General features: G+C 69.2%; 50 protein-coding genes (1 of these 50 only partly in view). 35 read left to right on the top strand and 15 right to left on the bottom strand.

All coding sequences use genetic code 11. The features are described 5' to 3' along the window. Positions 1 to 557: 557 nt before the first annotated feature. The 5 genes from ACWD3H_RS31415 to ACWD3H_RS31395 all read right to left on the bottom strand — a co-directional run bounded on the left by ACWD3H_RS31415 (position 558) and on the right by ACWD3H_RS31395 (position 5,047). Positions 558 to 1,562, bottom strand: a complete 1,005-nt coding sequence (locus ACWD3H_RS31415) for a methyltransferase (RefSeq protein WP_451957553.1) — start codon at positions 1,560 to 1,562, stop codon at positions 558 to 560. Between the two features lie 130 nt (positions 1,563 to 1,692). Then, a complete protein-coding gene (locus ACWD3H_RS31410; protein ID WP_350923981.1) occupies positions 1,693 to 2,475 on the bottom strand; it encodes an ABC transporter ATP-binding protein in 783 nt (260 codons plus the stop codon). Positions 2,476 to 2,484: 9 nt separating this feature from the next. Next, complete coding sequence (locus ACWD3H_RS31405; RefSeq protein ID WP_355563538.1) at positions 2,485 to 3,276, bottom strand: ABC transporter permease; 792 nt, start codon at positions 3,274 to 3,276, stop codon at positions 2,485 to 2,487. Next, positions 3,276 to 4,064 (bottom strand): ABC transporter permease, encoded by a 789-nt coding sequence (locus ACWD3H_RS31400; RefSeq protein ID WP_350923985.1) that lies wholly within the window; start codon positions 4,062 to 4,064, stop codon positions 3,276 to 3,278. The genes ACWD3H_RS31405 and ACWD3H_RS31400 overlap by 1 nt, the downstream gene beginning before the upstream one ends. Then, complete coding sequence (locus tag ACWD3H_RS31395; protein ID WP_350923987.1) at positions 4,061 to 5,047, bottom strand: ABC transporter substrate-binding protein; 987 nt, start codon at positions 5,045 to 5,047, stop codon at positions 4,061 to 4,063. The genes ACWD3H_RS31400 and ACWD3H_RS31395 overlap by 4 nt, the downstream gene beginning before the upstream one ends. A 677-nt stretch (positions 5,048 to 5,724) precedes the next feature. On the opposite strand from ACWD3H_RS31395, the gene ACWD3H_RS31390 reads away from it, so the two are divergent. The 17 genes from ACWD3H_RS31390 (at position 5,725) to dprA (ending at position 21,692) form a co-directional block, all read left to right on the top strand. Continuing rightward, positions 5,725 to 8,727 (top strand): nitrate- and nitrite sensing domain-containing protein, encoded by a 3,003-nt coding sequence (locus tag ACWD3H_RS31390; RefSeq protein ID WP_451957552.1) that lies wholly within the window; start codon positions 5,725 to 5,727, stop codon positions 8,725 to 8,727. Between the two features lie 43 nt (positions 8,728 to 8,770). Further along, complete coding sequence (locus tag ACWD3H_RS31385; RefSeq protein WP_326646986.1) at positions 8,771 to 9,184, top strand: roadblock/LC7 domain-containing protein; 414 nt, start codon at positions 8,771 to 8,773, stop codon at positions 9,182 to 9,184. A gap of 24 nt (positions 9,185 to 9,208) precedes the next feature. Next, entirely contained in the window at positions 9,209 to 9,667 is a 459-nt protein-coding gene (locus ACWD3H_RS31380) for a DUF742 domain-containing protein (protein WP_451957551.1), read from the top strand. After that, complete coding sequence (locus tag ACWD3H_RS31375; RefSeq protein ID WP_350923991.1) at positions 9,648 to 10,241, top strand: GTP-binding protein; 594 nt, start codon at positions 9,648 to 9,650, stop codon at positions 10,239 to 10,241. Before ACWD3H_RS31380 ends, ACWD3H_RS31375 begins: the two co-directional genes overlap by 20 nt. Positions 10,242 to 10,326: 85 nt before the next feature. Further along, the gene (gene ffh, locus ACWD3H_RS31370) at positions 10,327 to 11,886 is read left to right on the top strand and encodes a signal recognition particle protein (protein ID WP_355563546.1); all 1,560 of its coding nucleotides are present in this window, start codon (positions 10,327 to 10,329) and stop codon (positions 11,884 to 11,886) included. Positions 11,887 to 12,697: 811 nt separating this feature from the next. Next, on the top strand, positions 12,698 to 13,165 hold the full coding sequence (rpsP, locus tag ACWD3H_RS31365) for a 30S ribosomal protein S16 (protein WP_355612295.1): 468 nt from the start codon (positions 12,698 to 12,700) through the stop codon (positions 13,163 to 13,165). Between the two features lies 1 nt (position 13,166). Then, positions 13,167 to 13,409, top strand: a complete 243-nt coding sequence (locus tag ACWD3H_RS31360) for an RNA-binding protein (RefSeq protein WP_030906210.1) — start codon at positions 13,167 to 13,169, stop codon at positions 13,407 to 13,409. A gap of 93 nt (positions 13,410 to 13,502) precedes the next feature. Next, a complete protein-coding gene (gene rimM / locus ACWD3H_RS31355; RefSeq protein WP_350923999.1) occupies positions 13,503 to 14,018 on the top strand; it encodes a ribosome maturation factor RimM in 516 nt (171 codons plus the stop codon). A gap of 1 nt (position 14,019) precedes the next feature. Beyond that, complete coding sequence (gene trmD / locus ACWD3H_RS31350) at positions 14,020 to 14,811, top strand: tRNA (guanosine(37)-N1)-methyltransferase TrmD (RefSeq protein ID WP_451957550.1); 792 nt, start codon at positions 14,020 to 14,022, stop codon at positions 14,809 to 14,811. A gap of 274 nt (positions 14,812 to 15,085) precedes the next feature. After that, the gene (gene rplS, locus ACWD3H_RS31345; protein ID WP_350924003.1) at positions 15,086 to 15,439 is read left to right on the top strand and encodes a 50S ribosomal protein L19; all 354 of its coding nucleotides are present in this window, start codon (positions 15,086 to 15,088) and stop codon (positions 15,437 to 15,439) included. A gap of 155 nt (positions 15,440 to 15,594) precedes the next feature. Next, complete coding sequence (gene lepB, locus ACWD3H_RS31340; RefSeq protein WP_355612283.1) at positions 15,595 to 16,461, top strand: signal peptidase I; 867 nt, start codon at positions 15,595 to 15,597, stop codon at positions 16,459 to 16,461. Positions 16,462 to 16,470: 9 nt separating this feature from the next. Beyond that, a complete protein-coding gene (gene lepB / locus ACWD3H_RS31335; RefSeq protein WP_355563560.1) occupies positions 16,471 to 17,064 on the top strand; it encodes a signal peptidase I in 594 nt (197 codons plus the stop codon). Positions 17,065 to 17,128: 64 nt separating this feature from the next. Then, positions 17,129 to 17,857 carry a ribonuclease HII gene (locus tag ACWD3H_RS31330; RefSeq protein ID WP_355563563.1) on the top strand — a complete coding sequence of 243 codons (729 nt, stop codon included), beginning with the start codon at positions 17,129 to 17,131 and terminating at the stop codon, positions 17,855 to 17,857. Further along, on the top strand, positions 17,854 to 18,177 hold the full coding sequence (locus tag ACWD3H_RS31325; protein WP_030511723.1) for a DUF2469 domain-containing protein: 324 nt from the start codon (positions 17,854 to 17,856) through the stop codon (positions 18,175 to 18,177). Before ACWD3H_RS31330 ends, ACWD3H_RS31325 begins: the two co-directional genes overlap by 4 nt. Positions 18,178 to 18,343: 166 nt before the next feature. Next, on the top strand, positions 18,344 to 18,697 hold the full coding sequence (locus tag ACWD3H_RS31320) for a YraN family protein (protein WP_350924013.1): 354 nt from the start codon (positions 18,344 to 18,346) through the stop codon (positions 18,695 to 18,697). A gap of 62 nt (positions 18,698 to 18,759) precedes the next feature. After that, the gene (locus tag ACWD3H_RS31315) at positions 18,760 to 20,367 is read left to right on the top strand and encodes a YifB family Mg chelatase-like AAA ATPase (protein ID WP_451957549.1); all 1,608 of its coding nucleotides are present in this window, start codon (positions 18,760 to 18,762) and stop codon (positions 20,365 to 20,367) included. After that, complete coding sequence (dprA, locus tag ACWD3H_RS31310) at positions 20,364 to 21,692, top strand: DNA-processing protein DprA (protein ID WP_451957548.1); 1,329 nt, start codon at positions 20,364 to 20,366, stop codon at positions 21,690 to 21,692. The genes ACWD3H_RS31315 and dprA overlap by 4 nt, the downstream gene beginning before the upstream one ends. A 92-nt stretch (positions 21,693 to 21,784) precedes the next feature. Here dprA and ACWD3H_RS31305 read toward each other — a convergent pair whose 3' ends face one another. After that, positions 21,785 to 22,405 (bottom strand): murein hydrolase activator EnvC family protein, encoded by a 621-nt coding sequence (locus ACWD3H_RS31305; protein WP_451957547.1) that lies wholly within the window; start codon positions 22,403 to 22,405, stop codon positions 21,785 to 21,787. Positions 22,406 to 22,491: 86 nt separating this feature from the next. On the opposite strand from ACWD3H_RS31305, the gene ACWD3H_RS31300 reads away from it, so the two are divergent. Continuing rightward, positions 22,492 to 23,844 (top strand): CoA transferase, encoded by a 1,353-nt coding sequence (locus ACWD3H_RS31300; protein WP_451957546.1) that lies wholly within the window; start codon positions 22,492 to 22,494, stop codon positions 23,842 to 23,844. Positions 23,845 to 23,867: 23 nt separating this feature from the next. Here ACWD3H_RS31300 and ACWD3H_RS31295 read toward each other — a convergent pair whose 3' ends face one another. Then, positions 23,868 to 25,115: an MFS transporter gene (locus ACWD3H_RS31295; protein ID WP_355563581.1), complete on the bottom strand. Its 1,248-nt coding sequence runs from the start codon at positions 25,113 to 25,115 to the stop codon at positions 23,868 to 23,870. Positions 25,116 to 25,218: 103 nt separating this feature from the next. Here ACWD3H_RS31295 and ACWD3H_RS31290 point away from each other — a divergent pair, with 103 nt between their 5' ends. From ACWD3H_RS31290 to ACWD3H_RS31265, 6 genes are all read left to right on the top strand, one after another. Further along, on the top strand, positions 25,219 to 25,827 hold the full coding sequence (locus tag ACWD3H_RS31290; protein WP_355563584.1) for an ArsR/SmtB family transcription factor: 609 nt from the start codon (positions 25,219 to 25,221) through the stop codon (positions 25,825 to 25,827). A 228-nt stretch (positions 25,828 to 26,055) separates the two neighbouring features. Continuing rightward, positions 26,056 to 26,976, top strand: coding sequence for a 30S ribosomal protein S2 (rpsB, locus tag ACWD3H_RS31285; protein ID WP_451957545.1), 921 nt, complete (start codon positions 26,056 to 26,058; stop codon positions 26,974 to 26,976). Between the two features lie 108 nt (positions 26,977 to 27,084). Beyond that, complete coding sequence (tsf, locus tag ACWD3H_RS31280; protein ID WP_451957544.1) at positions 27,085 to 27,918, top strand: translation elongation factor Ts; 834 nt, start codon at positions 27,085 to 27,087, stop codon at positions 27,916 to 27,918. Positions 27,919 to 28,040: 122 nt separating this feature from the next. Beyond that, the gene (pyrH, locus tag ACWD3H_RS31275; RefSeq protein ID WP_350924039.1) at positions 28,041 to 28,736 is read left to right on the top strand and encodes a UMP kinase; all 696 of its coding nucleotides are present in this window, start codon (positions 28,041 to 28,043) and stop codon (positions 28,734 to 28,736) included. A gap of 187 nt (positions 28,737 to 28,923) precedes the next feature. After that, positions 28,924 to 29,481 carry a ribosome recycling factor gene (gene frr / locus ACWD3H_RS31270; protein WP_343971771.1) on the top strand — a complete coding sequence of 186 codons (558 nt, stop codon included), beginning with the start codon at positions 28,924 to 28,926 and terminating at the stop codon, positions 29,479 to 29,481. A gap of 56 nt (positions 29,482 to 29,537) precedes the next feature. Then, positions 29,538 to 30,380, top strand: coding sequence for a phosphatidate cytidylyltransferase (locus ACWD3H_RS31265; RefSeq protein WP_451957543.1), 843 nt, complete (start codon positions 29,538 to 29,540; stop codon positions 30,378 to 30,380). A 6-nt stretch (positions 30,381 to 30,386) separates the two neighbouring features. Here ACWD3H_RS31265 and ACWD3H_RS31260 read toward each other — a convergent pair whose 3' ends face one another. Continuing rightward, the gene (locus ACWD3H_RS31260) at positions 30,387 to 31,469 is read right to left on the bottom strand and encodes a suppressor of fused domain protein (protein WP_451957542.1); all 1,083 of its coding nucleotides are present in this window, start codon (positions 31,467 to 31,469) and stop codon (positions 30,387 to 30,389) included. A gap of 72 nt (positions 31,470 to 31,541) precedes the next feature. Between ACWD3H_RS31260 and rlmN the strand changes: the two genes are divergently transcribed. Next, complete coding sequence (gene rlmN / locus ACWD3H_RS31255; protein WP_350924045.1) at positions 31,542 to 32,666, top strand: 23S rRNA (adenine(2503)-C(2))-methyltransferase RlmN; 1,125 nt, start codon at positions 31,542 to 31,544, stop codon at positions 32,664 to 32,666. A gap of 314 nt (positions 32,667 to 32,980) precedes the next feature. On the opposite strand, the gene ACWD3H_RS31250 is transcribed toward rlmN, so the two are convergent. Next, positions 32,981 to 33,652 (bottom strand): hypothetical protein, encoded by a 672-nt coding sequence (locus ACWD3H_RS31250; RefSeq protein WP_451957541.1) that lies wholly within the window; start codon positions 33,650 to 33,652, stop codon positions 32,981 to 32,983. After that, the gene (locus tag ACWD3H_RS31245; RefSeq protein ID WP_451957556.1) at positions 33,649 to 34,740 is read right to left on the bottom strand and encodes an ATP-binding cassette domain-containing protein; all 1,092 of its coding nucleotides are present in this window, start codon (positions 34,738 to 34,740) and stop codon (positions 33,649 to 33,651) included. The genes ACWD3H_RS31250 and ACWD3H_RS31245 overlap by 4 nt, the downstream gene beginning before the upstream one ends. A 513-nt stretch (positions 34,741 to 35,253) precedes the next feature. Here ACWD3H_RS31245 and ACWD3H_RS31240 point away from each other — a divergent pair. Both ACWD3H_RS31240 and ACWD3H_RS31235 read left to right on the top strand, forming a co-directional pair. Next, on the top strand, positions 35,254 to 38,013 hold the full coding sequence (locus ACWD3H_RS31240) for a glycosyl hydrolase family 95 catalytic domain-containing protein (RefSeq protein WP_451957540.1): 2,760 nt from the start codon (positions 35,254 to 35,256) through the stop codon (positions 38,011 to 38,013). 264 nt (positions 38,014 to 38,277) lie between these two features. Next, entirely contained in the window at positions 38,278 to 38,976 is a 699-nt protein-coding gene (locus tag ACWD3H_RS31235) for a DivIVA domain-containing protein (protein ID WP_451957539.1), read from the top strand. 4 nt (positions 38,977 to 38,980) lie between these two features. Here the strand turns inward: ACWD3H_RS31235 and ACWD3H_RS31230 are convergent, their stop codons facing one another. Further along, on the bottom strand, positions 38,981 to 39,475 hold the full coding sequence (locus ACWD3H_RS31230) for an Lrp/AsnC family transcriptional regulator (protein WP_451957538.1): 495 nt from the start codon (positions 39,473 to 39,475) through the stop codon (positions 38,981 to 38,983). A gap of 193 nt (positions 39,476 to 39,668) precedes the next feature. Here ACWD3H_RS31230 and ACWD3H_RS31225 point away from each other — a divergent pair, with 193 nt between their 5' ends. From ACWD3H_RS31225 to ACWD3H_RS31190, 8 genes are all read left to right on the top strand, one after another. Then, entirely contained in the window at positions 39,669 to 41,126 is a 1,458-nt protein-coding gene (locus ACWD3H_RS31225) for a gamma-aminobutyraldehyde dehydrogenase (protein WP_355553528.1), read from the top strand. 25 nt (positions 41,127 to 41,151) lie between these two features. Further along, positions 41,152 to 42,297 (top strand): ABC transporter ATP-binding protein, encoded by a 1,146-nt coding sequence (locus tag ACWD3H_RS31220; protein ID WP_451957537.1) that lies wholly within the window; start codon positions 41,152 to 41,154, stop codon positions 42,295 to 42,297. A gap of 19 nt (positions 42,298 to 42,316) precedes the next feature. Beyond that, positions 42,317 to 43,546 carry a polyamine ABC transporter substrate-binding protein gene (locus ACWD3H_RS31215; RefSeq protein ID WP_451957536.1) on the top strand — a complete coding sequence of 410 codons (1,230 nt, stop codon included), beginning with the start codon at positions 42,317 to 42,319 and terminating at the stop codon, positions 43,544 to 43,546. Between the two features lie 42 nt (positions 43,547 to 43,588). Beyond that, positions 43,589 to 44,440, top strand: coding sequence for an ABC transporter permease (locus ACWD3H_RS31210; protein ID WP_451957535.1), 852 nt, complete (start codon positions 43,589 to 43,591; stop codon positions 44,438 to 44,440). 124 nt (positions 44,441 to 44,564) lie between these two features. Next, on the top strand, positions 44,565 to 45,335 hold the full coding sequence (locus ACWD3H_RS31205; protein WP_451957555.1) for an ABC transporter permease: 771 nt from the start codon (positions 44,565 to 44,567) through the stop codon (positions 45,333 to 45,335). Between the two features lie 200 nt (positions 45,336 to 45,535). Beyond that, complete coding sequence (locus ACWD3H_RS31200; RefSeq protein ID WP_451957554.1) at positions 45,536 to 46,930, top strand: NAD(P)/FAD-dependent oxidoreductase; 1,395 nt, start codon at positions 45,536 to 45,538, stop codon at positions 46,928 to 46,930. Positions 46,931 to 46,998: 68 nt separating this feature from the next. Beyond that, entirely contained in the window at positions 46,999 to 47,886 is an 888-nt protein-coding gene (locus tag ACWD3H_RS31195) for an alpha/beta hydrolase (protein ID WP_451957534.1), read from the top strand. A gap of 5 nt (positions 47,887 to 47,891) precedes the next feature. After that, on the top strand, positions 47,892 to 48,914 hold the full coding sequence (locus ACWD3H_RS31190; protein WP_451957533.1) for an N-acetylglucosamine kinase: 1,023 nt from the start codon (positions 47,892 to 47,894) through the stop codon (positions 48,912 to 48,914). 117 nt (positions 48,915 to 49,031) lie between these two features. On the opposite strand, the gene ACWD3H_RS31185 is transcribed toward ACWD3H_RS31190, so the two are convergent. The 4 genes from ACWD3H_RS31185 to ACWD3H_RS31170 form a co-directional block, all read right to left on the bottom strand. After that, entirely contained in the window at positions 49,032 to 50,960 is a 1,929-nt protein-coding gene (locus ACWD3H_RS31185; RefSeq protein WP_451957532.1) for a propionyl-CoA synthetase, read from the bottom strand. Positions 50,961 to 51,044: 84 nt separating this feature from the next. Next, the gene (locus ACWD3H_RS31180) at positions 51,045 to 52,316 is read right to left on the bottom strand and encodes an NAD(P)/FAD-dependent oxidoreductase (protein ID WP_451957531.1); all 1,272 of its coding nucleotides are present in this window, start codon (positions 52,314 to 52,316) and stop codon (positions 51,045 to 51,047) included. Positions 52,317 to 52,386: 70 nt separating this feature from the next. Next, positions 52,387 to 53,724, bottom strand: a complete 1,338-nt coding sequence (locus tag ACWD3H_RS31175; RefSeq protein ID WP_451957530.1) for a PucR family transcriptional regulator — start codon at positions 53,722 to 53,724, stop codon at positions 52,387 to 52,389. 156 nt (positions 53,725 to 53,880) lie between these two features. Then, positions 53,881 to 55,118, bottom strand: partial view of a S9 family peptidase gene (locus tag ACWD3H_RS31170; protein WP_451957529.1) — the 3' portion only. Its footprint extends 736 nt past the window's final position; the window shows 1,238 of its 1,974 coding nt (coding positions 737-1,974); its start codon lies off the right edge, out of view; the stop codon is at positions 53,881 to 53,883.

The raw sequence follows: 55,118 nt of genomic DNA, 5'->3' as shown, positions 1-55,118 counted from the left end.
GTCTCGCCCCTTCGAAGGGGCGAGACCCGCCTCTCTTTCCGCCCCCGTGACAAAGATCCCCGGAGCGAGCTCGCACGGGCCGCTCCCGCGGAGCCGCCGTCACTCGCCGCGGGCCGGCGGGGCTCGCGCTCCCGCACCGGTCGACGTCCTGGTTCCGGAATCCCCGATCTCCACGCCTTGCCGGCCGGCTCGTGCCCCGTCCTCGGGGCCCGGGTGTCCCGTACCGGACGACGACATCGGACGGCGGCCCATGGGCGGTCCGCCACGCTGGAGACATCTCGTAAGGCCGGCCCCGGACCTTCTGGTCCGGGGCCGGCCTTACGAATCCCGGACCGCGGACGCGCCGGGGGCCGAGTGAATACGCGGTCTCACGGTCCGGCCTGCGGGCCGCCCGCCGAGCTCAATCGCACGGGTGACCATCGATTTCACGATGGTCGTTTCTTTTCCGCGCGGAAAGTGGATGAAACAGCGGCGGCCGGTGACGCGAACCTCACGTCACCGGCCGCCGCTTTTTCGCGAGCCCGATGTCGGCCTTTACGCCGGCCCCATATCGGCCCCTAAATAGGCAGGGCCTCAACAATTGAGGCGCCGCCGGGCAGTTCCACCTGCCGGTTGAGCCGGAAACCGGACTTGCCCAGGAGTTCGGTGTACTCGGAGGTGCTGCGCTCCATGCCCTCGCCGAAAAGGGCGAGCATTCGCATGTCGATGTCCTTACTGATGTGCGACCTGTCGTCGTCCGGCACCACGGCCTCCACCAGGAGCACTCGGCCGTCGTCGGAGACGGCCTCCCTGACATTGCGCAGAATTCGCACCGAGTCCTCGTCGGACCAGTTGTGGATCACACTGCTCAGCAGGTAGGCGTCCGCCCCGGCGGGTACCGAGACGAAGAAGTCACCGTCCACGAATTTGCACCGGTCTTCAAGGCCGGTCTCGGCGAAGAACTCCCTGGCCGCGCTGACCACCTGTTTCTGGTCGAACAGCACCCCGTCCAGATCTGAGTGGGCCTTCAGAACGGCGGCCAGGATGTGCCCCTTGCCGCCGGCCACGTCCACCAGGGTTCGCACCCCGGAGAAGTCGTAGTGGGAGGCCACGGCGTCCGCGAACGGCCGGGCCCTGACCACCATGTAGTCGTTGAACAGCGCACCGGCCCCGGGGTTGGCCTTCAGGTAGCCGTAGAGGTGCCCGTGCCGCTCGACGAAGCCCGACCTGCCGGCGCGCACGGTCTGCGGGAGCATGCCCATGCCGTACCAGAAGCCCTCCTCGACGATCATCCGTACGGCGGAGCGGAGCGAGCCGGGCACGTCGGTGCGGAGGGTGACACCCGCCTCGGTCAGCTCGTAGGTGCCGGGCGCCGCGGTGGCGACCATGCCCATGGCGGCGAGCTCGCGGAGCACCCTGCCGAGCGCGGAGGCGTCGGCGCCGCAGCGCAGTGCGAGCTCGTCAACGCTCAGGGCGCCGTCTCGCAGGTGGTCGGCGCAGCCCAGTTCGGCCATCGTGGCCAGGGCGGCGAAACGGGAGACGCCACCGATCGCATCCCATACCAGTGCCTGTGGGTCGCTCATGAAAATCCTCTCTCTGCGGCGCGCGGCCCTGAGGGGGGGACCACCACGCCCCGGCAAGCGTGCGCGCCGGACCCGCGTGCTCGGGCGGGGAGCGGTTCGGGTTCCGGCAGGCGCTTTTGAAGATCGGGCCTCAGGGGGTCGAGGCCGACGGGCTCCGCATGCCGCGTACCAGGCGGCCGACCTCGGCGCGCAGGTGCACGAAGTCGGGGTGCTCGCGGGTGGTGATCTGGTCGCGCGGTCCCGGCAGGTCCACGCGCAGGTCACCGACGATCCCGGCGGGGGCCTTGGACAGGACCACGACGCGGTCACCGACGTAGACGCTCTCGTCGATGTCGTGGGTGATCAGCACGATGGTCATGTTGTGCAGGTTGCGGACCCGCAGGGTCAGGTCTTCCAGGTCCTCGCGGGTCTGGGCGTCCACGGAGCCGAAGGGCTCGTCCATCAGCAGCAGGGCCGGGCGGTAGGCCAGGGCGCGGGCGATGGACACCCTCTGTTGCATGCCCCCGGAAAGTTGCCACGGGTACTTGGCCGCGGCGCTGTCCAGGCCGACCTCCTCCAGCGCCTCCATCGCCGCCTGCCCGCGCTGCCGTTTGTCCATTCCCCTGCGGCGCAGCGGGAGCGAGACGTTTTCGACCACCGACATCCAGGGGAACAGGGAGCGGCTGTAGTCCTGGAAGACCACGGCCAGGTTGTCGGGGGTCTGCTCGACCTGGGCGCCGTTGAGCGTGACCTGGCCGCCACTGGGCCGGAGCAGCCCCGCGATGGAGCGCAGCAGTGTGGACTTGCCGCATCCGGAGGGGCCGACGATGCACACCAGCTCACCCTGGGCGACCTTCAGGTCGATGCCACCCAGCGCGTTGTGGGCGGTCGGTCCGCTGCCGTAGGTGTGGGACAGATTCGTGATCTCAAGCACAGCAGGTCCTCAGGTCGTCTGCTTGGCGGAGCGGTGCCAGGACAGGACACGTCGCTCGGCCGCCAGGAACGCCGAGTTGAACACGTATCCCAGGACGCCGAGCACCACGATGGTTCCCCACACGCTGGAGAAGTCGTATGACCTCTGGGCGTCCAGAAGCTGGAAGCCGATCCCGTCGGTGCTGCCGACCAGCTCGGAGAGCACCATGAGGATCAGCGCCAGTGACAGGCTGACCCGGAGTCCGGCGAAGATCTTCGGCATGGCCGAGGGCAGGATGATCCGGAACAGCCGCTCCCCGCCCGACAGCCCGAAGACCCTGGCGGTGTCCAGATGCTGGCGGTCGACCTGCCGTGCCCCCTCGGAGGCGTTGATCAGGACCGGCCAGACGATGCCGAACGCGATGAAGCTGATCTGCATCCGGGGGCCGATGGAGAACAACGCCATGAAGAACGCCAGCAGCATGGGCGGCGGGATGGCGCGGGCGAACTGGACCAGGGGGTCGATGAAGCGGAAGAGCAGCGGGGAGCGGCCCAGGGCGACCCCGAGGACGATCCCGACGACCCCGGCCAGCACCCACCCGGCCAGCAGCCGGCCGATGCTCGCGGGGATGTTCGTCAGCGCCGCCTCGGTCAACCAGAGCCGCTCCGCGGGGCCGGTCAGCCACATCGTGTACATGCTGGTCGCGATCTGCGACGGCGGCGGGAAGCTCAGCATCTCGATGCCGCGGGTGAGCAACTCCCACAGCAGCAGCACGACGGGCACCGGCCACAGCCGGACCACGCCGCGCAGCAGGCCGTTCATCAGACCACCTCCGTACGGGCGGTGTGCCAGCGGAAGATCCGCCGTTCCGCGAGCACGAACAGGCTGTTGGTGACCACGCCGATGATCCCGGCCCAGATGGCGGCGGCGATGATGTACTCCACCGCGTCCGCGCTGCCGCCGCTCTCCAGGACGTAACTGCCGATGCCCTGGGCGCCGCCGCCGAGCAGTTCCGCGCTGATCGCCACGATGAGCGCGATCGCCGACGCCAGCCGGACACCGGTGGCGATGAAGGGCGCCGTACTCGGCAGGGAGACGCGCCACAGCACGGCCGACTTCCCGAACCCGAAGCTGCGGAGGGTCTCCTTGGCGAGCGGGTCGACGTCCTTGAGGCCGTACATCGTGTTGATCAGGACGGGCCAGGTCGCCGCGTAGACGATCAGGGTGACCTTCATGTCGAACCTGTCGGAGAACACGGCGAGCGCCAGCGGGATCAGCGCGATCGACGGGATCGGGCGCAGGAACTCAAGGATCGGCCGGAGCGCGCTCTCCACCCGGGGCAGGCTGCCGAGCAGGAACCCGGCGGGCACGGCGAGCGCGACGGTGAACAGCAGTCCAAGAGCCCAGGCCCCGAGGGTCGAGGTGACGTCGGAGAGGAACTCCCCGTCGGTCACCAGCGTGGCTGCTCGACCGAGCACCGTGGAGGCCAGCGGAAACACGAGCGGGTCGATCAGCCCGGTCCGGCCCGCGACCTCCATGACGCAGAACAGCCCCGCGACGCCGAGGGCGCCGCAGAGCAGTCTGTTGTCGAGCGGGTTGCGCCGTGTCACCCGAGGTTGCCGGGAAGGATGGTCTTGGCCTGGATCGGGCTCTTCAGGTAGCCCTGCTCGACCATCAGGTCGGCGACGCGCTGCAGGCGGGTCTCGTCAAGGCTGGTGGGGAAGGAGCCGAGGGTGATGACGGCGGCGGTCGCGGCGTCGATCTTGGTGTAGGTCGGCAGGATCTGCTCGACGGCCTTGCGGTCGGTGGCGGAGATCTGCTGGGCCTTGGCGATCGCCCGCTGGAAGGCGGCGACGGTGTTGGGGTTCTCGGTGGCGAAGTTCTCCATGACGACCACGCCGGCGATGGGGAAGTCCGCCGTGGAGTCGACCATCGTGTCGGCGAGCTTCTGGGCGCCGAGGTTCTTCTGCACCGCGGTCAGGGCCGGCTCCGTCATCCAGGCCGCGTCGACGGTCTTGCTGGCCAGCTGGGCGCCCATCTCGGGGAAGGGGAACTCCAGGAACTGCACGTCGTTCTCGGTGAGGCCGTGCGTCTTGAGCACCGTGGTCACCGCCAGGGTGCCGATGTTCTTGAGGCTGTTGACCGCGATCTTCTTGCCCTTGAGGTCGGCGGGCGTCTTGATCGACGAGTCCTTGGGCACCATGATGTTGAACGAGTTCGGAGCGGCCTGGTAGAGGTCCGAGATGATCTTCATCTTGTTGCCGGCCGCGACGGCGAGGAAGGCCGAGACGTAGTTCGTCTGGGTGGCGTCCAGGGATCCGCCGACGAGGGCCTGCTGGGCCTGGGCTCCGCCGACCACCGGCTCGATGTCGACGGTGAGCCCCTCATCCTTGAAGTAGCCCTTGTCCTTGGCGATGTAGAGCGCGGCCGAGTCGGGGATCGGCAGCGCGCCGATCTTGATCTGGGTCTTCTCCAGACCGCCCGCGTTCGCGGCGGTGGTGTCAGTGGACTTGTCGGAACCTCCGCAGGCGCTCAGCACCAGGGCGGCGGCGACTCCTGCGATGACGGCCCGGCTCGCAAGTGTGAACCTCATGGGTCTCCTTAGCTGCATTAGCTGCATTTGACCGCCCCTGCCGGAACTCGCGGTAACTCATCGGGCGACATGAAGGGGGTCCCGGGAGGCATGTTGGTCAAGGGGGGGTTTGCCGACCGCGGATCAGAGTAGCGGAGTAGATCAGTCAAATTACAAATATCACCCCTTTCGCCCCTATCGCCCCGAAGCTACAAAGCAGGCATACGCCACCCAGTTGCCACATCCGTAACAATCAACAGATAGGTCCGCATAGCGGGCATAAGCAAAGATGTCAATAAATCTGTTTCGCAACTTTGTGGAAGTTTGTGGTTACGGGGCGGAGAGTCATCGCCCGGTTACGGGTGTGGTGTGCCCGTTCGGTGGGAAATGCGAGTTATGTGCTGTTGGCCGAACTCATCCGGCTGTGCTCCAATAACCCCTACCCCATGGATGCGTCGGCGTCACTAGCACATCATTGCGTGACGCGATCCCCTCCAAGCAGACGATCCGAGGAGAGGCAGCGGAGGCCAGTGAGGACAGCGTCAATCCCCAGCGAACGCGAATCCGGGCTGGCACCTGCCCTGGGATTCGACAATCAGGGGGGGCAGCCGCAGAGCGGCCCGGGTCAGGGCCCAGACGGCTCCGGCTCCGAGAGGTCTGCGAGGAACGGCGGCAAGCTCGCGCTCAAGAACTGGCGGGTGAGGTCGCGACTGATCGCGCTCATCGTCATCCCCACGGCCGCCGCGATCGTGCTGGGCGGCCTGCGGGTCACCACCTCGATCAGCAGCGCCGCCGAGTACGAGCGCGTGCGTACCACCGCCGAACTCACCGCGGGCCTGAGCAACCTGGCCGACGAGCTGCAGCTTGAGCGGGACCTGTCGGCCCGGTACGTGGCACAGGGGCGTCTGAGCACCGGCAAGTCGAATCTGCGCAAGCAGTACGAGAGCGTCGACGGCGTCGCCCGCGAGGTGCGCGCCCGCATCGACGGCGTCATCAACGACAGCGGCATCGTTGAGGCGTTCAGCACCCGGAGCAGGGACGAGCTCACGCAGATCCGTGCCCGCATCGACGAGCTCAAGAGCCTGCGTGACGCGGCGACGGCCACCCAGATGCCGGCCCAGCCCATGGTCGCCGCGTACTCCCGTACCATCGCGGACCTGCTCGCCCTGCACGACGAGATCATTCAGGGCGTCGCGGACCAGGAGATCACCGCCAGCGCGGCCGCGTTCGCCGCGCTGGCCAGGGCCAAGGAACAGGCGTCCAGGGAGCGGGTGAACCTCGCCATCGCCCTCGCCGTCAGGGGGTTCAGCGCCGAAGGCCTCAACGCCATGCTGGCCGCCCGGGCGCAGTTCGACAGCGAGCTCGCGACCTTCCGCTCCGAGGCCTCGGTCGCCCAGCGCCAGCTCTACGACGACACGGTCAGCAGCCAGAAGAAGGACCGCGCGGCGGCACTGCGCGCCCGCGCCATCGTCCTGGCCCTCAACGGTCAGCCGCTGAGGAACGTCGACGTCTCCAGGACCGGACTCGGTGACCAGACGACGTGGTTCGACGCCTCCAGCGACATCGTCGAGCGCATGCGCACCGTGGAGGAGCAGGTCGCCGACACCCTCATCACGCAGAGCCGGGTCCTGCAGGAGTCGGAGCAGCGCGGAGCGCTGATCGCCGCCGGGCTGAGCGCGCTGCTGCTCATCCTCGTCCTGATCATCACCGCGGTCATGGCGCGGTCGCTGGTCAGGCCGCTGCGCAGGCTCCGTACCGAGGCGCTGTCCATCGCCGGCCAGCGTCTCCCCGAGACCGTCCAGAGCATGCGCGAGAGCGGCGAGGTCTCGACCACCGACATCACCCCGATCGGTGTCGCCTCCGACGACGAGATCGGTGAGGTGGCCCGGGCCTTCGACGAGGTCCACCGTGAGGCCGTGCGGCTGGCGGGCCAGGAGGCCACGCTGCGGAGCAACGTCAACTCGATGTTCGTCAACCTCTCCCGGCGCAGCCAGACCCTGGTGGAGCGCCAGCTCTCCCTCATCGAGAGCCTGGAGCAGGGCGAGCAGGACGAGGGCCGGCTCGGCAGCCTCTTCCGCCTCGACCACCTCGCCACCCGCATGCGCCGCAACTCGGAGAACCTCCTGGTCCTCGCCGGTCAGGAGCCCGCCCGCCGGTGGAGCCAGCCGGTCCCGCTCATCGACGTGGTCCGCGCCTCGCTGTCGGAGGTCGAGAACTACGAGCGGGTCGACCTGCAGCTGTCCGCGGGCGTGGCCGTGGCCGGAACCTCCGTCAACGACGTTGTCCACCTGATCGCGGAGCTCGTGGAGAACGCGATCTCCTTCTCCCCCCGGGAGACCAAGGTCATCGTCTCCAGCAACCGCATCGACGGCGGTGGCGTGATGGTCTCGGTGACCGACATCGGCATCGGCATGACCGCCGAGGAGCTCGCCCAGGCCAACTGGCGACTGGCCAACCCGCCGGTGGTGGACGTCTCGGTCTCCCGCCGGATGGGCCTGTTCGTGGTCGGCCGCCTTGCCCTGCGGCACGGCATCCGAGTCCAGCTCAGGCAACAGGACAGCGGCGGCCTGACCGCCATGGTCCTGCTCCCGGAGAACCTGCTCGCCGTCACCGCCCGCCCGGGAGGCGCGCCCGGTGCCATGTCGCAGGGCGGAGACTGGGCCGGATCCACGGCCTCCATGGACCGCCCGCCCGTGCTGGCCAGCCCCGCGGCTCCCCAGATGCCGTCCTTCGCCTCGTTCGAGGCCGCCCACCAGAACTCGTTCGCCTCCTTCGACCTGGGGCAGCAGTTCAACTCCTTCGAGGCCTCGCAGCCTCCCTTCGGAGGCGGCCAGTTCGGGCAGGCACCCGTCGACACCCCGTGGCCGGGACAGCTTCCGCCGCCCGGCGCCACCCCCGGCTGGCCGGACGCCTCCCAGCCCGACCCCACCGCCTGGCATCAGGGCCAGGGCAGCCCGTCCAGAGGCGACACCGGAATGTGGTCCGGGGGACCGAGCGCGCCCGCGCGCGGTGACGCCCCCGTCTGGCCCGGCGGGCAGAGCAGGGACGGCGGCTCCGACGTCTGGTCGAGTTCCTCGTTCCGCGGCGGCGACTCCGGAGGCTGGCCGTCCACCGGCAACTCCGGTCCGTTCGGGCGGCGCCCGTTCGACGCGGCGGACAACACCGGCCCGCTGCCGGTGATCCCCGACTCCTCGCCCATGGAAGAGGCGAAGGAGGAGTTCCTGCCGATCTTCGCGGCCGTCGAGTCCGACTGGTTCAGGAAGGTCGATCCGGTCCAGGCCGCCGAGGAACGGGTCGAGGAGGTCGAACCGGCCCGGCCGGCCCAGGCCGTTCAGGAGACCGTCCAGCTCTCACAGCAGGCCGCCCCCACGCAGGGGACCGGCTGGTCGTCACCCGCCGACGTGGGCTGGCAGGCGGCCAAGGCCGCCAGCGAGCCCTCACTCGGCGGGATCACCGGTTCCGGGCTGCCCAAGCGGGTGCCCAAGGCGAACCTGGTGCCCGGCACGGCCGCGCCCGACCTGAGCGCGGCTCCCCAAACTCCCGCGCTCCGGCCGACAGTCTCCCCGGAGGCGGTGCGCAACAGGCTGGCCAGCTTCCAGCAGGGCGTACGACAGGGCCGCGCGGCCGCCAGGGGCGCCGCGGACGGACGGCCGTATCCCGACTTCGGCCGGGACGTTGAAGGAAACAAGGAGGACCGGTGAGCGAGCTCATCATGGTCGCCAAGGAGGATGACACGTGCGCGAAATGAGCCAGGCCGCCCGGGGGGTCAATTGGCTGATCACTGACTTTGTGAACAACGTCCCAGGTGTGGCGCACACAGTCGTCGTGTCGGCGGACGGTCTGCCGTTGGCGTATTCCGACGGATTTCCCAGGGACAGGGCGGACCAGCTGGCCGCGGTCGCGGCCGGCCTGATCAGCCTGACCCAGGGCGCCTCACGGGTTTTCGAAGGCGGTGCGGTCACCCAGACCGTGGTGGAGATGCAACGAGGGCTGCTCCTCATCATGTCCATCAGTGACGGTTCCTGTCTGGCGGTGCTGGCCGCCGCCGACTGTGACATGGGACTGGTGGCCTACCAGATGACGATGCTCGTCGAGCGGGCAGGCCAGGTGCTGACCCCGGCCGTCCGCGCGGAACTGCAGTCTTCCCACTCACGGTGACGGCGATGACGCTAGGAGGCTGTCGTGGCAGGCCGCGGCTGGACCGGTGAGGGCGACCCGCGCAGCGGGTTTCCCTACCATTCGATGGACGACCCCCACCGGCAACAGGGGGGTCCTTCGCATCTCATGCAGCCGGCGCCGTCGGAGCAGAGCTCCCTCGTCCGCCCGTATGCCGTGACCGGGGGGCGCACCGCCCCCCGGACCCAACTCGCCCTGGAGGCCCTGGTCTCCTCGGCGACCTCCATACATCACGATTTATCCACCCGCACCCCGGAGTATCAGGCGATCAGTGCCCTGTGCCGGCAAGTGCGTTCGGTCGCTGAGATCTCCGCGATGCTCCGCATCCCGCTCGGCGTGACCCGGATCCTGGTCGCCGACATGGCCGCCGAGGGTCTGATCCAGCTGCATCAGCCTCAGCTGGACGCGGGCAAGCCGGATCTCAACCTGCTGGAAAGGGTGCTCAGTGGACTTCGCAGGCTCTAGCCGCGGCGGCGGCCTGACATCGACGAAAATCGTCGTCGCCGGGGGATTCGGTGTCGGTAAGACCACGTTCGTGGGGGCGGTGTCGGAAATCCTGCCGCTGACCACGGAGGCGGTGATGACCGACGCCAGCGCCGGGATCGACGATCTCGGCCTCACTCCGAACAAGACCACCACCACGGTCGCGATGGACTTCGGCCGCGTCTCGCTGGACCGCGACCTGATCCTTTACCTGTTCGGCACGCCCGGCCAGCACCGGTTCTGGTTCATGTGGGACGACCTGGTCCGCGGCGCGATCGGCGCGATCGTGCTCGTCGACACCCGGCGGCTGGCCGACAGCTTCCCGGCGATCGACTACTTCGAGGAGGCCAAGCTCCCCTTCGTCGTCGCGGTCAACGGGTGGGACGGCACCTACCTGCACGGTGAGGAGGAGGTACGCGAGGCGCTGACGCTGGCGCCGCACATCCCCATCTCCAGGACCGACGCCCGCTCGCGCGACGCGGTGAAGGCCACGCTCATCACGCTTGTGGAGCACGCGCTCACCGTGCGGATGGCCGTGCCCGGCTGGGGCCGCTGACCGCGGGAGGGCGTCAGTCGCACCTCCCAGCGGATAGGCTGGGAGGTCGAGTCGCAGACCTGTAGCGCAGAGGCTGGCCAATCACGTGTTCGAGACGCTTTCCGACCGGCTGACATCGGTCTTCTCCTCCCTTCGATCCAAGGGTCGGCTCTCCGAGGCCGACATCGACGCGACCTGCCGCGAGATCCGCATCGCGCTCCTCGAGGCCGATGTCGCGCTGCCCGTGGTCAAGGCGTTCGTCGCCCAGGTCAAGGAGCGCGCCCGCGGCGCCGAGGTCTCCCAGGCGCTGAACCCGGCGCAGCAGGTCGTCAAGATCGTCAATGACGAGCTCATCGAGATCCTCGGCGGCGAGACCCGGCGGCTCCGCTATGCCAAGAACCCGCCGACCGTCGTCATGCTCGCGGGCCTGCAGGGCGCGGGCAAGACGACCCTGGCCGGCAAGCTCGCCCGCTGGCTGCGTGAGCAGAACCACACGCCGCTGCTGGTCGCCGCCGACCTCCAGCGGCCCAACGCGGTACAGCAGCTCTCGGTCGTGGCCGAGCGCGCGGGCGTCGCGGTCTACGCGCCCGAGCCGGGAAACGGCGTCGGCGACCCGGTCGCGGTGGCCCGCCAGTCGATCGACCACGCCAAGCGGCAGCAGCACGACATCGTCATCATCGACACCGCGGGCCGCCTGGGCATCGACCAGGAGCTGATGAAGCAGGCGGCGGACATCCGCGACGCGGTCTCGCCCGACGAGGTCCTGTTCGTCGTCGACGCGATGATCGGCCAGGACGCCGTCAGCACGGCCCAGGCGTTCATGGAGGGCGTCGGTTTCGACGGCGTCGTGCTGACCAAGCTCGACGGCGACGCCCGCGGTGGCGCCGCACTGTCGGTCCGCCACATCACCGGCAGGCCGATCATGTTCGCGTCCACCGGTGAGAAGCTCGAGGACTTCGACGCCTTCCACCCGGACCGGATGGCCTCCCGCATCCTCGACATGGGTGACATCCTCACCCTGATCGAGCAGGCCCAGAAGACCTTCGACGAGGCCGAGGCCGCCAAGATGGCGAGCAAGCTCACCTCGGGCGAGGGCTTCACCCTGGAGGACTTCCTCGAGCAGATGATGATGGTCCAGAAGATGGGCCCCATCAAGAACCTGCTCGGCATGATGCCCGGCATGGGGCAGATGCGTGATCAGCTCAACCAGGTGGACGATCGCGACCTCGACCGCATCGCCGCCATCATCCGCTCCATGACCCCCGCCGAGCGTCACAATCCGAAGATGATCGACGGCTCACGCCGTGCCCGTATCGCGAGGGGCTCCGGTGTGACGGTGACCGAGGTGAGCGGCCTGGTCACCCGCTTCTTCGACGCCCAGAAGATGATGAAGCGGATGGCCGGCGGCATGGGCATCCCCGGCATGCCCGGCGGTCGCAAGGGAGCCAAGGCCGCGCAGAAGAAGGCGGCCAAGGGACGCAGGGTCAGCGGTGACCCGCGCAAGGCGGCGCTCGGCAAGGCCGCCCCCGACAAGTCCGGCGAGCCCGCGGCCCCGGCGGGGAACGGCCTCCTCGGCAAGCTCGGTTCCCGGCAGCAGCTGCCTCCTGGCCTGGAGCTGCCGCCGGGCTTCGATCCCTCGAAGTTCAAGCTCCCCGGTCAGAAATGAGCGATGGACCCTTCCACGCGCGTGCCAGATGGATCTGGGTGATCATCGTCGCGGGGTTCATCCTGGTGGCCGTGCTCGAACTGCTCGGGGTACGTCCGAAGTAGTGCTCCCACCACGGCATCCCGGCCGGCGGATCGTACGGCGGGTACGCAGGCCGCGCGGGTGCTCCCGGGGGTGCGGGAATCTCCGGCGGCTGGGCGGCTCCCGGCAGGATCGGTGCCTCGGGCAGGACGGGGGCTCCGAGCCGCGAGGCGGTCCCCGGCGGTTCGAGGGTCTCCGGCGGGGCGGGTGCTCCCGGCCGCGCCGGAGCCCCGGGCAGGAGCGGGGTTTGAGGAGGCACGGACGTTCCTCGTGGGACGTGAGACGGCCAAGGGGCCCAGGGGACACCGTCGTGGCCGGTTCCCGGGGTTACGGCAGGGGACGGGGCGGACGCCGGAGGCGCGTCGGCCTGACCGGCAGGGGTCGCCCTGATGGTCAGCACCGCTCCCAGCACGGTGATGGATCCGGTCGCGGTCAGCAGCAGAGATCTGAGGGTGGTTGCCACGGCGGCCATTTAGCGCAGCAGGCCGGACCCGCCGGGGGCCCGGACACACGTGGATTACCGAGATTTGCCCTCCGGACGCCGCGGGGGATGGCCGTGGATTGGCCGGGCACCCCCGCGCGTCTGGCACAATGACATGTTGGAACATCGTGACACGTGGTTGCCCTCTCACTCCCGCGTGCCATGCCTGTCCCTCGATCGGTCCTCTCCTCGTGCCCCACTCGATGAGACACCGCTCACCCACGCTCTAATGCAGGAGAGACCACACCAGTGGCAGTCAAGATCAAGCTCAAGCGGCTCGGCATGATCCGCAACCCGCAGTACCGCATCGTCATCGCCGACAGCCGCACCAAGCGTGACGGCCGGGCGATCGAGGAGATCGGCCTCTACCACCCGAAGGAGAACCCCTCGCGCATCGAGGTCAACTCCGAGCGGGCGGCCTACTGGCTGGGTGTCGGCGCGCAGCCGACCGAGCCCGTCCTCAAGCTCCTCAAGCTCACCGGCGACTGGCAGAAGTTCAAGGGCGAGTCGGCTCCGGCTCCGCTCCTGGTCGCCGAGCCCAAGGCCGACCGCCACGCCGTCTACGAGGCCGCGGCCAAGGAGGCGCTGTCTCTGGAAGCCGCCACCACGCCGAAGAAGTCGACCCGCAAGGCGGCTCCCAAGGCTGAAGAGGCCCCCGCCGAGGCCCCGGCTGAGCCCACCGCGGCCGCCGAGGAGAAGCCGGAAGGCGAGGCCTGAGGTGCTTGAGGAGGCCCTCGAGCACCTGGTGAAGGGCATCGTCGAATATCCCGACGACGTCCAGGTTCACGCTCGCCGCATCCGCAGCGGGCGTGTGCTTGAGGTCCGGGTGCATCCCGAGGACCTCGGTAAGGTCATCGGCCGCGGTGGCCGTACGGCCAAGGCGCTTCGCACGGTCGTGAACGCCCTCGGCGACGGCAAGTACGTCCGGGTCGATCTGCTCGACCTGAACGAGGCCCGCTAGCCGCCGGACGCGTCCAATCGAGCGAACGGGCCACCCGCCCAGCGCGGGTGGCCCGTCTGCTTTCCACCGGCACCACTATGTGAGGAGGCGGGCGTGCAGCTCGTCGTAGGGCGGATCGGTCGCCCGCACGGACTCCGCGGAGACGTGTCCGTGGAGGTGCGCACCGACGAGCCTGACAGGCGCTTCGCCCCGGGCACCGCCCTGGCCACCGACCCCGCCTCGGCCGGCCCGCTGGTCGTCGAGTCCCGCCGCTGGCATTCGGGCATCCTGCTGGTCAGGTTCGAGGGTGTGAGCGACCGCGACCACGCGGAGGAGCTCCGCGGCACCATGCTCGTCATCGACTCGGCGGACATCCCGCCGTCCGACGATCCCGACGAGTTCTACGATCACCAGCTCATCGGCCTCGCCGTGGTCAAGCCCGACGGCGAGCGGGTGGGCGAGGTGTCCGACGTGCTCCACCACGGCCAGGACCTGCTCGTCGTACGGCGTGGGAAGGCGGAGGTCTACGTGCCGTTCGTCAAGGCGCTGGTCCCGGTGATCGACCTTGAGAAGGGCATCCTCGTGGTGGACGCCCCGGCGGGACTGCTCGATCCGGACGAGATCGTCTGACATGCGCGTCGACGTCATCTCGATCTTCCCCGAGTACTTCGCCCCCCTCGACGTCTCCCTCATCGGCAAGGCCCGCGAGCGCGGCATCCTCGACGTCCGTCTCCACCAGCTCCGCGACCACGCCCACGACGTGCACCGCACGGTGGACGACACACCCTACGGGGGTGGCCCCGGCATGGTCATGAAGCCCGAGCCCTGGGGAGAGGCCCTCGACGAGGTCCTCGCCGCGGACCCCGTGGCCCTGCCGCGGATGATCGTGCCGACTCCCAGCGGTGTGCCCTTCACCCAGAAGCTGGCGATGGAGTACGCCGCCGAGCCCTGGCTGCTGTTCACCCCGGCCCGCTACGAGGGCATCGACTCCAGGGTGATGGCCGAGTACGGCGCGCGCATGCGCGTGGACGAGGTCAGCATCGGGGACTACGTGCTCGCCGGAGGCGAGGTGGCCGTGCTGGTGATGATCGAGGCCATCGGGCGGCTGCTGCCGGGTGTGCTCGGCAACGTCCACTCGGCCGTGGACGACTCCTTCGCGCCCGGCGCGATGGAGAACCTTCTCGAAGGTCCCGTCTACACCAAGCCGCCCGAGTGGCGGGGGCACGAGGTGCCGGAGATCCTGCTCTCCGGGCATCACGGAAAGATCGCCCGGTGGCGGCGGGACCAGGCACTGCGCCGTACCGCGAGAAACCGGCCCGAACTGCTGGCGGCGCTCGCCCCGCAGAGCCTGGACAAGCACGACAGGCAGCTCCTGTCCGAGCTCGACCAGCCCGGGACCGGCTCTGTCGGCCCGGCTCCCTGACCGGTTCCGTCCCCTGAGCGGCAGCCGATGCGGAGGCCGGCCCGGCCGCCCTGACCGGCTGATTTCCGGTCGGTCGGGAAAATATGGCAGACTGAAGCGTTGTCGCCGACTGCCTTCCCGGCCCCCAGGCCGGTCTCGCCGCGGCGCACGCGCCGCCGGGTAGACGGTTCCGGCTCCGAGACACAGTCCATTTCAGCACGCGTGTCCATCACGACGCCGCTCCGTCGCGGCCGGATGGACCTCCGGGTGCGTTTAAAAATGAGGTACCACTGCCATGCACACGCTGATCAGCGAGCTCGAGAAGTCCGCGCTCCGCACCGACATCCCGAACTTCCGGCCCGGTGACACGCTCGAGGTTCACGTCCGGGTCATTGAGGGCAGCAGGTCCCGTGTCCAGGTCTTCAAGGGCTTCGTCCTCCGCCGCCAGGGCGGTGGCGCCCGCGAGACCTTCACGGTTCGCAAGGTCAGCTACAGCGTCGGCGTCGAGCGTACCTTCCCGGTGCACAGCCCGGTCATCGAGAAGATCGTCCTCGTGACCCGTGGCGACGTCCGCCGGGCCAAGCTCTACTACATGCGTGACCTGCGCGGCAAGGCCGCCCGTATCCGCGAGAAGCGCGAGGCCCGCTAGGCGCGCGGTAGTCGCCGCCCTGGCCCGCGTCCTCTTTTCCGGGGAGCGGGCCAGTCGCATGTAAGGAGGTTTGACCTCCTATGGCAATACGCATGGCTATGCGGTACCCCGTCACTCGACCACTTGGTGCCGCCCATCATCTAGGCTCGTCAGCGATGACTAGCGAAGACCGGGAGTACGGCGCAGTCTCGCGTCGACCTGTCGAGGACGAGGTGGACGTGGTCGCCGAAGACACCCAGAAGAACGCCAAGAGCGACAAGGGCAAGAAGAAGGGCTCCTTCTGGAAGGAGCTGCCCGTTCTGATCGTCGTGGCGGTGGTGCTCGCTCTCATAATCAAGACCTTCGTGATCCAGGCGTTCTACATTCCTTCGGAGTCGATGGAGAACACCCTCCTCACGAACGACCGGGTCCTGGTCAACAAGCTCGTCTACCGCGTCCGGGACATCGAACGCGGCGACGTGGTGGTGTTCTCCGGGGTCGACTCCTGGGATCCCGAGATCGACCTTGAGGAGCCGTCCAACCCGGTCGCGGGGTTCTTCCGCTGGGTCGGAACCGCCTTCGGCGTGGTCCCCGGCGAGAAGGACTACATCAAGCGGGTCATCGGCGTCGGTGGCGACACGGTGAAGTGCTGCGACGCCCAGGGCCGGGTGACGGTCAACGGGGTCCCCCTCGACGAGGACTACCTCTACCCGGGTGACGTGCCGTCCCAGAGGTTCTTCGAGGCCAAGGTCCCCGAGGGCCGCCTGTGGGTGATGGGCGACCACCGGTTGGTCTCCCTCGACTCCCGTTCCCACCTGGGCGATCCCGGTGGCGGGACGATCTCGGTGGACAAGGTGATCGGCCGGGCCTTCGTGATCGTGTGGCCGTTCTCCAGGGCCACGACCATTCCCATTCCCGACACCTTCGGTCAACCGGCTCTCAAAGCCGCCGCGGCCGTGGGAGGCGCGGCCCCGTTCCTCGCGGGCTTCGCAGGCGCCGTGCCGCTGGTGCTGTGGCGTCGTCGCCGGCTTTCAAGGCGGTAGCCGGACCTCATGACCGTGGAACCCGAGGCTGACAAGAACAAGAAGTCCGGTAAGGGCGGCAACCTGCGCGAGTCGCTGTTCCTGCTGGTGTGCGGGGTGGTGGTGGCGCTGCTGTTGCAGGCCTTCGTCTTCCAGTCGTTCTGGATCCCGTCGGAGTCGATGGAGAACACCCTTCAGGTGGGTGACCGGGTGGTCGTCAACAAGCTGCACGGCGACGCCGAGCGTGGCGACATCGTGGTTTTCAAGGGCTGGAACGACGAGGACACCATCAAGCGGGTCATCGCGGTCGGTGGTGACACGGTGAAGTGCTGCGACGCCAAGAAGCGGATCACGGTCAACGGAGTGCCGCTCGAAGAGGGCTCCTACCTGTACCCCGGCGACTTCCCCTCGGGGGACGCGTTCGAGAAGGTGGTCCCCGCCGGGAGACTGTGGGTCATGGGCGACCACCGCACCGCCTCCGCCGACTCGCGCGCCCACGAGGAGCGGAAGGAGGAGGGCACGATCTCCGAGGACGACGTCGTCGGCCGTGCGGTGGCGATCTACTGGCCGTTCTCCAGGGCCACGATCCTTTCGAGGCCGGAGAGCTTTCTCAAGGTGAGATAGCGGTACCGAATGCACCGGAGGGGGCGTACTCTCTGGTCATGGTCGCTGTGTCACCCGAGGTGTCATGACGGTTGCGTTTCGCCCCAGGCCCAGCGTGGTCCGGCGCGATTTAGGGCTGTACGGCTACGAGCGGGCCCTTGACCGCCGCGGGCTCGGTCCCGTGGCGGGGGTCGACGAGGCGGGCCGTGGCGCCTGTGCCGGGCCTCTGGTGGTCGCCGCCGTGGTGCTGGGCGGCCGAATCGACGGCCTGGGTGATTCCAAGCAGCTGACGGCCTCCCGCCGTGAGTCGCTGTACGAGCGGATCACGGCGACCGCGGAGGCGGTGAGCGTGATGGTGATCCCGCCGGGTGAGATCGACGCCCGTGGCCTGCACAGATCCAACATCGACGGAATGCGCAGGGCCGTGGCACGACTTCCCCGTCAGCCCGGCTACGTTCTCACCGACGGGTTTCCCGTTCCCGGGTTGCCCATGCCGTCATTGGGGGTGTGGAAGGGAGATCAGGTCGCGGCCTGCATCGCGGCGGCCTCGATCGTGGCCAAGGTGACGCGGGACGAGATGATGGTCGCGTTGCACGAACGTCATCCCCGGTACGGATTCGCCGTGCACAAGGGGTATGGCACCGTCGATCATCGCAGGGCTCTCAGCACCTACGGTCCGTGTCCGGACCACCGCTTCTCGTTCTCGACGGTGGCACGGTCAGGAGCGGGCGAGGTGATGGGTGAGAATGAACTGGGGGCCGGTGCGTCTGATCGGGCGGGCCGGGGTGTGCGTTTAACAGGAGGACCGGTATGAGCGCAGAGGATCTCGAGAAGTACGAAACCGAGATGGAGCTGCAGCTTTACCGTGAGTACCGCGACGTTGTCGGCCTGTTCACATACGTCGTGGAGACTGAGCGGCGCTTCTATCTCACCAACTCCGTCGATCTCGACGTGCGGACCGCCGAGAACGGCGACGTGTTCTTCGACGTGAAGATGCAGGACGCCTGGGTCTGGGACATGTACCGGCCCGCGAGGTTCGTCAAGAACGTCCGCGTGGTGACCTTCAAGGACGTGAACGTCGAGGAACTCGCCAAACCCGATCTGGAGATGCCGAAGGAGGGCTTCTCCTCCTGAGGGGCTTTGCGGCTTTTTGACCATTGCTGAGCTGCGAGAACGCTGTCCGCGGGCCGGGGCGTCGTCCACAGGCGCGCCTGGTGTCCGGCCGGTTGTCCACAGAGTCCCGTTCGGCTCGTCGGGGGCGCGGTGAGCTGAGCGAAGGTCGGGAACCGGAGGTGGTTCCATGGCCGCGAAGGATGAGCTCGGCAGGTACGGCGAACAGGTCGCCGTCGACTATCTGCTCGCGCACGACCTGCAGATCCTGGATCGCAACTGGCGATGCCCGGACGGGGAGATCGACGTCGTCGCCCGAGAGGGGCGCACGCTCGTCGCGGTGGAGGTGAAGACCCGCTCCGGCCGCCGTCACGGCACCGCCTTCGAGGCGGTCACCGATGCGAAGATCGCGCGCCTGCGCATGCTCGTGGCCAGATGGGTCGCCGAGCACCAGGAGGGGTTCGACGCGATCCGCGTCGACGTCGTCGCCCTTGAGCGGTTCGCCGGGGATTTCGCCATCCGCCACGAGCGGGGGGTGTGCTGATGTCTCCTGGCCTGTCCTGGATCGTTCGCTCCCCACATCCCACCCCGTGGGAGGTGAGGTGAGTGGCCGTCGCACGCACGCGCTGCGTCGCCCTGGTCGGGGTGACCGGCCGTCTCGTCGAGATCGAGGCCGACATCGGCAGCGGTGTCGCGGGTCTGCACCTGATCGGAATGCTGGACACCGCGCTGAGCGAAGCCCGCGACCGGGTCCGCTCCGCCCTGGTCAACAGCCGGTACGCGTGGCCCGACGCCCGGATCACCGTCAGCCTGTTTCCCGCCAGCCTGCCCAAGCGGGGCAGCCTCTTCGACCTGGCGATCGCGATGGCCCTGCTCGCGGCGGCCGGATTCGTGCCCGCGGCCAGGGTCGCCGAGCCGTTCTTCCTGGGTGAGCTGGGGCTCGACGGCTCGGTGCGGCCGGTGAGGGGCGTTCTCCCCGCGGTGCTGGCGGCCGTCGCCGCGGGTGCCCGCACCGTCGTCGTCCCCGCGCGCAACGCCGCCGAGGCGGGTCTCGTGCCGGGCGTGACCGTGATCCCCGCGACCACCCTGGGCGCGCTGGTGAGCGGGCTGCGAAGCGGCGAGCCGCCGGGAGGCGTCCTGGACGGCGCCGGAGATCCCGGTCACCGGGCCGCGCGCCCGCTTCCGTCGGGATGTCCCGACGAGGCCGTCCCCGGGCACGACCTGGGAGACAGTGCCGCCGGTGGCGCCGAGGACGGTCCCGACCTGGGAGACGTCGCCGGGCAACCCGTCGCCCGCCGCGCGCTGGAGGTCTGCGCCGCCGGTGGTCACAACCTCTGGATGCTCGGTCCTCCCGGCACCGGCAAGACCATGCTCGCCGAGCGGCTGCCGACCCTGCTGCCGGCCCTGGAGTGGGATCAGGCCCTGGAGGTGACCGCCATACACTCGGTCGCCGGAGTGCTGCCCAGGGACCGCCCGCTGCTGGTCCGCCCGCCGTTCGTGGCGCCACACCACACCGCGACCGTCGCGTCCGTCATCGGTGGGGGCAGCGGGATGATCCGCCCTGGTGCGGTCTCGCTGGCCCACCGGGGAGTGCTCTTTCTCGATGAGGCCCCCGAGTTCTCGACGACCGTTCTCGACGCGCTCAGGCAGCCGCTCGAATCGGGCCGGGTGACGGTCTCCAGGGCGCTGGGGGCGGTGACCTTTCCCGCCAGGTTCGCGCTGGTGCTGGCGGCCAACAGGTGCCCGTGCGCGCGGCCCTCCACCCCCAAGGATCCGTGCGCGTGCGCTCCCGCCGCCCGCCGTCGCTATCTCGCCAGGCTCTCCGGCCCGCTGCTCGACCGGGTGGACGTCAAGGTCAGCCTCTTCAGGTCGACCCGGCGTGAACTCCTCGCCGACCGCCGCTTCATCGAGCCCAGCAGGGTGGTGGCGGAGCGGGTGCTGCTCGCCCGTGAGCGCGCCGCCAAGCGGTTCGCGAACACACCGTGGCGCTGCAACGCGGAGATGCCCGCCCGCGCCCTCCATGCCGAATACCGGCCGCCGCCCGCGGCGATGTCACCGCTGCTCCGGCATCTCGACAGCGGCCTGCTGAGCGCCCGGGGTCTTGACCGGATCATCAAACTGGCCTGGACCCTGGCCGATCTCGCCGGCAAGGACCGGCCGGAGCCGCACGAGACCAACTCCGCCCTCGGGCTGTGGCTGGGGGAGGAACGTTGAACGACAGGCTCGCGCGGCTCACCCTGATGCGCCTGGCCGAACCGGGTGACACCGCGATGGGCGCGCTCGTCGCCCTACGCGGTCCACAGGCCGCCGTCGCCCTGGTCCGGGAGGGCGCCGCGGACGCGGATTTCACCCGATGGTTCGCCGACACCCACGGCCGCCCGGCTGGAGGCCCCGGTCCCTGCGACGGGGGCTCCGGTCCGTACGGCGGGAATCTGTACGACAGGGGCCCGGACCGGCGTGGGGGAGGGGCCGGCGCGTCCGATGGTGTCTCAGCCGGTGCCGCAGGGGCGGGCGGTGGCAGGAGGGCCGGGTGGGACGGACGGCTCGCGGGCAGGTTCGACCGGATGGTCGCGTCCTGGGCGGCCCGGCTGAAGACGGCCGACCCCGGGCGTGATCTGGCCGAGGGCGAGCGGATAGGCGCCAGGCTGGTGATTCCCGGCGACGCCGAGTGGCCGAGCCAGCTGGATGACCTGGGAGACTCCCGGCCCCATGCGCTCTGGCTGCACGGCGACGCCGACCTGCGATTCTCCTGCCTCAGGTCCGTCGCGGTCGTCGGTTCCCGGGCCGCCACGCCATACGGCACGCACGTGGCGGCGGAGCTCGGGGCGGGGCTGAGCGAGAGGGGATGGGGGGTCGTCTCCGGCGGCGCCTACGGCATCGACGGTGCCGCCCACCGCGGTGCGCTCGCCGGTGAGGCGCCGACGGTCGTCGTGCTCGCCTGTGGCGCCGACGTCGCCTATCCCAGCGCGCACCAGCAACTGTTCGCGGCCGTTCGGGCGCAGGGAGTGCTGGTCAGCGAATGTCCCATGGGCGCGCACCCGACCCGGCCGAGGTTTCTGGTCAGGAACCGGCTCATCGCGGCCCTGTCACGGAGCACCGTGGTCGTCGAGGCCGCCGTGCGCAGCGGGGCGCTCAACACCGCCGGGCACGCGGTCGCGCTCAACCGGCAGCTGGCCGCGGTGCCGGGCCCGGTGACCTCGGATGCTTCGGCGGGGTGCCATCGGCTGATCCGCCAGGGCAAAGCCGTCTGCGTCACCGGTGCCGAGGAGGTGATCGAGCTCGCCGGAACGATGGGCATCGACCTGGCCCCAGAGGCGCGCGGGCCGGTGCTCCCCCGTGACCGGCTCGACCCGGAGAGCAGGAAGGTCGTCGAGGCCATGCCCACCCGGATCGGCATGGGGCCGGCGACGATAGCCGTCGCCGCGGGCGTCGACCTGGAGACCGTGCTCTCCTGCCTCGGCGGCCTGGCCGCCGCGGGCTACGTCGAGCGTGTCTCTCAGGGCTGGCGTCTCCGCGCCGATCGTCCTTTCGGTGGATAGCCTTTTCCCCGGGCAGGGAGGCGGGAGGTCTGCCCGGGGAAAAGGCCGCCTCGGCATCCGTCAGGGACGAGCACCGGCGTGCCCATCGGCGATCACCGCTGCGCGGGACGGCCGGCGAGATCCCGGCCGGGCCACAGGGGGAGCAGGCGGACCTGGCCGTGACCGAGGAGGAGCAGGGGGTCGAGATAGGCGCGGTCGCGGAGCAGCCCCCAGTGCAGGCAGGCGGTGGGGCAGTGCCCGGGGACGTCCTGGAGGACGCCGATCACCTCGCCGGTGGCCACCGCCCGCCCGCGTCCCACCGAGGGCTGGACGGGCAGGTAGGTCGTCCGCAGGCCGCCGGAGTGGAGCACGGTCACCACTCCACGGTCCGCGAGCGGGCCCGCGTAGCCGACCGTTCCGGCTCCCGCGGCACGCACCTCGGCTCCGGGCGACGCGGCGAGGTCGGTGCCCCTGTGGCCGGCCAGCCACGGCTGCGCCGGTGGCGCGAACCCCCTGAGCACCCGTGGTCGCCCGGCGAGCGGCCATCCCCAGAGTGGAGAGGGGGCGGGCGCCTCGCCCGGACGCGTCGCCCCCGCCATGCCGAGTGCGGCCCCGCGGCCGGTTTCTCCGCCGGGGGATGCGAGAGGGGTCGCGTGGTGGGCGCCGGCTGCCGGAGTGGCCAGGATCAGCGAGCAGAGCACGGCTCGCAGTCCGATGGCGGAGAAGGGTCTCATGCCTGCGAGCATGCGGACCAGCGGTGCGGCGGATATGGGCCGAACTGGATTCTGTGGATAGGCGGCCGAAGGTGTGGAGGGATCGCGTGACCGGAGAACGTATTCGCGAGCTGGCGGCCGAGGCGGGGGTCGAGCTGCCGCCGGTACGGGTGACCGGGGATGATCCGGTGCTGCCTTCCGTCTTCCGGGTGGGCGCCGCCGCCGCCGTCGCCGTCGGAGCCGCCACCGCGGCGGCCGCGGCGCTCGGGGGAGGCGGGCGTGAGGCGGCGGTGGACGTACGGGAGGCGGCAGCGGCCTTCAGGGACGAGCGTCACTTCAGGATCGACGGAGTCGCCGGGGAGCTGTGGGCCCCTCTCTCGGGTGACTACCGCGCCGCCGATGGCTGGGTCCGGTTGCACTGCAACTTCGATCACCACCGGGACGCGGCTCTCGCGGCGCTGGGACTTCCCCCGGCCGCGGGCAGGGACGCCGTCGTGCGCGCCTGCGCCGGCCGGGCCGCCGTCGAGGTCGAGGAGTCGGTGACGGCCGCGGGAGGATGCGCCGCGGCCATGCGCAGCCGTGCCGAATGGCGCGAGCACCCCCAGGCCCGCCAGGTCGCCAGGTCGCCGCTCGTCGGCCTGACCCGGTTCGGAGACTCCGGCGGTGGGCGGACCCGTGCCCCGAGGAGGGGAGGAGGGCGGCCGCTGGACGGGGTTCGGGTGCTCGACCTGACCAGGGTGATCGCGGGGCCGGTGGCGACACGCACGCTGGCGGCCCACGGCGCCCAGGTGCTCAGAGTGGGCGCCGGGCACCTTCCCGAGGTGCCGGGGCTGGTGATCGGCACCGCGTTCGGCAAGCGGTCCTGTCACCTCGACCTGAGGACGACGGCCGGGAGCGCCGCGCTACGCGACCTGGTGGCCGGGGCGGACGTGCTCGTGCAGTCCTACCGGCCGGGGGCTCTCCAATCGCTGGGGTTCGGCCCCGGGGAACTGGCGGCGATCAGGCCGGGGATCGTCTGCGTGGACGTCTCGGCGTACGGGGGACGCGGGCCGTGGGCGCTCCGGCGCGGGTTCGACAGCCTGGTGCAGATGGCGTGCGGCATCGCGCACGAGGGTGGTGACGGATCGCGGCCGCATCCGCTTCCCGCCCAGGTCCTCGACCACGCCACCGGCTACCTGGCCGCTTTCGGGGCGATGGCCGCCCTGCTCCGCCGGTCCGCCGAGGGAGGCTCCTGGAGGGTTGAGCTCTCCCTGGCGGGGACCGCGCGATGGCTGGACGGCCTCGGCCGGATCGACGGCGCGGCCACCCCGGAGCCGGACGTCACCGATCTGATCGAGGAGATGGACAGCGCCTTCGGCCGCCTGACCTATCTCCGGCCCCCCGGCACCGTCGGCGGCGTCTCGCCGTACTGGTCGAGCCCGCCTCCGGAGAACGGCGAGCACCCGCCCGCCTGGTGGTGAGGTGGCCGCGCGGGGCATCGCGATCACCGTGTCGAAGTGCCGGCGGAGTGGCGGAGTGGGGAGAGGCCGATCCAGGCGATCGTGGTCAGCACCCCGGCCGCGGAGATCCACAGCACCGGGCGGAGCCCCAGCAGCTCGCCGAGCAGGCCACCGGCCAGGCTGCCGAGGGTGAGGACGCCCTGGATCATGAAGGACATCGTGGCGTTGACCCGGCCGCGCAGTTCGGCGGGGGTCTCGCGCAGGGTGATGGCGCCCATGCAGACGGAGAAGGCCACGATGGCCATGCCGGAGGTCACCGCGGTGGCGGACATGAGCAGGAGGCTGCGCCACGCCGGGCCGCCGGCGAGCGCCGCGACCGCGTAGTCGACGGGGAAGAGCAGGGTGGCGCAGAGCAGCATCCGGTTCTCACCGAACCGTCTGGTCAGGCGTGGCACCACGGCGGCACCGAGCAGGCCGCCGATGCCGAAGCAGGCGGTGATCGCGCCGACCAGGCCCCCGGGCAGGTCGAGCACGTTGAGCGCGTAGATCACGAACAGCGCCATGTACACGCCGCCGAAGAAGTTGATCGTCACCCCGCTGCCGCAGAGCGCGCGGAGCGCCGGGTGCCGGGCCACGGTGCCCAGGCCCTCGCGGATCTCGGTCCACATGCCGCGCGGGGGAGCGGGGGTGTGGGTTTCCGGCGCGGTGATCCTCCGGATCAGGAACGCCGAGAGCAGGAAGGACAGCGCGTCGACCAGGATCGCGAACGGCGCGGTGATCAGCTGGACGAGCAGCCCGGCGAGGCCGGGGCCGCCGACGCTCGCCACGGCGAAGGCCGACTGGAAACCCGCGAGCGCCTCGGTCCGCTGACTCTCGTGGACCACGGTGGCCAGGTGCGGGAAGTTGACCGCCCTGAAGATCACTGAGCAGGTGCCGACCACGAACGCCACCGCGATCAGCCACGGCACGGTCAGCAGCCCGGTGATCCAGGCCGCCGGGACGGTGGCCATGGCGGCGGCCGAGACCAGGTCGCAGGCGATCATGACCGGCCGGTGCCGCCTCAGCCGGTCGGCGAGGGCGCCCGCCTGGAGGCCGATCAGCAGGTAGGGCAGCGAGGTCACGGCGGTGAGCACGCCCATCTGGGTGGGGGAGGCGCCGAGCAGGACGGCGGCGGTGAGCGGCACCGCCAGCCGGGAGACCTCGGCGCCGGTCTCGGTGACGGCACGGGCGGAGAGCAGGAGCCGGTAGTCGCGCTGCCTCCTGAGCGGCACCGGCTGGAACACGGAGGTCACGTCGCCCTCCGGAAACTGTGAAGGGAATGCTTCATAATTGTGAAGGTAGTCCTTCATAGTTATGAAGGCAATGTTTCATATTTGGAGTGGGTACGGTCTGCACATGACCGAGGTACGGAAGCACAGGTTCCTCACCGATCCCATGGCGATGCGCGCGCTGGCCCACCCCGCGCGGCTCGCGATCCTGAACCGGCTCCACGCCGAGGGGCCCTGCACCGCGACCGAGGTCGCCGAGGTCGTCGGGGTCACACCGAGCGCGGCCAGCTACCACCTGCGCATGCTCGCCAAGTACGGCTTCGTCGAGGACGCGCCCGCGCGCGGCGACGGCAGGGAGCGGCTGTGGCGCTCCAGCCCCGTAGGCATGAGCGTCAATCGTGACCCGGAGGACAGTCCGGATGTGCGCAGTGCCAAGGACTTCCTGATCAAGGCCCTACGGGACCAGGCGGCGGACGAGGTGACCCGGGCCATGGAGAACCTGGAGCGGGAGTCCCGGGAGTGGCGCGAGGCCACGGTGTTCAACCGCGCGGTCCTGCTGGTCGACGCCGATGAGCTGAGGCGGCTGAACGAGCAGATCGATGAGCTGCTCGCCCCCTACAAGACCACTGTCAGAGACCGGGCGGACGCTCCGTCCGGGGCTCGGATCGCCGAGGCGCAGATCAATCTCTTTCCTCGGGCTCGACGCCGGCCACACGGCCTCCCCCGTGACGCGTAAGGGGCGCTTGACGACCGAAGGTCAGGGAGAGGCCCGGTTACGGGTACAATTTTTGGTGGCCCATTCGTCATGGGCCGACTTCGCATGCCTCGTCAAGAGCCAAGATCCCTCGGTCCGGGTGAGAGCCCGGCTGGATCCGGTTCGGGGCATCAGGGCGACAGCCGCAGGTTGTCGCGGCCAACCGAGAACAGCGCCCAGAGATGGGCGCCCCGATCTGGAGGACAATCAATGTCCACCCCCGTCGTCACCATGCGACAGCTGCTCGAAAGCGGCGTGCACTTCGGCCACCAGACCCGTCGCTGGAACCCGAAGATGAAGCGCTTCATCTTCACCGAGCGCAACGGCATCTACATCATCGACCTGCAGAAGTCGCTGGCCTTCATCGACAGGGCCTACGACTTCGTCAAGGAGACCGTCGCGCACGGCGGCACGATCATGTTCATCGGCACGAAGAAGCAGGCCCAGGAGGCCATCGCCGAGCAGGCCGCCCGCGTCGGCATGCCGTACGTCAACCAGCGCTGGCTGGGCGGCATGCTCACCAACTTCTCCACCGTGCACAAGAGGCTCCAGCGCCTGAAGGAGCTGGAGGAGCTCGACTTCGACAACGTGGCCGCCTCGGGGCTCACGAAGAAGGAGCTCCTCATGCGCCGTCGTGAGAAGGAGAAGCTCGAGCGCACCCTCGGCGGCATCCGGGACATGTCCCGGATTCCCAGCGCCGTGTGGGTCGTCGACACCAAGAAGGAGCACATCGGGATCAGCGAGGCTCGCAAGCTTCACATCCCGGTCGTGGCCATCCTCGACACCAACTGTGACCCCGACGAGGTCGACTACCCGATCCCGGGTAACGACGACGCCATCCGCGCCGTCGGCCTGCTGACCCGCGTCGTCGCCGACGCCGTCGCCGCCGGTCTCATGGCCCGCGCCGGTGCGGGCCGTGGTGGCGACGACAAGCCGGCCGTCGCCGGTGGCGCCGAGCCGCTGGCCGAGTGGGAGCAGGAGCTGCTGGCCGGTGGCGCCGAGAGCGCCCCGGCCGCCGAGGCCGAGGCCGAGGTCGTGGAGGCCCCTGCCGAGACCGAGGCCGCGGAGGCTTCCGCCGAGGCCGAGACCGTCGAGGCTGAGACCGCCGAGACCGCCGAGAAGCAGGCCTAGGTCATCTCCGTACGGCCTGGCCGTACGACCCGCAAGACCCTTCCGGGTGGGTGCCGCTCAGTCGGGGGCACCCACCCGATCCACGACGATTCCCACGAGGAAAAGACAATGGCTTCCGTGAACATGGCCGACGTCAAGCGGCTTCGTGAGCTGACCGCCGCCGGCATGATGGACTGCAAGAAGGCTCTTGAGGAGTCCGAGGGCGACTTCGACCGCGCGGTCGAGCTCCTCCGTCTCAAGGGTGCCAAGGATGTCGGCAAGCGTGAGGCTCGCACCGCCTCCAACGGCCTGGTCGCCCTGGAGCAGGACAGCGACTCGGCCGCCGCGCTGCTGGAGCTCAACTGCGAGACCGACTTCGTCGCCAAGGGCGAGCGTTTCCAGGAGCTCGCGGCCCAGGTGGTCAAGCACGTCCTGGCTTCCAGGCCGACCGACGTGCCCTCGCTGCTCGAGTCCGAGCTCGACGGCAAGAGCGTCAAGACGCACCTCGACGAGGCCAACGCCGCGCTCGGCGAGAAGATCGAGATCCGCCGGTTCGCCGTGCTCGAGGGCGGTTTCATCGGCTCCTACATGCACAAGACCGACCCCCAGCTTCCCCCGGCGGTCGGCGTGCTCGTGCAGCTCGACACCCCGAACGCCGGTGTCGCCAAGGACATCGCGCAGCACGCTGCCGCGATGGCCCCGAAGTACCTCAGCCCCGCCGAGGTCCCGGCCGACGTCATCGAGAAGGAGCGCGCGCTCTTCGAGGAGATGACCCGCGAGGAGGGCAAGCCCGAGGCAGCCATCGGCAAGATCGTCGATGGTCGCATCAACGGCTGGTACAAGGACTTCACCCTTCTTGAGCAGTCCTTCGTCAAGGACAACAAGAAGTCCGTCGCGAAGTTCGCGGACGAGAATGGTGTCAAGGTCCAGGCCTTCATCCGCTTCAAGGTTGGCCAGGCCTAATTCCAGACACCCGCTCTTTACGCAGAGCACCAAACGAGGAGGCCGCCGCCGTGCAGGAGAATCCAGGACCCGCCACGTCGGCGGTTTCTTCGTACTCGGACCCGCTTCGCTGGAAGCGGGTGATGTTGAAGCTGTCCGGCGAGGCGTTCGCCGGCGGCGAGCCGCTGGGCATCGACCCGGCGGTCGTGGGTCACCTCGCGGACTCGATCGCCGAGGCCGTCCGAGGTGGCGTCCAGGTCTCGGTGGTCGTGGGCGGCGGCAACATGTTCCGGGGTGCCGCCCTCTCCGAGCGCGGCATGGACCGGGCGAGGGCCGACTACATGGGCATGCTCGGTACGGTCATCAACTGCCTGGCCCTCCAGGACTTCCTGGAGAAGCGGGGTGTCGACACCCGCGTCCAGACGGCCATCACCATGCAGCAGGTCGCCGAGCCGTTCCTGCCCCGCCGTGCCATCCGTCACCTGGAGAAGGGCCGAGTGGTCATCTTCGGGGCGGGGCTCGGCTCGCCGTTCTTCTCCACCGACACCTGCGCCGCGCAGCGAGCGCTGGAGATCGGCGCCGAGGCTCTGCTCAAGGGCACCCAGGTGGACGGCGTCTACGACGCCGACCCTCGTAAGAACCCCGATGCCGTCCGGTTCGACCACCTCGAATATGGTGAGGTGCTGACCCGCGGACTGGGAGTCATGGACGCCACCGCCATCAGTCTGTGCATGGACAACAACCTTCCCATCGTGGTCTTCGACCTCATGGGTGAGGGCAACATCCTGCGGGCCGTGCGCGGTGAGAAGATCGGCACGCTGGTAAGTCCGGCACGTTAGGGAGCGAGCCCGACGTAGCGAGCGGAGTGGTGCGCGAGGTAGGAGCGTGCCGCGAAGTGAGTGAGGAGTGGTGAGTGACCAGGAGACAGGGAGCGAGCCCGACGTAGCGAGCGGAGTGGTGCGCGAGGTAGGAGCGTGCCGCGAAGTGAGCGAGGATGGTGAGTGACCGAGAAGACAGGGAGCCGCTGTGATCGACGATACTCTCCTCGAAGCCGAGGAAAAGATGGACAAGGCCGTGTCGGTGGCGAAGGAAGACTTCGCAGGCATCCGCACCGGTCGGGTCACCCCGTCGATGTTCAACAAGATCAGCGCTGAGTACTACGGGACGCCCACCCCCATTCAGCAGCTTGCCTCGTTCCACGTGCCCGAGGCGCGCATGGTCATCATCCAGCCTTTTGACAAGAGCTCGATGGCCGCGATCGAGAAGGCGATCCGCAACTCGGACCTCGGTGTGAACCCTGGTAACGACGGAGCGGTGATTCGGGTGGCCTTCCCCGAGCTGTCGGAGGAGCGCCGCAAGGAGTACATCAAGGTCGCCAGGAACAAGGCGGAGCACTCCAAGGTCTCCATCCGTAACATTCGTCGTAATGCCAAGGAGATCCTGGACAAGCTGGTCAAGGATGGCGAGGCCGGTGAGGATGAGGTACGCCGGGCGGAGAAGGAGCTTGACGACCTCACCCAGAAGCATGTCGCCAAGATTGACGAGTTGCTCAAGCACAAGGAATCCGAGCTGCTTGAGGTTTGATCCATGGTCCTTGTCCCGCGCGGGCGCTCCGTGCGGGACAAGGATTTTGTGTATGTATGAAAGTAGGACCCCCTGTGGAACCCGTGGCGGGCAGTAGCCGTACCGGCCGGAATCTTCCCGTTGCGGTGGCGGTAGGTCTCGCCCTGGCGGTGGCGGTCATCGGCTCCCTCTACTACGTAAAGGAGCTCTTCCTTGTCGTGGTGATCGCGGCGGTGGGCGTCGGAGTGACGGAGCTGGTCAGGTCGTTCGAGACCAGGGACATCAGGATCCCGCTGATCCCGGTTCTGGCCGGCATGGCCGCCATGCTGACCGGCGCCTACTGGGGCGGGCCCGCCTGGCTGGTCGGCGTCTTCGCGATGACCGTGCTGGTGTTGATGATCTGGCGGATGTTCCTGGGCACCGAGAACTACGTCCGTGACATCACCGCGACCATCCTGGTCGTCGTCTACCCATCCTTGCTCGCCGGGTTCGTGGCACTGCTTCTCGCCCACCCGACCAAGGGTGCGGACCTGGTGGTCGTCTTCATCGCCACCACGGTCGCGAGCGACATCGGTGGATATTTCGCTGGGATATCCCTTGGCAGGCACAAGATGTCCCCGACGATCAGTCCGAAGAAGACCTGGGAGGGCTTCGCCGGGTCGGCACTGGCCTGCATGGCCGTGGGCGGCTGGCTGGTGGCGTGGCTGCTGAAGGACGACATCTGGAAGGGTGTCCTCATCGGCGCGGTCGTGGTGGTCTTCGCCACCCTCGGTGACCTGGTCGAGTCGGTGATCAAGCGCGACCTCGGCGTCAAGGACATGAGCAGCGTGCTCCCCGGCCACGGTGGCATGATGGACCGCCTCGACTCCCTCGTCGTGGCGCTGATTCCGGTCTGGGTGCTGTTCACCCTGCTGCTGTGAAGAGGCTCATCTCGTCCCGGTGAGCCGGGTCGCCGACAGGTGCGGAAGCACCGCCCGGTAGCCCTCGGCCGAGACCAGGTTCAGCTCGTCCGGCGTGATCGGGATGAGCCAGAGCCACTGGACGGAGTCCCCGCCGAAGGAGAAGCCCGACAGGTCGGGCAGCCCCGGCAGCCCGGTCAGCATCATGACCCCGCCGTAGGCGGAGCCGAGCGGGAAGGTCTCCGGCCGGTGGTACCACCTGGCGGTGTGGCCGTGGCCCAGCCAGGTGACCGAGTGCCAGGGGTACTGTCCCAGCCACAGGAAGAGCCGGGCCGCGTCACGGGCGTCGCCGGGGGAGGCGACGGCGAGCTCCACCCGGGCATAGGCGTCGGGCCGGTCGATGTACTGCTCGACGGTGGGCATCCGCTGGCAGCTCATCCCGACGGTGGACAGGATCGTGTACTCCCTGCCCCGCTCCGGCGGTCGCTCGGTGATGCCCACCGTGGGCATCCGCTCGCCCCCGGCGTCCCAGAACCGGCCCGCGGTGCCGACCCTGCGGTCCAGATGGCCCATCACGAACTGCTGGAACGACGCCCAGGCGCCGTCGCCGCCCCGCCACTCCCAGTAGGCGCGGGCCTTGGCGATCCGGGAGGCCAGGCCGTCATGGGCCTCCTCCAGTGACCAGGCGAGCGGGGACTCGCCCAGCGCGTCGCGGCAGTAGCCGGGCATTCCCCGGTGCATGTCCGCCCAGCCGGGAATGACCGCGAGCAGCTCTTCGTTCTCGTACAGGGCGACGCCGTCGCCCTCCTCGAACCACAGCGCCCGCAGCGTGCCCAGGGGGCCTCTGCCGTCAGGGTGCCGGGTGTTCGCCCGGGGAGCGGTCGGCGGGAGTGCGGAGTCCAGACGGTCCTGGTCGAGCCCCTCGGGAGCGGGGCCGTGATTGGCCAGCCAGACGGCTCCGTGCACCTCCCCCTGCGATCCGCACAGGTAAGCTACCGAGGAAGTCTCGTCGCGTTCGACCACCAGGGTGCGGCTCCGGTAGGGATTGACGTCGGTGAGCACGACCTCGACGCCGTCTCCCCGCTCTCCTGTGGGGCGGTTTGTCGCCATACCTCCGGACTCTAGATTACGGTCGGGCACCGCTTCGAGTATTCGCGTAACCGTCGAGAGAAGGCATTGGACGTGTCGACTGCCAGTCCGTCCGGGACCCCCGTACCCGGCCAGCTCACCTTTGTGGCGCCGCGCCGGGCCAAGCCCGCCCGCCACCTGGCCGACCTGACCATGGCCGAGCGCCGGGCGGCGGTCGCCGAGCTGGGCGAGAAGCCGTTCCGTGCCGACCAGCTCTCCCGGCACTACTTCGAGAAGCTCAACGGCGACCCCGCGCTGATGACGGATCTTCCGGCCGCCGCCAGGGAGAAGTTCGCCGCCGCGTTCTTTCCCAGCCTGCTGACCTCCGTCCGGGAGATGACCACCGACGCCGGCACCACCCGTAAGACGCTGTGGCGGCTCTTCGACGGCGCGCTGGTCGAGTCGGTCCTGATGCGCTACAGCGATCGCACGACCATGTGCGTGTCCTCGCAGGCGGGCTGTGGCATGAACTGCCCGTTCTGCGCCACCGGACAGGCGGGCCTGACCCGCAACATGACCACCGCCGAGATCGTCGAGCAGGTCGTCGCCGGAGCGCGGGCGCTGGCCGCCGGTGAGGTTCCCGGCGGTCCCGGGCGGGTCAGCAACGTGGTCTTCATGGGCATGGGCGAGCCGCTGGCCAACTACAAGGCCGTGGTCGGCGCCGTCCGCCGCATGGTCGAGCCCGCGCCCGACGGCCTGGGCATCTCCGCCAGGGGCATCACCGTCTCCACGGTCGGCCTGGTTCCGGCGATCGGCAAGCTCGCCGGGGAGGGGCTGCCGGTGACGCTGGCGCTCTCGCTGCACGCTCCCGACGACGAGCTCCGCGACACCTTGGTGCCGATCAACACCCGGTGGAAGGTCGCCGAGGTCCTCGACGCGGCCTGGGACTACGCGGCCAGGACCAAGCGCCGGGTCTCCATCGAGTACGCGCTGATCAAGGACATCAACGACCAGGAGTGGCGGGCCGACCTGCTCGGCAAGCTGATCAAGAACAAGCTCGTGCATGTCAACCTGATCCCGCTCAACCCGACCCCGGGTTCCAAGTGGACCGCCTCCCGGCCCCAGGACGAGCGGGCCTTCGTCCGGCGCCTGGAGTTCCACGGTGTGCCGGTGACGGTCCGCGACACCCGCGGCCGCGAGATCGACGGCGCCTGCGGCCAGCTCGCCGCCGCCGAGTAACCCCCTTTTCCTTACGGCTGCGCCCCCGAGGCGCCGACCGCCGCCCGGCGCACTCCCGCCGGGCGGCGCTCCTCTCCCGTCCGCGCTCCCCGCCGCATCGTCGTCCGGCGCGGCGCGGCTCGTCCGGACGTGGTGACGGCCATGTCGATCCGGTCAGCGCATCGCCGCGCTGCCCGGCCTGATCCGGATGGATCCCCACCCCGCCCGGCATGTCCACGCTCGATGTCACGTCACGCATGCGGTCACGGCCTATCCGGACCAAGCGTCGAGAAAGGCATGCCGCCAAACGCCACGAGTCGAAGCTCGGTAGTCGTTCAGGGGTTCAGGCGGCGGATGCGCGCGTACAGGACGAGACTTGCGGCGGTCCAGAAGAGGGTGGCGGCGGAGACGGGGAGCAGGATCTCGTCGAGCAGGCCGGCGTTGGCGGCGCGCATCCAAGGCATGATCGGCACTGAGAGGTGGCCCACGGGGGTGAGGCTGATCAGCAGCAGGGCGAGGTAGCCGCCGAAGAGGGCGAGCATCGAGACGGCGGGGGAGGCCAGGATCGATCGGCTGGTCAGCGCGCCCAGCGCGGTCCCGGCGCTCACGCCGAGCGCGTGCAGCGCGATACCGCTTGCCAGGTCGGCGGGTGCGGGCATGGCGGCGAAGCCGTGGATCAGCGGGAGCCCGATCGCGATCGTCGCCATACCGAGGTTGACGGTCAGCGCGGCGAGCAGCCCGGCCCCGATCTCGCGGCCCGGCCGTCCGGCCGCCGTCATGGAGATCAGCCGTTGCGTCGGGGGCTCGGTGTCGAGCAGTCCCCGGGCGGCCCAGGCGAAGACGAGGATCAGCAGTCCGGCCGAGTCGGCGTAGGCGGACAGCTCCTTGCCGGGCGGGGTCAGCGTGGAGTAGAAGATGGCCAGCATCATCAGGAGCCCGATCATCGGCTGGAACAGCCGGTGCGATCGGGCGTAGGCGGCGAGCTTGAAACGTACGAGGTGGATCATGATGACCGCCTGGTGAGGTAGCCGTCGGCGCGGAGCTTCTGCTCGACCTCGTCGGCGTCGTCCACGTCCACGATCACCTCGATGACCATCTGCCGGGACGATCCTTCCGAGGCGTCCCGGGGAACCAGGGGAAGCGGTCGCGGTTCTTCGTAGGTGTCTCGGGGGGAGAGAACGGGCTGGGAGGGGGCGTCGGGGCCGGGTGTGGAAAGCGCTGAGGGCTCGTGGGTGCCGACGGTGACGTTGCCGTCCGCGACGAGCCAGTGCTCGGCGCCGGGGAAGTCCTGGAGTTGCTTCTGGTGGTCGCTGACCACGACCGTCCCGCCGCGTGCGGCGATCTCTTCGATGATCACGGGAAGTTCGGTGCGGGTCTGCTCGTCGAGCCCGGCGAAGGGCTCGTCCAGGATCAGCAGGTCCGGCGGGGCCAGCAGCGACTGGATGAGTCCGATCTTCTGCGCGCTGCCCTTGGACAGGTCGTCGAGTGGCTGGTCCAGCAGGTGGGTCGCGTTCAGGCGTCCCGCCAGGTCCCCGGCGGCGGAGGTGGCGGAGATGCCCCGGATTCTGGACATGTGGGTCAGGTAGGCGGCGACGGTGAACGGCTGGTCCACCGGGAACACGTCGGGGGCGTAGCCGACGACGTCGGGCCGGTCGGTGATCGAGCCCCGGGACGGGGGGACGAACCCCGCCATCAGGCGCAGCAGCGTCGACTTTCCTGCGCCGTTGCGGCCGGTGACCTCGATGACGGAGCCGGGACGGAGCGTGAGCTCGACATCCCGCAGGATCCAGGGGCTGCGCCGCGAGTATCGGAAGGACAGCATGGAGAGCCGCATAAGCCGCAACCATACCGCGATCATCCGCCGGACCCGGTTGATGGAGCGGATGGCGCCCGGGTCAACGGTGATCCACTGCGGGTCTGCGTAGGCGCTGCCCCAGCGGGTGGCCGCGTTGCCGTCCACCGCGTTCGCCGCGACGTGCGCGCTGCCGCTCTCCACGCTGGAGGTCGTGACCGGCTTGCCCCGCGTCCGCGTCCTCCGTGGCGACCGTCGTGAAGCCTCCTGCCGCGCCGAGCCGCTGGATGGCGGACGAGCCAGCGAAAGCGGAAATAGGTCGTGGGTGTTACGTGCGATTCACGCATGATGATCTTGATACATCGGATGTATGTATTTGCGGCACTCGGTAATCTCTGGCCGGGATGGACAAAATACGGCCTGGTCAGCGACTTGCCGCGAGTATCTGGCCGGTTTTTCCTATCCAAGGGGGATATTTCACGTCTTGACGTATCTAGACATCCGATGTTAACTACGGCTGACAGGTCCGATCTACCAACTGTGAAGCAGGGGTCCACTTTGTGGTGGCAGTCGTCCCGGTGACGGATCTGCACCTACGGGGAGGTCAAGGATCCGCCACCGGTCGCCGATTGCCGGCGGCGGCTCACCGACTCCCGGCGTGCTCCCCCCTGCAGCACGTCACCCGCTCACCGGAACGTCCCGCCCAAGCGACCCGCTCTCACCCAGCGGAGGCGTCGGCACGTAGGTGGGTGAGTCGCGCGCTTGGTCAAGACGGGGCGGCGTGGCCGCCGTCCCCGGTGGCGATTAAGGAAGATCATGTCGAGAAAACCAGTACGCCTCTTACTCGTGTGGTTCCTCGTGACATGCCTGGCCTCGGCCGGCATGGCCGCGCCGGCGTGGGCGGCACCGGGTGACACGGCCTTCGACCAGACGACCGGGGCTCTGAAGGTCGACTACGGGTCGTACCTGTCGAAGCACGACATCGTCTACAACCGCCCCAACACCAACCCGATCCAGGGCCTGACCGTCGGTAACGGCCGTACCGGGGCCATGGCCTGGAACCAGAACGGGCTGACGATGCAGGTGTCGGGGGTGGACCTGTCGCCGCAGTCGACCTACGCGGCGGGCCTGGCGAACCTCAGCACCAACCCGGCCATGGACACCGGGTACACGACCTTCCAGCAGCGACTGTCGCTGTACGACGGGACGCTGACCACCAAGTACGACTCCAACCGGACCGTGACCGTGATGGGGTCGCCGAACTCCGAGGTCATGGGCATCCACGTCGAGGACACCCGGGGCGGCGTGTCCAACGTGGCGTTCGACCTCAGCATGTGGGACCCGGCCACCGTCCAGAACATCGCGGACGTGCCCGACCTGAACACCTGGCGGACGATCTCCACCTTCTCCGACGCCGGGGTGGCCGGATTCAGCAGAGGCCAGACCGACGCAGGCGGCTTCGGCTACACCATGGCCGCCACCGTCGAGGGCGCGAACTTCACCACCCAGGTCGTGGACGGCAGGAGGGTACGGCTGAACATCACGCCCACCTCCAGCTACACGATCTGGTTCACCGCCGCCAGCCGGATCAACGCCCCCAACCGAGACTCGGTCGCCCAGGCTCGCAGCCAGCTCACCTCGGTCAAGAACACCGGCTACGCCAACACGTTCAACAACTACCGCAACTGGTGGCACGCGTTCTGGGCCAAGTCGTTCGTCCAGTACTCCAACTCCTCCCGCGACGCGGACTACATGGAGAACGTCTACTACCTCAGCACGTACATGATCGCCGCGGGCGGCTACGGCGACTACCCGCTGCACTTCATCAACGGTGTCTTCCGCGCCACGCAGGACAACTCCAAGTGGAGCAACGCCTACTGGTACTGGAACCAGCGAGACGTCTACAACTCCTTCCTGGCCTCCAACCACACCGACCTGATGAACACCTTCAACCGGCTCTACAGCCGTAACTACAACGCGCTGAAGTCGTACACGACGACGAGGTACGGGATCGACGCCCTGTGGGTGCCCGAGACCATGGGCTGGGACGGCAACGCGCGCGGCACGATCAACAGCGACTACACCAAGAACATCCTGACGACCGGCTACCAGGCCGCCCACAACATGTACCTGCAGTACCGCTACACCAACGACGCGAACTACCTGCGGGACGTGGCGTACCCGTACATGCGGGAGACCGCGAAGCTCTACAAGGGCCTGCTGTCCTTCGACGGGCCGACCGGCAAGTACTACATGGCCAACTCCAACTCCCACGAGACGTACTGGAACGTCCGCAACGCGATCACCGACCTGGCCGCGGTGCGCAGTATCTTCCCGCTGACGATCCAGGTCAGCCAGCAACTCGGTCTCGACAGCGGCCTGCGTGCCGACTGGCAGAACATCCTGAACAACCTGACCGCCTACTCCGTGGTCAACGGTGCCTACCAGCCGCACCAGCCGCCGATCTCACAGACGAGGAACAACGAGAACGTCGCCTCCGAGCTGATCTGGCCGTACAACATCACCGGCATCGGCTACCCCGACTACCAGACCGCGGTGAACACCTGGAACCAGCGGCCGTTCCCCTACGGCAACGTCTGGTCCAACGACGCGGTCCAGGCGGCCCGTCTCGGTCTCGGTGACCAGGCGTACCAGGGCATGAGGACGATGCTGCAGAAGTACCAGAACCACCCCAACGGCATGACCACCAACACCAACGGCGTCTTCGAGTATCTCGGCGTGCACCTGTCGGCGCTGAACGAGTCGCTCATGCAGAGCTACAACGACAAGATCAGGGTGTTCCCGGCGGCGCCGGGCGACTCCTCCTTCGTCGGCAAGTTCACCCTCCTGGCCAAGGACGGCTTCCAGGTCAGCTCCGAGCGCGAGGCCGGGGAGATCAAGTACGTCGGGCTCAGGAGCCTGCACGGCAAGCAGGCCACGGTGGTCAACCCCTGGGGCACCCAGCAGATCAGGGTGCGCCGCGCCTCCGACAACGCCGTCCTGACCACCGTCTCCGGTGGCGAGGTCTCCTTCGCCACCGCCGCCAACACCGTGTACGTCGTGGAGCGGACCGCCAAGCCGCTGAGCGGTTACGCCTCGACGACGCTGACCGGATCAGCCAACCAGGGCGTCAAGGCGCTGAGCGGCACCGCCTCCACCCTGGGTCTCCCGGGGGGTACGACCGGCACCGGGACGATCAGCCTGCGTTCCAAGGCCAACGGTCTCTACGTCACCGCCTCCAGCGGCTCGCCGCTGATCGCGAACGGGACGTCCAACGGGACGGCGCAGCAGTTCGACCGCGTCGATCTGGGCAACGGCAACGTGGGTCTCCGGGCGAAGATCAACAATCAGTTCGTGGCCGCCGAGGGCGCCGGAGCCCAGGCGCTGATCGCCAACCGCCCCTCCGCCGGGCCTTGGGAGACCTTCCAGCTCAGCACCAACCCGGACGGCTCGGTCAGCCTCAAGGCCCAGGTAAACGGCAAGTTCGTGTGCGCCGAGGGCGGCGGAGCCCAGGCGCTGATCGCCAACCGTGACGCGGTCGGCCCCTGGGAGCAGTTCGACCTGATAAATAACTAAATCAGCTGATTTTCCGGAAACCGAGTTCGGTGGGCTCGGTTTTCGCTGTTCCCGACGGTTACCCGATCTGTCGGGCCCGGCCGCTGTCGTCCTCGCGGGGTTATCCGACCTCGCCGGGCGCCGAGGCCGTTCCCGCGGGACTCGACACCCGCCGGAACGCCCGGATCCGCGCCCGCCCCTGACGTCTCGCTTTTATCCGGTGATCCCCTTCAGAATGGATGCGTCGGGTAAGGGCCAATCGGGGAGATGCGAAAGGATGCGGGGTTGAACCGCTTTCCACGGGTTCTCGGGGTGCGTACGGGATATGACCCCGATCAGGTGGATCTGCTGGTCCGCCGGATCGAGGGCACCCTCGGCAGGGGCACCCCGGAGGGGGAGCCGATCACCGCGGACGAGATCCGCGAGGCCCGTTTCCGCACGAAGCTCGGCGGCTACCACGAGATCGCCGTCGACTTCGCGCTGGAGGCCTTCATCGTGGCGATCGAGACCCGGCCCACCGGGGCGGACGGGCGGCCGATCGTTCCCGCGCGCCGGCAGCCCGTGCCCTGGCCGACCGCGCCCCAGGAACAGCAGTGGGCACAGCGCGCTGAACCGCCGCTCCGGGATCCGGGGGCCGCCGAGCGGGAACCGGCGGCCGTCGTCCGGGCCGTGTGGGAGCCGGTGGCCGGCGGGCTGCCGGAACCGCTCGGCGCCGATGAGATCGAGGAGCACGCCGTCCGGGTCGAGCGGGCCGCCTTCAGACCCGGACGGCTCGGCATGGGCTACAACGAGGACCAGGTCGACACCTTCCTCGACCGGATCGTGGCCACCCTGCGCGGCACCACCGACCAGCCCCTCACCCCCGATGACGTGCGCGGAGCGAGGTTCGCCACGGTGCTGCTGAGGCCGGGCTACGCGGTCGGCCAGGTCGACGAGTTCCTCGCCGACCTGGCGGGCGTCCTTGAGTCCCACCTCGGCCGTTGAGGTGTCAGTGGGTGCCCCAGGAGTAGGTCTGCTTGTGAAGCTTGAGGTAGACGAAGGTCTCGGTGGCGCGGACCGTGGGGATGGCCCGGATCTTGCCGAGGATCTCCAGGAGGTGCCGGTCGCTCTCGCAGACGACCTCGACCATGATGTCGAGCGACCCGGCGGTCAGCACCACGTAGTCGATCTCCTTTATGGCCGACAGCTCGTTGGCCACGATCTCCAGGTCGCCCTCGCACTTGATGCCGATCATGGCCTGGCGGGAGAAGCCCAGGGTCAACGGGTCGGTCACCGCGACGATCTGCATGACCCCCGCGTCGATCAGGCGCTGGACCCGCTGGCGTACCGCGGCCTCGGACAACCCCACGGCCTTGCCGATAGCGGCATAGGGCTTGCGCCCGTCCGCCTGTAGCTGTTCGATGATCTGCTTGGAGATCTCGTCGAGGACGACGGGGCCTGACCTGGCGTCGTTGTCGCGGCGTACCTTGGGCGGCGTCGTCATCCGCGCTCCCTGGCGTCATATTGCGGGGCTGTTTCCGGCGTGTTGCGGCTCCGATGCGACATGCTGTCGGTTTCGGGCCGTCTGTCAAGCGATTTCGTAGCAATTTGGTATCTTAACAACGAAATCCCTTGTCGTATGGTTCTTGCTCTGTAAGAGTCGCGACAACTCAGCCCCGATCCATAGGAGGCCGACGGTGACCACCCCGGTTGAGACCAGTGAGCTCCCCCGCCTGAGAAACTACGTCAACGGTGAGCTCGTGGAGGCTCGGAGCGGCCGGTTCTCCGACGTCATCGACCCCTGCACCGGAGAGATCTACCTTAGTGCTCCCATCTCCGGACAGGAGGACGTCGACGCCGCCTACGCCGCCGCCGCCGCCGCGTTCGAGTCGTGGAGTCAGGCCACTCCGGGCGAGCGCGCCAACCTGCTCCTGAAGGTGGCCGACGCGATCGAGGCGCGGGCCGAGGAGCTGAACGAGGCCGAGTGCCTCAACACCGGCAAGCCGCGCGCCCGGATGGCCGAGGACGAGACCCCGGTCGCCGCCGACCACTTCCGCTTCTTCGCCGGCGCCGCCCGCACGCTGGAGGGGCCGACCTCCGGTGAGTTCCTGGCCGAGCACACCTCGGTCATCAGGCACGAGCCGATCGGCGTGGTGGGCCAGGTGACGCCGTGGAACTACCCGATGATGATGGCGGTCTGGAAGATCGCCCCGGCGCTCGCCGCGGGTAACACCGTCGTGCTCAAGCCCTCCGACACCACTCCCGTCTCCACGGTCAAGCTGGCCGAGATCCTCGGCGAGGTCCTGCCGAAGGGTGTCTTCAACGTCGTCGTCGGCGACCGGGAGACCGGCGCGCTGGTCGTCGGCCACCCGACCGCGTCGATGGTCGCGATCACCGGTTCCGTCGGCGCCGGCATGGCCGTGGCCAAGAGCGCCGCCGAGGACCTCAAGCGGGTCCACCTGGAGCTGGGCGGCAAGGCGCCCGTCATCGTGTTCGACGACGTCAAGGACCTCAAGGCCGCCGCCGAGTCGATCGCCACCGCGGGCCTGTACAACGCCGGCCAGGACTGCACCGCGGCCTGCCGCGTGCTGGTCCACGAGGAGGCCCACGACGAGTTCGTCGCCGCGCTCACCGAGGCGGTGGCGAACACCGTGACGGGCGACCTCTCCGACACGGAGGCCCTGTACGGCCCGCTCAACAACGCCGAGCAGCTGGCCCGCGTCACCGGCTTCCTCGACCGGGTCCCCGGTCACGCCAAGGTCCTGACCGGCGGGAACCGGGTCGGTGAGCGGGGCTACTTCTTCGCCCCCACGCTCGTCGACGGCTTGAAGCAGGACGACGAGATGGTGCAGAACGAGGTGTTCGGGCCGGTCATCACGGTCCAGACCTTCTCCGACGAGGCGGACGCGGTGGCCAAGGCCAACGACGTCAGGTACGGCCTGTCGGGCTCGGTGTGGACCTCCGACCACGGCCGGGCGATGCGAGTGTCGAACCGTCTCGACTTTGGTGTCGTCTGGGTCAACACTCACATCCCATTCGTCTCAGAAATGCCACACGGAGGCTTCAAGCACTCCGGTTACGGCAAGGATTTGTCCGTTTTTGGACTGCACGACTACCTTCGCGTCAAGCACGTCATGCACTACATCGGCGAATAGCCGCGAACAGAGGGATAAGCCTGGCATGACCGAAATCCAGGTGGGTGCGGAGGCGGCCGACGCCGCCTCCCGCTCGCCCCAAATGCCCGCGATCGAACTTGATGGGGTCGTCAAGGAGTATGTCTCCCACGGCGAGGTCGTCCAGGCGGTCAAGGGTGTCACCCTGACGATCGCCGAGGGGGAGTTCTTCTCCCTCCTCGGCCCCTCGGGCTGCGGCAAGACCACCACCATGCGCATGATCGCCGGGTTTGAGGATCCGTCGCGGGGCAACGTGCGGCTGCACGGCCAGGATGTCACCGACGTCCCCCCCAACAAGCGCGACGTCAACATGGTCTTCCAGTCGTACGCCCTCTTCCCGCACATGAACGTCTGGGAGAACGTCGCCTTCGGCCTGCGGCGCAAGAAGGTGGCCGAGGCCGAGATCAAGCGCCGCGTCGGCGAGATCCTGGAGATCGTCGATCTCACCGGGCGTGAGAAGCGCCGCCCCCGTGAGATGTCCGGGGGCCAGCAGCAGCGGGTCGCCCTGGCGCGGGCCCTGGTCAACAACCCCCGCGCGCTCCTGCTGGACGAGCCGCTCGGCGCCCTCGACCTCAAGCTCCGCCAGGCCATGCAGATCGAGCTCAAGCGCATCCAGCGCGAGGTCGGCATCACCTTCGTGTACGTCACCCACGACCAGAGCGAGGCGCTCACCATGAGTGACCGCATCGCGGTCATGAACGACGGCATGGTCGAGCAGCTGGGCACTCCGAGAGAGATCTACGAGCGGCCGGCAACCGCCTTCGTGGCCGGATTCATCGGCACGTCCAACCTGCTCAACGGCACCGTCGACCGTCTCCAGTCCGGTTTCGCGGTGCTTAAGCTGGGCGATGAGGACCAGGTGCTCGCCGAAGGCGGATCGTTCACCGCCGGGGAGCCGATCGCGATCACGGTGCGCCCGGAGAAGATCAGTATTTCCACCGAGGAGCCCACCGGAGACCTCAGCGTTGTACGAGGCGTCGTCTCCGAGGTGGTCTACCTGGGGCTCTACAACTCCTACACGGTCGGCCTGGCCCAGGGGGCAGAGGTGACCGTCTTCCAGCAGAACGCACTCGACAGCACGAGTACGGCGGAGCGTGGCGACGCCGTGTGGTTGTCGTGGCAGCCGCACCACTCGTACGCGATCGGAAGTTGAGCACGCTATGGATCCCCGCATGAACCCCGCCTTCCTGCGTGGCATGACGCAGAGCCGCTCCGTCACCCGCCGTGACGCCCTCCGCCTGGGGGGAATGTCGGCCGCCGCTCTCGCCCTCACCGCCTGCGGCGTGCAGGGCAAGAAGGTGGAGGCGCCCCAGAAGGACGCCGTCGACGAGTACTGGGGCTCCAAGAAGAAGAACGGCACGCTGCGCTTCGCCAACTGGCCGCTCTACATCGACAAGGACGGCAAGCGGTACCCGTCCCTGGAGATGTTCGAGGCCGACACCGGCATCAAGGTGACCTACACGGAGGCCATCCAGGACATCCCCACGTTCTTCGGCAAGATCCAGCCGCTGCTCGCCGCCAACAACGACATCGGCTACGACCTGATGGTCCTGACCAACGGCCTGCAGCTGTCCAAGGCCATCGCGCTGGGCTACCTCGTCCCGCTCGACCACGCCAAGCTGCCGAACTTCGCCGCCAACGCCAGCTCCGTGGTCAAGAACCCCACCTGGGACCCGAACAACGCCCACACGGTCCCGTGGGCGGGCGGCCTGACCGGCATCGCCTACAACCCCAAGTACGTGAACGAGGTCAAGAGCATCGCCGACCTCTGGAACCCCAAGTACAAGGGCAAGGTCGGCATGATGCTCGACACCCAGGAGGTCGCCAACTTCGGCATGTTCGCCCTGGGCATCGACCCTGACAAGTCGACCGAGGCCGACTGGAAGAAGGCGGGGGAGAAGCTCAAGCAGCAGCGCGACGCGGGTCTGGTGCGCAAGTACTACGAGAACGACTACGTCGACGCCCTCGCCAGGGGAGACATCTGGATCACCATGGCCTGGTCGGGTGACATCTTCCAGCAGGTCGCCGAAGGCAAGGACCTGAGGTTCGTGGTGCCCGAGGAGGGCGGCACGATCTGGACGGACAACCTGTGCATCCCGAAGACCTCGCAGAACCCGGTCGACGCGCTGACCTTCATGGACTACGTCTACCAGCCGAAGATCGCCACGATGCTGGTCGAGTCCATCAACTACATCACGCCGGTCTCCTCCGCCAAGGACCTGGTCCTCGCCGACGCCGCCAAGGCCACGGGCAAGGAGAAGGCCGCGCTGGAGCAGATCGCCGAAAGCCCGATGATCTTCCCCTCGGAGACGGACATGGCCAAACTGCGGTCGTACAAGAAGCTGGAACCGGCGGAGGAGAAGATCTTCCAGGACATCTTCCAGCCGATCACGCAGGGTTAGGCCGATGAGAGAGCGAACCAGTCGGGAAGGGGCAAGCGGCCGGTGAAACGCCTCGCCCCCTACCTGCTCATCCTGCCCGGCGGACTCTGGCTGGCGATCTTCCTGGTGGTGCCGATGGTCTTCATGGCCTCGGTCTCCACCCAGGAGGGCGACGTGGTCAACGGGTTCGCCCAGACGTTCAACTTCTCGGTGTACGGCGACGCCCTGACGCAGTACCAGACCCAGTTCCTGCGCTCGGCCGGGTACGGTCTGGTCGCGACCGTCGTCTCCATCGCGCTGGCCTACCCGATGGCCTACTGGATCGCGTTCAAGGGCGGCAACCGCAAGTCCACCTACCTGCTGCTGGTGCTGCTGCCGTTCTTCGTCTCGTTCGTGCTGCGCACGGTGTCCTGGCGGTTCCTGCTCGCCGACGACGGCATGCTGCTCTCGCCGCTCAAGTCGGCAGGGCTGCTGCCCGAGGACTTCCACGTGCTGCAGACGACGTTCGCGGTGATCGGCGGCCTGGTCTACAACTACCTGCCGTTCATGATCCTGCCGATCTACGTCGCGCTGGAGCGGGTGGACCCCAAGGTGGTCGAGGCCGCCCAGGACCTGTACGCGGCCAAGCGCGAGGCGTTCACCAAGATCGTGCTGCCGCTCTCGCTGCCCGGCGTGTTCGCCGGGGTGCTGATGACGTTCGTCCCGATGACCGCGGACTACGTCAACGCGGGCATCCTCGGCGGCCCGGAGAACACGATGATCGGCAACATCATCCAGACCGAGTATCTGGTCAACAACGACTACCCGACCGCCGCCGCGCTGTCGTTCACGCTGATGGCGGCGATGCTGATCGGTATCTTCGCCTACGCCAAGGCGCTCGGCACCGAGAACGTCCTGGAGGCGGCGGCCCGATGAGCCCTGACACCCTCCGCAGGACCAGGAACGGTGAGCGACCGTGAGCATCAGCGAATCCGATGTCGTGAACGGGGTGGACGCCGGCCCGCCCGCCGGGCGGAGGTCCCCGCTGAACACGAGGCGGCTGGGTGACCGGTTGCTCAAGGTCTACGTCTGGCTGATCATCGCCTGGCTGTTCCTGCCGATCGCCGTCATGATCGTGTTCGGCTTCAACGACACCCAGAGCAAGTCGAACGTGACCTGGCAGGGCTTCACCCTCAGGTGGTGGGGCCGCCTGGACGAGTATCCGGAGCTGGTCACAGCGGTGGTCAACTCGCTCAAGATCGCCGTGCTGGCCACAGTGATCACGACGCTGATCGGCACGCTCATGGGCCTGGCCCTGGGCCGCTACCGCTTCCGCGGGCAGGGCGCGACCAACCTGGTGATGTTCGCCGCGATCGCCTCGCCCGAACTCGTCATGGGCGCCTCGCTGCTCTCGCTGTTCATCAGCGCCGGCGTGCAGACCGGCTTCGCGACGGTGGTCATCGCGCACGTGCTCTTCTCGCTCTCCTTCGTGGCGATCACCGTGCGCGCCCGGGTGATCGGGCTCGACCGGTCGATCGAGGAGGCGGCGCGCGACCTGGGCGCGTCCACCTGGACGACGTTCTGGCGGGTCACCTTCCCGATGATCCTGCCCGGTGTCGTCTCCGGCGCGCTGCTGGCCTTCGCGCTCTCCATCGACGACTTCGTGATCACCCAGTTCACCAGTGGTGCCACCCAGACGTTCCCGCTGTGGATCTGGGGTGCCACCCGTATCGGGGTGCCGCCTCAGGTCAACATCCTCGGGACGCTTATATTCGCGGTAGGCGTCGCCATCGCCGTGTTCAACACGGTCAACGCGCGCCGCCGCACCTAGCCGCCGTCAAGCCCCGTGCCCTCACCGGGTGGCGCGGGGCTTCGGTGTATCCGGATGCCCGCAAGGACATCCATGACAGAACATCCACGGCACAGAACAGGGAGGCGAGATCGGATTCAGGCGGGGGGAACCCGCGCGTGATCTTCACGACCACGCGATACACACAGAGAAAACCTGACTCACGTAGGGAAGTGAGATTTGTGGATCCGCTGAAGGCTCTTGCTGATGCGGAGCGCAAGCCGTACTGGCTCGACAGTCCGGCGAAACCCGAGCCGCTGGCGCGGCTCTTCGGTGAGACGAGCGCCGACCTGGCAGTGGTCGGCGGAGGATTCTCAGGGCTCTGGACCGCCCTGATGGCAAAGGAACGCGACCCGTCACTTGACGTCGTCCTGCTTGAGGGACGGAGGGTCGGCTGGGCGGCCTCCGGTCGCAACGGTGGCTTCGCACTGGCAACGCTCACCCACGGTCTCGCCAACGGGCTGGAGCGCTGGCCCGAGGAGATCTCCACGCTCGAACGCCTCGGTGTCGACAACCTCGACGAGATCGGCGAGGCCATAGCCAGGTACGGCATCGACTGCGGCTACGAGCGCACCGGCGAGCTGCACGTGGCCGCCGAGCCGTGGCAGCTGGAGGAGATGAACCGGAGTATCGACATCGCCCGTGAGCTGGGCGCCCGCTTCGACGTCCTCGACGCGGAAGAGGTCCGGGCGGAGGTGAACTCGCCCACCTACATCGGCGGCCACTGGGATCGCGACGGCTGCGCCATGCTCGACCCCGCCCGGCTGGCCTGGGGGCTTCGGGAGGCCTGCCTCTCGGTGGGCGTGCGCATCTATGAGCGCACGCCGGTACGCACCATGAAGGACACCCCGACGAGCCTGGACCTGCTCACCCCGCACGGCCTGGTCAGGGCGCGCAACGTCGCGCTCGGCACCGGGGTGTTCCAGCCGCTGCTGCGGCGGCTGAGGCACCTCCTCGTGCCGGTCTACGACTACGCGCTGATGACCGAGCCGCTCTCCGCCGACCAGCTGGCCTCGGTGGGCTGGCAGAACCGGCAGGGGGTCGGGGACGCGGCCAACCAGTTCCACTACTACCGGCTGACCGAGGACAACCGGATCCTCTGGGGCGGCTACGACGCGGTCTACTACAACGGCGGCATGATCAAGCCCGAGTACGAGCAGCGTGACGAGACCTTCGTCAAGCTGGCCGAACACTTCTCCAGCACCTTCCCCCAGCTGTCCGGGCTGCGCTTCACCCACAGGTGGGGCGGGGTCATCGACACCTGCAGCCGGTTCAGCGCCTTCTACGGCCGGTCGCACGGCGGGCGCCTGGCCTACGCCGCCGGATACACCGGTATGGGCGTCGGCGCGACCCGGTTCGGGGCGAACGTCATGCTCGACCTGCTCGCCGGGACACGGACCGAGCGGACCGAGCTGCGGATGGTCAAGGAGAAGCCCGTCCCGTTCCCGCCCGAGCCGGTCCGCTCGGTCGGGATCCAGATGACCCGCTGGTCGATCGCCCAGGCAGACCTGCACCAGGGCCGCCGCAACCTCTGGTTGCGCACCCTGGACCGGATGGGCCTCGGGTTCGACTCCTAGGGACTGTCCCCGGCCCCGGCCGGGGACGGTCGTTGGCTTCCGGCACGCGGGCCGTACAGACTTGCACCATGTCGGAAAAGGTGAAGTTCACCGCCGGCGGGGTCACCCTCGCCGGCGACCTGCGGGTCCCGGTGGCACCGGGCCCGCACCCCGCCCTGGTCCTCACCGGCCCGTTCACCGGAACCCGGGACCAGGTCACCGGCCTGTACGCGTCCCGGCTGGCCGGAGCGGGATATGTGACGCTGGCGTTCGACCACCGCAACTGGGGCGAGTCGGGTGGCGAGCCGCGCAACCACGAGGACGCGCAGGGCAAGCTGGAGGACCTGCGGGCCGCGGTCTCGCTGCTGCGCTCGCGGCCCGAGGTGGACGTCGGCAGGATCGGCGCGGTCGGGATCTGCCTCGGCGCGGGCTACGCGCTCAGGTTCACCGCGTTCGACCCCCGGGTGAAGGCGTTCGCGGGCGTCGCGGGGGCGTACAACAACCCCTACGGCATGCGCGCGGGGATGTCGCCCGACGGATACCAGCGGGCGCTGGCCTCCTTCACGGAGGTGCTGGAGCGGCAGGACAGGAGCGGTGAGGTGGAGTACCTGCCCGCGGTGGCCGAGGAGGGCGAGGCGGCCATGCCGGGCGACGAGCCGTTCGCCTACTACGGCACCTCCCGAGGCGCCTCGGCGCACTGGAGCAACACGGTGACCCGGGCCTCGGTCCGAGAGCTGATCATCCTGGACAACATGACGGGTGCCGACTTCCTGTCACCCAAGCCGGGCCTTGTCGTGCACGGTGTGGTCGACCGCTTCTGTTCGCCCGAGGGCGCCGAGGAGGCCTACCGGCGGATGGACGACCCCAAGAGGCTGGTCTGGCTGGACACCCGGCTCCATATCGACCTCTACGACACCGAGCCACACGTCACCCGGGCGGTCGAGGCGGTCGCCGCGTTCTTCGGAGAGCACCTCTGAACGCGATGTGCGTCCTCGGACTGGACGTCGGCGGTACGTCCTCACGGGCGCTCCTGATCGACGCCGACGGCCGGCGGGCCGGATACGGCGTGGCCGGGGGCGGCAACCCGGCGGCCCACGGCAACGCCGTCGCCGTCGCCAACATCGGCCTGGCCCTGCGGCAGGCCCTGCACGGGACCGACCCGGGCCTGGTGGCGGGGGCGGTCATCGGGATGGCGGGCGCCGGGGCGCTGGACCGCCTGGTGTTCGACCCCATGTGGGCCTCGGCCGGCCTGCGCGTCCGGCCCCGGCTCACCGGCGACCTGGGCATCGCCTTCGCCGCCGGTACGGCGGAGCCGCGCGGCACCGTGCTCATCGCCGGGACCGGGGCGATCGCCGCCAGGATCGAGGACGGCGAACCCGTGTTGATCGCCGACGGGCTCGGCTGGCTCCTGGGCGACCAGGGCTCCGGCTTCTGGCTGGGCAGGCAGGCGGCCCGCGCCGCCGCCCACGCCCTCAGCCGGGGGGAGGCGGGCGGGACGTTGACCCGCCTCGTCGTCGACGCCCTGCTGGAGGGCGAGCCGCTCCCGCGGGGGAGGAGAACGGCTGGGCAGGACGGGCCCGCCGAGCAGGGCGGTGGGGCCGGGGGGACAGCGGCGGAGGAGATGCGGGTGCTGGCGATCAAGCTGGTGGTCCGCGCCCAGTCGCGGCCCACGCTGGAGCTGGCCAGGCTCGCCCCGCTCGTCAGCCGGGCGGCGGCCGAGGGCGACCCGGTCGCCCTGGAGATCGCCTCCACCGCTGCCCGGCTGCTCTGCGAGACGGTGGCCGAGGTCCGCCCGGCGGGTGAGACGAGCCCGATCGTGCTGGCCGGGAGCGTGCTGACCGGCGAGGGACCTGTCGGCCCCGCGGTACGGGAGAAGCTGGGGGCCGCGACGGTCCTGGCGGGTGACGGCGCGGGTGCGGCGGCGTGGCTGGCCGGGCGGGAGGCGTTCGGCTGGGACCCGGCGACCGCCGCGCGGCTGCACGCCCGCATCGTCTCCGGCGACTGATCCCGGCGGTCGGCCGGGAGCGAACGCGCTCTCGGCCGGGTCGCCCCTCGCCACCGGAGAGGAGACCGGCTCGTTTCCGGAACGAACCGTACCGGCCTGAAAACCGGAGCAGACCTGTCAGCCGTCGCCGGAACCCGAGCGGAGTGGATCGGCGTCCCGGCCGTCCGGGGCGGTGGCGCCGCGCCCGACGATGGGTCGCAGCACGTCCAGCACCGTCGGGTCCTCGATGGTCGAGGGGACGGGTTCGTCGGAGCCCTCGGCGATGCCGCGCATGGTCTTGCGCAGGATCTTCCCCGACCTGGTCTTCGGCAGCGCCGGGACCACGTCCACCTGTTTCAGCGCCGCCACCGCGCCCACCTGCTCGCGGACGGCCAGGATCAGCTCGGCCCGCAGGGTCTCGACCTCGACCGTCGCCCCGCTCTTCAGCACCACGAAGCCACGCGGGACCTGCCCCTTCAGCTCGTCGGCGACCCCGATCACCGCGCACTCGGCCACCGCCGGGTGCGCGGCCAGCACCGCCTCCATGGACCCCGTCGACAGCCGGTGCCCGGCCACGTTGATCACGTCGTCGGTGCGGCCCATCACGAAGAGGTAGCCGTCCTCGTCGAGGTAGCCGCCGTCGCCGGTCAGGTAGTAGCCGGGAAAGGCCGACAGGTAGGACTTCACATAGCGCTCGTCGTCCTGCCAGAGCGTGGGGAGGGTGCCGGGTGGGAGCGGGAGCCGGATGCAGATCGCTCCCTCCTCGCCGGAGGCGCACTCGGCGCCCGAGGACCGCAGCACGCGCACGTCGTAGCCGGGGACGGGCACGGTGGGGGAGCCCGGCTTGATCGGCATGGGTTCCAGGCCGCGCAGGTTGGCCGCGACGGGCCAGCCGGTCTCGGTCTGCCACCAGTTGTCGACGACCGGGACGCCGAGCTTCTCCGCCGCCCAGTGATAGGTGTCGGGGTCCAGGCGCTCCCCGGCGAGGAAGAGCGTCCGCAGCGACGAGATGTCACGGCCGCGCAGCAGGGCCGCCTCCGGGTCGGTCTTCCTGATCGCGCGGAACGCGGTCGGCGCGGTGAACAGCGCGTTCACCCGGTGCTCGGCGATCACCCGCCAGAACGCGCCCGCGTCGGGGGTGCCGACCGGCTTGCCCTCGTACAGCACCGTCGTGGCGCCCCGCAGCAGCGGCCCGTACACGATGTAGGAGTGCCCGACCACCCAGCCGATGTCGGACGCCGCCCAGAACACATCGCCGGGCGCGATGTCGTAGACGTTGGCCATGCTCCACAGCAGCGCCGCCGCGTGCCCGCCGTTGTCGCGTACGACGCCCTTCGGCAGCCCGGTGGTGCCGCTGGTGTAGAGGATGTAGAGCGGGTCGGTCGCCTTCACCGGCACGCACCCGGCGGGTTCGGCCGCAGCGTCGGCCCAGTCGACGTCCCGCCCGGGCACCAGCTCCGCCGGTGCCTGCTCGCGCTGGAGGATCACGCAGTGCGCGGGCCGGTGCCCGGCCAGGTCGAGCGCGGCGTCGAGCATCGGCTTGTACGGCACCACGCGGGTGGGCTCGATCCCGCAGGAGGCCGAGACGACCACCTTGGGGCGCGCGTCGTCGATCCTGGCCGCCAGCTCTTTGGGCGCGAACCCGCCGAACACCACCGAGTGCACGGCTCCCAGCCGCGCGCACGCCAGCATGGCGATCACCGCCTCGGGCACCATCGGCATGTAGATCACCACCCGGTCGCCCTGCTCCACCCCGAGGTGGCGCAGCACCCCGGCGAACCTGGCGACCTCGTCGCGCAGCTCGGCGTAGGTGTAGCGCCTGCCGGTGCCGGTCACCGGGCTGTCGTAGATCAGCGCGACCCGGTCGCCGTGGCCCGCCTCGACGTGCCGGTCCAGCGCGTTGTGGCAGGTGTTCAGCTCCCCGTCGGGGAACCACCGGTAGAAGGGCGGCGCCCCGGAGTCCAGCACCTCGCGCGGGGGCCTGCTCCAGGTGACCGCCTCGGCGGCCTCGGCCCAGAAGTCCTCCGGGTCGGTGATGCTGCGGGCAAACGCGTCAGCGTACGACATCAGGCCATCATGCTCTCCTGGGGGGCGCCCGGTCGAGGCCCCTCTCCGACCCTCGCGTGCGGAGTGACATGAAGGCGGGCTCGGTCATCCCATCACCGTGCCCGTCGAGTCCGCGTTGTGCGGCCGGGCACGACCGAAGGCGGCGAGCCCTATCTCCAACCCGGTGTGCTCACCGACGACGCGGCTCTCACCGTCGATCACGGCCCGCATCAGGCGCCCGACCATGGGGGCGTTCTTGAACTGGTTGCCACTGGTCCCGATCGCGACGTAGAAGCCCGCGCGTTCCGTGCCATCGTAGATCGGGGTCCAGTCCTCGGTGACGTCGTAGACGCCGGCGATGCCGGTCGGCCTGCCGGGCACACCGAGGTCGGGAAGGCGGCGGGCGGCACGCGTGACCTGTGCCTCGAAGACCTGCCGGGTGGGGTTGGGATTGATGGCGTCGGGATCGTCGACCCACTGCAGCTCGTCACACTCGGGCTCGGTGCCGCCGACCAACAGCCCGTCACCCGGGGCGCCCCGCAGATAGATGCCGAGGTCGAGGTCGGCGATGCACGGGCCGATGCCCTCGCCGTTGTAGCCGGCCGGCGCGGGCATGTGGTGCACCTCCTGGCGCATCGGCCGGACGGTGACCGACCAGCCTGCGCCGACGCCCGCCAGCGCGTTCAGCTTGCCGGACCACGGCCCGGCCGCGTTGATGACGACGGGCGCGCTCACGGTCGTGCCGTCGTCGAGCCGGACACCGCTCACCGCACCGTCGCCGAGGACGGCGATCACCTGACGCCTGAACAGGAACTGCGCACCCCGCCGCTTCGCGCCGTTGGCGAGGTTGACGGCAGCCAGCCCCGGGTCGTCGACGAAGCCGGCGTCCGGGGTCCACAGCGCACCCAGGCGCTTGTCCGTGTCCTCCCAGAAGGCCGGATCCTCGATGCGCTTCGGGGGCCAGAACCGGCCAGGGTCGAGCCCGGGCATTCGGCGGGCCAGCTCGTCGGCCTCCCAAACCTCGTACGGGATCCCCGCCCGGTCGAACATCTCGAGGACACGGTCCATCGGCGCGATGTCGACGTCCATGAACACCTTGCCGACGCGGTGGAACTTCGCCATCCCGGCGTCGTCCACGCCCTCGAGGTGGTCGGCCCACCTCTCCCAGCAGTGCTTGGACTCCCAGGACAGCGCAATGCCGTCCCAGGTCGAGTAGTTGAACCGGATCACAGCGCTGGACGCGCTGGTCGACCCCTGGCCGGGCCCGCTCGCCTTGTCGACCACCACCACCGAGCGGCCCGTCTTGGCCAGCTCGAAGGCGATCGAGGAGCCGATCACGCCGGCACCGACCACCACTACGTCTGATGTCACACTCATGTGCAAAGTCTCGCCTCGTGTCAACGCAGGGTACACCGACGGCTGTCGAGGTCTCCCCGTCCCAGGTTCGTCACCTGCCGATAAGCCCCTGCAGGCGGGCGAGTTTCAGCCCGAGGTGCAGGTCGAGCCGTACGCCGCCGCTTTTCAGGGATAGCCCGGTGATCTCCTCGATGCGCCCCAGCCGGTAGTACAGCGACGTGCGATGCACCTGCAGCCGCGCCACCGTGTGCCGCGAGTCGCAGCCCTCGTCCAGCCAGGTCTCCAGGGTCTCGGCCAGCGTGCCCTCGTGGTCGGACTCCATGAGGGTGCGCAGCCCGTCGGGGATGGCGTCCTCCGGCAGGTCGGAGAGCGGCAGCTGCACGAGCAGCCGGTAGACGCCGAGGTCATCCCACGCGGTCACCGTGCCGAAGCCGGTCACCTTCTGCGTGACGTCGAGCGCCTCGCGCGCCCGCCGCGCGCTCACCGAGGCGCGCGTGGGCCCGTCCACGACGGGACCGATGCCCACCCGCACCTGGACGCTGTCACCGAGCTGCTTGACCAGCTCGTCCTGCACCTGCTCGGCCACCTCTCGCAGGTCGGCCGCCCCAGGCGGACGTCGCCCGGCCAGGAGCAGCACACCACGGCCGCCGGCACGTGCCATCGACAGGCTCACCAGCGGCGTGGCCCGTCGCCCCGCCCGGCGCAGCACAGCGTGCAACGTAGTGCGCAGGTCCTCCTGCTCGGTCGAGCTCGCCTGCACCACGAGGACCGCGACCGAGCAGGCAGGGGGCAGCATCTCCTCGTCGGCCAGCAGGTCTGCGGCTGCGGAGCTGACCGCGGGGTCGTCGGAGATGAGGTCCCGCAACAGCTCGCGCTCGCGGCTGTCCCGCAGGTCGTCGACGAGGCGCTCGCGGAAGAGCAGCTGGCCCGCGTCCGCCGCGGCCTTCGCCGCTGCCTGCACCTCGTCCGCGGGTAGCCCCTCCTCGGGCTCGATGATCCAGAGGTAGCCGAACAGGAGCCCCTGGCAGCGGACAGGAAAGCAGATCCGGGGCAGCAGTTCGATCTCAGGCCGCCCGGCCACGCGCACCGGCCCCTCGGCCGTGGCGATGCCCTGGGCGACGGCGTGTGCCACGACCTCGTCCGGGGCGCGCATCTTCATGATGCTCGAGATCCGGTGCCGGTCGATGTGGTCGTCGTGGGCGGTGTGACAAATCAGGTTCATCTGAGGGTCGTCGATCGCCACCGCCAGGCTGATCCGGTCCGCGAGCGCCTGCGCGACCCGCTGCAGCTCGTCCACCTCGCACCACCACTCCTGCGTACGCTGATTTTGCCATCCTCGCTCGCGAAGGGGACGAGCGAGCGCGTCGATACGTCGCCGGTCAGGGGCTCGGCAGAAGGCGAGCCGAGCGGCACGGAAGATGATCGTCATGGCAGGACGGTAAGTGGCGTGCGCCACGTCCGCCGGCCGACCGCGGATGGAAACCCGGGCCTGTCCGTTCACCCCTTGTCGAGGGCGGTGGATCAGCCCTCTTGCCGCCAATCATCGCACGCTGCGCCATAGCCGGACCTTCGGGTACGAAGGGTGTCAGCCGCGGGCCGGCATGTGCTTCTGGAACCAGTCCACGACGCGGGTGCAGAAGTCGATCAGAGCCGGGAATTGACGGACGCCGTGGCCTTCCTGCGGGTAGATCACGAGCTGGGACTCGACGCCGTGCTCGAGCAGCGCCTGGTGGAACTCCTGGGCCTGCGTCGGGGGAGTGCAACGGTCCAGGGCGCCGGCGATGTTCAGGCACGGGGTGCGCACCTTGCCGGCGTGGGTGACGGGGCTCCTGGAGTGGAACTTGTCGCCGGGGACTTCCGGGTTCCCGTTGAGGAACAGCACGTCGAAGTAGGGGATGTTGCTGGTGAAGTGCTGGCTGTACCAGTTCGTCACGGGTGAGAACGGTACGGCGGCAGCCCAGCGCTGGTCCTGGGTGACCAGCCACGAGGACATGTAGCCGCCGTACGACCCGCCGATGAGGCCGACCCTGGCCGGGTCCACGATCCCGCGCTCGACGAGAGCGTCGATCGCGGACGTGAAGTCGGCCGTGTCCTCGCCGCCCATGTCCCCGAAGACCAGCCGGGCGAAGTCCTGCCCGCGGCCGGAGCTGCCCCGCGGGTTGGGGCTGAGGACGGCGTATCCCTGGGCCACCAGCAGCGGGGTATAGGAGGAGGACATCGACCAGGTGTTCCGGTAGGCCCACACCGGGCCACCGTGGATGTTCACCACGAGCGGGAAGGGCCCGTCCCCGGCGGGGACGCATAGGATCCCCTCGATTCGCAGCCCGTCCGGTGCGGACCAGGCGACCGTCTCGGCCTTGCCCGCGACCGACAGCAGGTACTCGGTGCCCGGGTGTCCGATCCCCGCGAGCTCGACCCGGTCGTCACCCAGCACCACGACCCGTTGCGGCACCGAGTAGCCCTCCTCGACGAGCACCACGCGGCCGTCGGCGGACCAGGCCGCCTCCGGGTAGTCCGTGCCGCAGCTGGTGTCCGTGCTCGACCACAGCTCGGTGATCTTCCCGGTCACCGCGTCGTACACCGCGGCGACGGTCTCCAGGCCGCGGATCCCCAGGATTCCCAGGCGATCCGCGTCGATCCACTGGGTCGCGGTGACGTCCACCTCGCCGGTGTCGACCCGCTCGAAGGCAGCACCGGGAGCGCCCACCAGCAGGTCACCCGCGATGGCCCCGCGGTCGCTGCCCACCGCCTCGACCACCGCCAACCGTTCCCCGGAAGGCGAGGCCGCGGGCCAGCCGAGCTGCACCTCGGAGCGGGCCAGTT

This window comes from Streptosporangium sp. NPDC002607, from assembly GCF_053592655.1.
This window is presented reverse-complemented; position numbering and strand designations above follow the sequence as displayed.

Bases quoted from the DNA above. Each gene is read 5' to 3' on its own strand.
- ACWD3H_RS31290 (WP_355563584.1), top strand. From the start codon at position 25,219: ATGACCGAGGTACGGAAGCACAGGTTCCTCACCGATCCCATGGCGATG.
- ACWD3H_RS31240 (WP_451957540.1), top strand. From the start codon at position 35,254: ATGTCGAGAAAACCAGTACGCCTCTTACTCGTGTGGTTCCTCGTGACA.
- ACWD3H_RS31320 (WP_350924013.1), top strand. From the start codon at position 18,344: ATGGCCGCGAAGGATGAGCTCGGCAGGTACGGCGAACAGGTCGCCGTC.
- ACWD3H_RS31395 (WP_350923987.1), bottom strand. From the start codon at position 5,047: ATGAGGTTCACACTTGCGAGCCGGGCCGTCATCGCAGGAGTCGCCGCC.
- rplS (WP_350924003.1), top strand. From the start codon at position 15,086: ATGCACACGCTGATCAGCGAGCTCGAGAAGTCCGCGCTCCGCACCGAC.
- ACWD3H_RS31330 (WP_355563563.1), top strand. From the start codon at position 17,129: ATGACGGTTGCGTTTCGCCCCAGGCCCAGCGTGGTCCGGCGCGATTTA.
- tsf (WP_451957544.1), top strand. From the start codon at position 27,085: ATGGCTTCCGTGAACATGGCCGACGTCAAGCGGCTTCGTGAGCTGACC.
- ACWD3H_RS31260 (WP_451957542.1), bottom strand. From the start codon at position 31,469: ATGGCGACAAACCGCCCCACAGGAGAGCGGGGAGACGGCGTCGAGGTC.
- ACWD3H_RS31325 (WP_030511723.1), top strand. From the start codon at position 17,854: ATGAGCGCAGAGGATCTCGAGAAGTACGAAACCGAGATGGAGCTGCAG.
- ACWD3H_RS31385 (WP_326646986.1), top strand. From the start codon at position 8,771: ATGAGCCAGGCCGCCCGGGGGGTCAATTGGCTGATCACTGACTTTGTG.
- ACWD3H_RS31305 (WP_451957547.1), bottom strand. From the start codon at position 22,405: ATGAGACCCTTCTCCGCCATCGGACTGCGAGCCGTGCTCTGCTCGCTG.
- ACWD3H_RS31405 (WP_355563538.1), bottom strand. From the start codon at position 3,276: ATGAACGGCCTGCTGCGCGGCGTGGTCCGGCTGTGGCCGGTGCCCGTC.
- ACWD3H_RS31265 (WP_451957543.1), top strand. From the start codon at position 29,538: ATGAAAGTAGGACCCCCTGTGGAACCCGTGGCGGGCAGTAGCCGTACC.
- ACWD3H_RS31175 (WP_451957530.1), bottom strand. From the start codon at position 53,724: ATGACGATCATCTTCCGTGCCGCTCGGCTCGCCTTCTGCCGAGCCCCT.
- lepB (WP_355612283.1), top strand. From the start codon at position 15,595: ATGACTAGCGAAGACCGGGAGTACGGCGCAGTCTCGCGTCGACCTGTC.
- ACWD3H_RS31415 (WP_451957553.1), bottom strand. From the start codon at position 1,562: ATGAGCGACCCACAGGCACTGGTATGGGATGCGATCGGTGGCGTCTCC.
- ACWD3H_RS31215 (WP_451957536.1), top strand. From the start codon at position 42,317: ATGAACCCCGCCTTCCTGCGTGGCATGACGCAGAGCCGCTCCGTCACC.
- lepB (WP_355563560.1), top strand. From the start codon at position 16,471: ATGACCGTGGAACCCGAGGCTGACAAGAACAAGAAGTCCGGTAAGGGC.
- ACWD3H_RS31195 (WP_451957534.1), top strand. From the start codon at position 46,999: ATGTCGGAAAAGGTGAAGTTCACCGCCGGCGGGGTCACCCTCGCCGGC.
- ACWD3H_RS31250 (WP_451957541.1), bottom strand. From the start codon at position 33,652: ATGATCCACCTCGTACGTTTCAAGCTCGCCGCCTACGCCCGATCGCAC.
- ACWD3H_RS31220 (WP_451957537.1), top strand. From the start codon at position 41,152: ATGACCGAAATCCAGGTGGGTGCGGAGGCGGCCGACGCCGCCTCCCGC.
- ACWD3H_RS31230 (WP_451957538.1), bottom strand. From the start codon at position 39,475: ATGACGACGCCGCCCAAGGTACGCCGCGACAACGACGCCAGGTCAGGC.
- ACWD3H_RS31185 (WP_451957532.1), bottom strand. From the start codon at position 50,960: ATGTCGTACGCTGACGCGTTTGCCCGCAGCATCACCGACCCGGAGGAC.
- trmD (WP_451957550.1), top strand. From the start codon at position 14,020: ATGCGCGTCGACGTCATCTCGATCTTCCCCGAGTACTTCGCCCCCCTC.
- pyrH (WP_350924039.1), top strand. From the start codon at position 28,041: ATGTTGAAGCTGTCCGGCGAGGCGTTCGCCGGCGGCGAGCCGCTGGGC.
- rpsB (WP_451957545.1), top strand. From the start codon at position 26,056: ATGTCCACCCCCGTCGTCACCATGCGACAGCTGCTCGAAAGCGGCGTG.
- ACWD3H_RS31190 (WP_451957533.1), top strand. From the start codon at position 47,892: ATGTGCGTCCTCGGACTGGACGTCGGCGGTACGTCCTCACGGGCGCTC.
- ACWD3H_RS31180 (WP_451957531.1), bottom strand. From the start codon at position 52,316: ATGAGTGTGACATCAGACGTAGTGGTGGTCGGTGCCGGCGTGATCGGC.